At 72.7% G+C, this 57671-nt stretch carries 45 protein-coding genes and 1 pseudogene (2 of these 46 cut by a window edge); 26 read left to right on the top strand and 20 right to left on the bottom strand.

What is annotated here, in order from left to right; translation table 11 throughout:
• The 3 genes from OG928_RS37090 to pabB form a co-directional block, all read left to right on the top strand.
• Positions 1 to 730, top strand: the 3' portion of a protein-coding gene (locus OG928_RS37090) for an FAD-dependent monooxygenase (protein WP_331766391.1). It extends 485 nt beyond the left edge of the window; 730 of the gene's 1215 nt are visible here — the last part of the coding sequence; its start codon lies off the left edge, out of view; it ends in the stop codon at positions 728 to 730.
• A gap of 114 nt (positions 731 to 844) precedes the next feature.
• Positions 845 to 1897, top strand: coding sequence for a methyltransferase (locus OG928_RS37085; RefSeq protein WP_331766390.1), 1053 nt, complete (start codon positions 845 to 847; stop codon positions 1895 to 1897).
• Between the two features lie 164 nt (positions 1898 to 2061).
• A complete protein-coding gene (pabB, locus tag OG928_RS37080) occupies positions 2062 to 4236 on the top strand; it encodes an aminodeoxychorismate synthase component I (RefSeq protein WP_331768246.1) in 2175 nt (724 codons plus the stop codon).
• 40 nt (positions 4237 to 4276) lie between these two features.
• On the opposite strand, the gene OG928_RS37075 is transcribed toward pabB, so the two are convergent.
• Entirely contained in the window at positions 4277 to 5662 is a 1386-nt protein-coding gene (locus OG928_RS37075) for an amidase family protein (RefSeq protein WP_331766389.1), read from the bottom strand.
• A 451-nt stretch (positions 5663 to 6113) separates the two neighbouring features.
• Between OG928_RS37075 and OG928_RS37070 the strand changes: the two genes are divergently transcribed.
• The 4 genes from OG928_RS37070 (at position 6114) to OG928_RS37055 (ending at position 9843) form a co-directional block, all read left to right on the top strand.
• A complete protein-coding gene (locus OG928_RS37070; protein ID WP_331766388.1) occupies positions 6114 to 7406 on the top strand; it encodes a cytochrome P450 in 1293 nt (430 codons plus the stop codon).
• Positions 7407 to 7827: 421 nt separating this feature from the next.
• Positions 7828 to 8034: a hypothetical protein gene (locus tag OG928_RS37065; protein WP_331766387.1), complete on the top strand. Its 207-nt coding sequence runs from the start codon at positions 7828 to 7830 to the stop codon at positions 8032 to 8034.
• On the top strand, positions 8027 to 9007 hold the full coding sequence (locus tag OG928_RS37060) for a hypothetical protein (RefSeq protein ID WP_331766386.1): 981 nt from the start codon (positions 8027 to 8029) through the stop codon (positions 9005 to 9007). The genes OG928_RS37065 and OG928_RS37060 overlap by 8 nt, the downstream gene beginning before the upstream one ends.
• A 2-nt stretch (positions 9008 to 9009) precedes the next feature.
• Entirely contained in the window at positions 9010 to 9843 is an 834-nt protein-coding gene (locus OG928_RS37055) for a hypothetical protein (protein WP_331766385.1), read from the top strand.
• 85 nt (positions 9844 to 9928) lie between these two features.
• Here OG928_RS37055 and OG928_RS37050 read toward each other — a convergent pair whose 3' ends face one another.
• Positions 9929 to 11113, bottom strand: coding sequence for an ROK family transcriptional regulator (locus tag OG928_RS37050; RefSeq protein WP_331768245.1), 1185 nt, complete (start codon positions 11111 to 11113; stop codon positions 9929 to 9931).
• Between the two features lie 256 nt (positions 11114 to 11369).
• Between OG928_RS37050 and OG928_RS37045 the strand changes: the two genes are divergently transcribed.
• The 5 genes from OG928_RS37045 (at position 11370) to OG928_RS37025 (ending at position 17260) form a co-directional block, all read left to right on the top strand.
• The gene (locus OG928_RS37045) at positions 11370 to 12077 is read left to right on the top strand and encodes an NAD(P)-binding domain-containing protein (RefSeq protein ID WP_331766384.1); all 708 of its coding nucleotides are present in this window, start codon (positions 11370 to 11372) and stop codon (positions 12075 to 12077) included.
• 200 nt (positions 12078 to 12277) lie between these two features.
• The gene (locus OG928_RS37040; RefSeq protein WP_331766383.1) at positions 12278 to 12595 is read left to right on the top strand and encodes a peptidylprolyl isomerase; all 318 of its coding nucleotides are present in this window, start codon (positions 12278 to 12280) and stop codon (positions 12593 to 12595) included.
• A gap of 163 nt (positions 12596 to 12758) precedes the next feature.
• Entirely contained in the window at positions 12759 to 13214 is a 456-nt protein-coding gene (locus OG928_RS37035) for a DoxX family protein (RefSeq protein WP_331766382.1), read from the top strand.
• Positions 13215 to 13783: 569 nt separating this feature from the next.
• Positions 13784 to 15220, top strand: a complete 1437-nt coding sequence (locus OG928_RS37030) for a hypothetical protein (RefSeq protein ID WP_331766381.1) — start codon at positions 13784 to 13786, stop codon at positions 15218 to 15220.
• Between the two features lie 39 nt (positions 15221 to 15259).
• Positions 15260 to 17260: a phosphocholine-specific phospholipase C gene (locus tag OG928_RS37025; RefSeq protein ID WP_331766380.1), complete on the top strand. Its 2001-nt coding sequence runs from the start codon at positions 15260 to 15262 to the stop codon at positions 17258 to 17260.
• Positions 17261 to 17318: 58 nt separating this feature from the next.
• Here the strand turns inward: OG928_RS37025 and OG928_RS37020 are convergent, their stop codons facing one another.
• Both OG928_RS37020 and OG928_RS37015 read right to left on the bottom strand, forming a co-directional pair.
• The gene (locus tag OG928_RS37020; protein ID WP_331768244.1) at positions 17319 to 18578 is read right to left on the bottom strand and encodes an aminotransferase class I/II-fold pyridoxal phosphate-dependent enzyme; all 1260 of its coding nucleotides are present in this window, start codon (positions 18576 to 18578) and stop codon (positions 17319 to 17321) included.
• Between the two features lie 187 nt (positions 18579 to 18765).
• Positions 18766 to 20055, bottom strand: a complete 1290-nt coding sequence (locus OG928_RS37015; protein WP_331766379.1) for an aminotransferase class I/II-fold pyridoxal phosphate-dependent enzyme — start codon at positions 20053 to 20055, stop codon at positions 18766 to 18768.
• 65 nt (positions 20056 to 20120) lie between these two features.
• Here OG928_RS37015 and OG928_RS37010 point away from each other — a divergent pair, with 65 nt between their 5' ends.
• The gene (locus OG928_RS37010; RefSeq protein ID WP_331766378.1) at positions 20121 to 21581 is read left to right on the top strand and encodes a PLP-dependent aminotransferase family protein; all 1461 of its coding nucleotides are present in this window, start codon (positions 20121 to 20123) and stop codon (positions 21579 to 21581) included.
• 75 nt (positions 21582 to 21656) lie between these two features.
• Here OG928_RS37010 and OG928_RS37005 read toward each other — a convergent pair whose 3' ends face one another.
• The gene (locus OG928_RS37005) at positions 21657 to 22691 is read right to left on the bottom strand and encodes an MBL fold metallo-hydrolase (RefSeq protein ID WP_331766377.1); all 1035 of its coding nucleotides are present in this window, start codon (positions 22689 to 22691) and stop codon (positions 21657 to 21659) included.
• 179 nt (positions 22692 to 22870) lie between these two features.
• The gene (locus tag OG928_RS37000; RefSeq protein WP_331766376.1) at positions 22871 to 23935 is read right to left on the bottom strand and encodes an ATP-dependent DNA ligase; all 1065 of its coding nucleotides are present in this window, start codon (positions 23933 to 23935) and stop codon (positions 22871 to 22873) included.
• A gap of 110 nt (positions 23936 to 24045) precedes the next feature.
• On the opposite strand from OG928_RS37000, the gene ligD reads away from it, so the two are divergent.
• The 3 genes from ligD (at position 24046) to OG928_RS36985 (ending at position 26952) form a co-directional block, all read left to right on the top strand.
• Entirely contained in the window at positions 24046 to 25053 is a 1008-nt protein-coding gene (gene ligD / locus OG928_RS36995) for a non-homologous end-joining DNA ligase (protein ID WP_331766375.1), read from the top strand.
• Positions 25054 to 25245: 192 nt separating this feature from the next.
• Positions 25246 to 25785, top strand: coding sequence for a DoxX family membrane protein (locus OG928_RS36990; protein WP_331766374.1), 540 nt, complete (start codon positions 25246 to 25248; stop codon positions 25783 to 25785).
• Between the two features lie 189 nt (positions 25786 to 25974).
• A complete protein-coding gene (locus OG928_RS36985; RefSeq protein WP_331766373.1) occupies positions 25975 to 26952 on the top strand; it encodes a hypothetical protein in 978 nt (325 codons plus the stop codon).
• 57 nt (positions 26953 to 27009) lie between these two features.
• On the opposite strand, the gene OG928_RS36980 is transcribed toward OG928_RS36985, so the two are convergent.
• From OG928_RS36980 to OG928_RS36965, 4 genes are all read right to left on the bottom strand, one after another.
• Complete coding sequence (locus OG928_RS36980; RefSeq protein ID WP_331766372.1) at positions 27010 to 27915, bottom strand: CehA/McbA family metallohydrolase; 906 nt, start codon at positions 27913 to 27915, stop codon at positions 27010 to 27012.
• On the bottom strand, positions 27915 to 29732 hold the full coding sequence (locus tag OG928_RS36975) for a PQQ-binding-like beta-propeller repeat protein (protein WP_331766371.1): 1818 nt from the start codon (positions 29730 to 29732) through the stop codon (positions 27915 to 27917). The genes OG928_RS36980 and OG928_RS36975 overlap by 1 nt, the downstream gene beginning before the upstream one ends.
• Positions 29729 to 30049, bottom strand: a complete 321-nt coding sequence (locus OG928_RS36970) for a hypothetical protein (protein ID WP_331766370.1) — start codon at positions 30047 to 30049, stop codon at positions 29729 to 29731. Before OG928_RS36970 ends, OG928_RS36975 begins: the two co-directional genes overlap by 4 nt.
• A 303-nt stretch (positions 30050 to 30352) precedes the next feature.
• Entirely contained in the window at positions 30353 to 30970 is a 618-nt protein-coding gene (locus tag OG928_RS36965) for a zinc-ribbon domain-containing protein (protein WP_331766369.1), read from the bottom strand.
• A gap of 167 nt (positions 30971 to 31137) precedes the next feature.
• Here OG928_RS36965 and OG928_RS36960 point away from each other — a divergent pair, with 167 nt between their 5' ends.
• Both OG928_RS36960 and OG928_RS36955 read left to right on the top strand, forming a co-directional pair.
• A complete protein-coding gene (locus OG928_RS36960) occupies positions 31138 to 32247 on the top strand; it encodes an NAD-dependent epimerase/dehydratase family protein (protein ID WP_331766368.1) in 1110 nt (369 codons plus the stop codon).
• A 376-nt stretch (positions 32248 to 32623) separates the two neighbouring features.
• Positions 32624 to 33820 carry a hypothetical protein gene (locus OG928_RS36955; protein WP_406291556.1) on the top strand — a complete coding sequence of 399 codons (1197 nt, stop codon included), beginning with the start codon at positions 32624 to 32626 and terminating at the stop codon, positions 33818 to 33820.
• A gap of 71 nt (positions 33821 to 33891) precedes the next feature.
• Here OG928_RS36955 and OG928_RS36950 read toward each other — a convergent pair whose 3' ends face one another.
• From OG928_RS36950 to OG928_RS36940, 3 genes are all read right to left on the bottom strand, one after another.
• Positions 33892 to 35664, bottom strand: coding sequence for a histidinol-phosphatase (locus tag OG928_RS36950; protein WP_331766366.1), 1773 nt, complete (start codon positions 35662 to 35664; stop codon positions 33892 to 33894).
• A gap of 237 nt (positions 35665 to 35901) precedes the next feature.
• Positions 35902 to 38022, bottom strand: coding sequence for an elongation factor G (gene fusA / locus OG928_RS36945; RefSeq protein ID WP_331766365.1), 2121 nt, complete (start codon positions 38020 to 38022; stop codon positions 35902 to 35904).
• Positions 38023 to 38944: 922 nt separating this feature from the next.
• A complete protein-coding gene (locus OG928_RS36940; RefSeq protein ID WP_331766364.1) occupies positions 38945 to 39895 on the bottom strand; it encodes an NAD-dependent epimerase/dehydratase family protein in 951 nt (316 codons plus the stop codon).
• Between the two features lie 104 nt (positions 39896 to 39999).
• Between OG928_RS36940 and OG928_RS36935 the strand changes: the two genes are divergently transcribed.
• Positions 40000 to 40629, top strand: coding sequence for a TetR/AcrR family transcriptional regulator (locus OG928_RS36935; protein ID WP_331766363.1), 630 nt, complete (start codon positions 40000 to 40002; stop codon positions 40627 to 40629).
• 261 nt (positions 40630 to 40890) lie between these two features.
• Here the strand turns inward: OG928_RS36935 and OG928_RS36930 are convergent, their stop codons facing one another.
• Positions 40891 to 42678 (bottom strand): serine/threonine-protein kinase, encoded by a 1788-nt coding sequence (locus tag OG928_RS36930; protein ID WP_331766362.1) that lies wholly within the window; start codon positions 42676 to 42678, stop codon positions 40891 to 40893.
• Positions 42679 to 43011: 333 nt separating this feature from the next.
• Between OG928_RS36930 and OG928_RS36925 the strand changes: the two are divergent.
• From OG928_RS36925 to OG928_RS36900, 6 genes and pseudogenes are all read left to right on the top strand, one after another.
• A pseudogene (locus OG928_RS36925) lies at positions 43012 to 43245 on the top strand (aldo/keto reductase); the annotation flags it as partial.
• Positions 43246 to 43485: 240 nt separating this feature from the next.
• A complete protein-coding gene (locus tag OG928_RS36920) occupies positions 43486 to 43896 on the top strand; it encodes a hypothetical protein (protein ID WP_331766361.1) in 411 nt (136 codons plus the stop codon).
• A 278-nt stretch (positions 43897 to 44174) separates the two neighbouring features.
• Entirely contained in the window at positions 44175 to 45365 is a 1191-nt protein-coding gene (locus tag OG928_RS36915) for a hypothetical protein (protein ID WP_331766360.1), read from the top strand.
• Entirely contained in the window at positions 45362 to 47554 is a 2193-nt protein-coding gene (locus tag OG928_RS36910) for a caspase family protein (RefSeq protein WP_331766359.1), read from the top strand. The genes OG928_RS36915 and OG928_RS36910 overlap by 4 nt, the downstream gene beginning before the upstream one ends.
• Entirely contained in the window at positions 47551 to 48495 is a 945-nt protein-coding gene (locus tag OG928_RS36905; RefSeq protein ID WP_331766358.1) for an ATP-binding protein, read from the top strand. Before OG928_RS36910 ends, OG928_RS36905 begins: the two co-directional genes overlap by 4 nt.
• Positions 48496 to 48547: 52 nt before the next feature.
• Complete coding sequence (locus OG928_RS36900) at positions 48548 to 51004, top strand: Scr1 family TA system antitoxin-like transcriptional regulator (protein WP_331766357.1); 2457 nt, start codon at positions 48548 to 48550, stop codon at positions 51002 to 51004.
• A 561-nt stretch (positions 51005 to 51565) separates the two neighbouring features.
• On the opposite strand, the gene OG928_RS36895 is transcribed toward OG928_RS36900, so the two are convergent.
• Together OG928_RS36895 and OG928_RS36890 are read right to left on the bottom strand one after the other, a co-directional pair.
• Entirely contained in the window at positions 51566 to 52114 is a 549-nt protein-coding gene (locus OG928_RS36895) for a GNAT family N-acetyltransferase (RefSeq protein WP_331766356.1), read from the bottom strand.
• A gap of 255 nt (positions 52115 to 52369) precedes the next feature.
• A complete protein-coding gene (locus OG928_RS36890; protein WP_406291555.1) occupies positions 52370 to 53113 on the bottom strand; it encodes a hypothetical protein in 744 nt (247 codons plus the stop codon).
• A gap of 1009 nt (positions 53114 to 54122) precedes the next feature.
• On the opposite strand from OG928_RS36890, the gene OG928_RS36885 reads away from it, so the two are divergent.
• Positions 54123 to 54329 (top strand): DUF6229 family protein, encoded by a 207-nt coding sequence (locus OG928_RS36885; RefSeq protein ID WP_406291554.1) that lies wholly within the window; start codon positions 54123 to 54125, stop codon positions 54327 to 54329.
• Between the two features lie 174 nt (positions 54330 to 54503).
• Here OG928_RS36885 and OG928_RS36880 read toward each other — a convergent pair whose 3' ends face one another.
• The 4 genes in view from OG928_RS36880 to OG928_RS36865 are tightly spaced (at most 51 nt apart) and all read right to left on the bottom strand, a layout consistent with a single transcriptional unit that may run on beyond the window.
• Positions 54504 to 55157: a hypothetical protein gene (locus tag OG928_RS36880; RefSeq protein ID WP_331766353.1), complete on the bottom strand. Its 654-nt coding sequence runs from the start codon at positions 55155 to 55157 to the stop codon at positions 54504 to 54506.
• Positions 55158 to 55208: 51 nt separating this feature from the next.
• The gene (locus OG928_RS36875) at positions 55209 to 56042 is read right to left on the bottom strand and encodes an ABC transporter ATP-binding protein (RefSeq protein WP_331766352.1); all 834 of its coding nucleotides are present in this window, start codon (positions 56040 to 56042) and stop codon (positions 55209 to 55211) included.
• A gap of 1 nt (position 56043) precedes the next feature.
• On the bottom strand, positions 56044 to 57090 hold the full coding sequence (locus OG928_RS36870) for an iron chelate uptake ABC transporter family permease subunit (RefSeq protein WP_331766351.1): 1047 nt from the start codon (positions 57088 to 57090) through the stop codon (positions 56044 to 56046).
• Positions 57087 to 57671, bottom strand: partial view of a FecCD family ABC transporter permease gene (locus OG928_RS36865; protein ID WP_406291553.1) — the 3' portion only. 486 nt of this gene lie beyond the right edge of the window; 585 of the gene's 1071 nt are visible here — the last part of the coding sequence; its start codon lies off the right edge, out of view; the stop codon is at positions 57087 to 57089. The genes OG928_RS36870 and OG928_RS36865 overlap by 4 nt, the downstream gene beginning before the upstream one ends.

Here is a 57671-nt window from a genome sequence, read left to right as displayed (position 1 = left end):
CGTCGCCGACGTGCTGATCGGTGCGGACGGCGCGCACTCGTGCGTGCGCGCCCACACCCACCCGTACGAAGCGCCCGTGCATTCCGGGATGGACGCGTATCGGGCCGTGGTGCCCGTCGGCGCGACCGGCCTCGGGAGGGCGCCCGCCGTCCGCCTGTGGCTCGGCACCGACCGGCACTTCCTGTGCTATCCCGTCGCGGGCGGCCGACGGGTGAACCTCGTCCTGGTCGCCCCGGCGGAGTCCGACGAGTCGTGGGGCAAGCCGGTCGAGGCCGAGCGCGTGGCCCGCACCCTCGCGCACTGGGACCCGGCCGTCGCGGCACTGATCCGGACCTGTGCGGAGCTGCACCGCAGGCCGCTGTTCGACCGGGACCCCCTGCCGAGCTGGAGCACCCCGCGCACGACCCTGATCGGCGACGCCGCCCATCCGATGCTGCCGCATCAGGCGCAGGGCGCCTGCCAAGCGATCGAGGACGCCCTCGCGCTCGCGACGCTGCTCGCGCACGCGGGCCGGCCGGGCATCGCCGAGGCGCTGCGCCGCTACCACGCGCTGCGGGCGCCCCGGACCGCGCGCGTACAGGCGGACTCCCGGGAGTACGGCGCGCTGATGCACTCGCCCGCGGGGGCCGCGTTCCTGGCCGGAACGACCGCCGAGGAGCTGATCGACCTCATGGCGCCGACCTACGCGTACGACATCGAGGAACAGGCCCTGGCGACCGCGCCGACCTGACCCGCCCCGCCTCCACCCGACCCGACCCGCCGTGGTGCCGCACGCCGCACGCTCCCGACCACCCGATCCACATCCCACGACGCCCGACTCACGACGCCGCAAAGGATCCTCACCGTGACCGCCGAAGTCTCCGCGCCGCCCGTCGCCCCGCCGCTGCCCTCGCCCGACTACATCATGCAGTTGGCCTTCGGGTTCAGCGCCGCGAAGTGCCTGCTCAGCGCGGTCGAGACGGGCGTGTTCAGCGAACTCGCCGGCCGGCAGGGGCAGGACGCCGCCGAACTCGGCGCCCGGCTCGGTCTGCACCCCAGGGCGGCGCGCGACTTTCTCGACACCCTTGTCGCGCTCGGCCTCCTGGACCGGCACGACGGTCGCTACGCGAACACGGTGCAGGCGAGCGTCTTCCTGGACCGGGCCAAGCCCACGTACATCGGCGACGGGCTGGACATGGTCAACGCGCGCCTGTACGGATTCTGGGGCCACCTCACCGACGCCCTGCGCACTGGCGAGACCCAGAACGAGGCCAAGTCGGCCGGTACCGCGGCGAATCCCTTCGCGATCATCTACGCGGACCCGGCCCGGCGGCGGCTGTTCCTGCGGGCCATGTCCCAGCTTTCGCGGCCGACGATGCTCGCGCTCGCGGAGCGCTTCCCGTGGGCCCGGTACGAGAGCGTCGTCGACCTCGGCTGCGGGGACGGCGCGCTGCTGTGTCACATCGCCGCCCGCCACCCGCACCTGACCGGGGTGGGCTTCGACCTGCCCGAGAGCGCCGACGCCTTCGCGGAACACGTGGGCGAGGAAGGGCTCGCCGCCCGGATCGGTTTCCGGGCCGGCGACTTCTTCACCGACCCGCTGCCCACGGCGCACGTCCTGGTCCTGGGGCACGTGCTGCACGACTGGGACCCGGCCGCCAAGCGGCGCCTGCTGGCCGCGGCGCACGCCGCGCTGCCCGAGGACGGGGCCGTGGTCGTGTTCGAATCCTTCCTCGACGACGACCGGCGAACCAACCTGCCCGGCCTGCTGCTGGGCCTGAACACACTCATCGAGACGCCCGGCGGCTCCGCGTGTACCGTCGCGGAATGTCGTCGGCTGCTGGTCGAGGCGGGATTTCGGGACGTCCGGGCCGAGCCGCTGGCCGGTTCCGAGTCGATGGTGGTCGGCGTGAAGTGAACCGGCGCGTCGGCCCCGGGAGCGCCCGGCCGCCGTACGTCCGAAGGTCGAACATTCCCTTCCCACGACAGCCCGACGGAACGCGGAGACGCGGCACGCGGAGGGGGCGCCGGGGGAGCGGCACGGCATACTCGCCGGCGTCGGTACGGGCCACGGAGGGCACCATCAGAGTTCTACTCGTCGACAACCACGACTCCTACACGTACAACCTCTTCCAACAGCTCGCGGCGGCCTACGGACAGGAGCCGGACGTCGTCACGAACGACGACGCGCGCTGGGCCGATCTCGACCCGGCCGACTACGACGCGGCGGTGATCTCCCCGGGTCCCGGACGACCGGGCCGGGACGGGGACTTCGGGCACTCGGCGGCGGTGTTCCGGGATCGGCGGATCCCCGTACTCGGTGTGTGCCTGGGACATCAGGGGCTCGGCGAGGCGGCCGGCGCGCGGGTCGTCGCGGCGCCGCGACCTCGGCACGGACATCTGGAGACCATCACCCACACGGGCGACGACCTCTTCGCGGGGATCCCGGCCGGCTTCACGGCGGTGCGCTATCACTCGCTCTGCCTGGCCGAGCCGCTGCCCGCCGAGTTGCGCGTGCTCGCGCGCGCCGAGGACGGCGTGGTGATGGCCGTGCGTCATCGGGAACTGCCCTGGTGGGGAGTACAGTTCCACCCCGAGTCGGTGGCCTCGGAACACGGCGCGCGCCTCGTCGACAACTTCCGCGCGCTCGCGCTTGCCGCCCGCGCGCGCCCCCAATCCCCCGCGCTGCCGCACCGGCTGCGGGCGGCGGTGCCCGCCGGCCACCGACCGGCCGCCGCCCCGGTCCCACTGCGGATCAGGACGGCGGTGATCGACCGGGAGATCGATACCGAGGCGGCTTTCACCCACCTGTACCAGGGCCGCGACCCCGCGTTCTGGCTGGACAGCGCACGCGTGGAACCGGGCCTGTCGCGCTTCTCGTTCCTCGGCGACGCCTCCGGACCGCTCGGCGAGCTGCTGCGGTACGACGTGGGGGACGGGAAGGTGACGATCCGACGCGGGCGCTCCGCCGACGAGTTCCGGCCCGGCACGATCTTCGACGTGCTCACCGAGCGGCTGCGCGAGCGCGCCGTCGACGCCCCGGACACGCTGCCGTTCGACTTCCTGGGCGGCTACGTCGGATACCTCGGCTACGAGCTCAAGGGCGACTGCGGGGCCGGCAACCGCCATCACGCGCCCGAACCGGACGCGCAATGGTTGTTCTGCGACCGCTTCCTGGCCGTCGACCACCTCGAGGGCCGCACCTACGCGGTCGCCCTGTGCCATCCGCACGACGTGCACGAGACGGACGCTTGGCTGTCCGCGACCACGCGCGTGCTCGACACGCTGCCCTCCGCCGGCGACGCCGCCGGGGCCGCGGGCCCGGCCGCCCGTGCCGATCGTGGCACGCGCGTCGACACGCGCCGGGCGGCCGCCGCCGAGCGCAGCGGTGGCAAGCGGCGATACCTCGCGAACATCGCCGAGTGCCAACGCCTGCTGGCGGCGGGCGAAAGCTACGAGATCTGCCTGACGACCACCCTGTCCACCCCCGCGCCCGAGGACCCGTTCACCCACTACCGCCGACTGCGCGCGCTCAACCCCGCCCCGTACGGCGCCTTGCTGCGCTTGGGACCCATGTCGGTGCTCGGCGCCTCGCCGGAGCGCTTCCTGCGGGTGGACCGGCACCGCACCGCGGAGAGCAAGCCGATCAAGGGCACCACCCCGCGCAGCCCCGACCCGGTCGAGGACGAGGCGCTGCGCCGCGCACTGGTGACCGACCCCAAGACGCGCGCCGAGAACCTGATGATCGTCGACCTGCTCCGCAACGACCTCGGCCGGGTGTGCGACGTCGGCTCGGTCCGGGTGAGCGACTTCCTGGCCACCGAGAGCTATGCCACGGTGCACCAACTCGTCTCCACCATCCGGGGAACCCTGCGCCCGGAGATCGACGCGGTCGGGTGCGCACGCGCGTGCTTTCCCGGCGGCTCGATGACCGGGGCACCGAAGCTCCGGACGCTGGCCATCATCGACGCGCTCGAAGCGGGACCGCGCGGCGTGTACTCGGGCGCGCTGGGCTACTTCTCCGCCTCCGGCACGGCCGACCTGAGCATCGTGATCCGCACCGCGGTGCTTCGCGACGGCACGGCCACCACCGGCGCCGGCGGCGCGATCGTGCTCGACTCCGACCCCGACGCCGAACACGCCGAGATGCTCCTCAAGGCCGCCGCCACCCTCCAGGCTCTGGCCCCGACCCCAACCCCGAGCCCGGCCCCGGCCCCGGCCCCGGCCACACCCGACCGACCGGAGGACAGACCCTAGCCGCGGCCGGTCACGCGGTCACCGTGCTCGCGGTGCCGCGTCAGCGCACCGTGAACGCCGGGGCGTGCCGGGGCCAGGGACGGGCCTGTTCGATCCGGGCGGCCACCGCGAGCAGCAGCGACTCGGAGCCCGGCCGGCCGACGAGCTGGACCGCGGACGGCAGCCCGTTCGGGCCCTCGCCCATCGGGACCGTGGCCGCGGGGTAGCCGGCCAGGTTCCAGGCCACGGTCATCGGGGCGTACCGACCCGATGTCACGAAGCTGCTGGACCACGACCCCTGGCCCCACCGTCGCGCCGCCGGCGCGGGCTGGGCCAGCGTCGGCATCACCACGACGTCGAACCGGTCGAAGAAGGGCGCCATCGCGGCGCGGAACCGGGACCGGTCCGTGTCGCGCGGCGGACGCACCGCGGCGGCGATCCGCCCCGCCCGCGCGTGCCGTACGGTCCTGGTCTCCAACCGGCCCCGCAGCTTCGGATCGGCCAGGTACGGCGCGGCGTCGCGCGCGGGCAGTGCCAGCCAGCGCGAGTTGACCGCGAGCGCCGCCCACAGCGGATACTTCGGCTCGGCCGGCTCCACCGCGTACCCGAGCCCGCGCAGCAACCGCCCCGCCGCCCCGACCGACGCCTTGAACTCCCTGTGCACGACTATCCCCGCCACCGGCGGCTTGACCGACAGCGCGACCCGGATCCCCGCGGGCTCGGGGTCGGCCCCGGCCACGTCGGCGCCGGCCATGACCGCGAGCATCAACGCCGCGTCGGCGACCGTGGTGGTGAGCGGTCCGTTCTCGGACATGCCGTCCCAGCTGTCCGGGCCGATCTCGGCCGGGACCAGGCCCGTCCCCGGCTTGAACCCGAACAGCCCACAGTCGGCGGCCGGGATCCGGATCGAGCCGGCACCGTCGTTCCCGTGCGCGATCGGCACCATGCCGGCGGCCACCGCCGCGGCCGCGCCGCCCGAGGAACCCCCCGCGGTCACCTCGAGGTTCCACGGGTTGCGGCTGGTCCCGTACACGCTGTCGCTGAACGGATAGATGCCCAGCTCGGGCAGGTTGGTCTGGCCCACGACCACGGCGCCGGCCGCCCGCAGCCGCGCGACCACGGGATGGTCCACCGCCTGCGGGGTCGCCGGCGTGGCGGCCGAGCCGCTGCGCATCGGCTCGCCCGCGACGGCGATGTTGTCCTTGATCGCGATCGGTACGCCGGCCAGCGGCAGTTCGGACCGGTCGGGGCGGGCGTCGACGGAGTCCGCCTCCACGAGCGCGTCGTCGGCCCGCACTCGGACGAACGCCCCGACCCGTCCGTCGAGCGCGGCGATCCGATCGAGGTGCTGCCCCACCACCTCGCGGGCGCTCACCTCGCCCGCCCGCACGGCCGCGGCCATCTCGATGGCCGTCCGCCCGATCCACGCACCGCTGGTGTCGCTCATGATGTCCTCCGCCGAGAAGGTCCGTCGAGACGCCGGACGCGTTCCGCGCCGGCGCCTACGCTGCCAGCTCGCCCCGCCACCCGCCACCTGTCACGCCCGACACAGCCCCGCCCCGCGTCGTCCCGCCCCTCCCGCGTCGCGGATCCGATCCGGCCGGTCGTTCCGCGGCGTGAACCGAGGCCGGCGCTGCCCCGGGTCGGATTTATCCAATCCCGACCCCCGGGTGCGCCGGCACAGTGGCGCGCCACGGGCCCGGGTGGTCACGCGCGGGTGTCTGGGGCATCGGGGGTGCGCGTGGGTGCCCGGGTCCGGGGGTGGAGCCGGGGCGGACGGACGACCGTTGGGGGGCTCGGATGTGGGCAGGGGAGACGACGGCGGTTCGCGTGGCGGTCGGCGGCACCGCTCCGGCCGAGGGCGTGGAGGGTGTGCCGCAGGCCGCCGGGGCCCGGGGATGAGCACCTCCGTCGTCGTCCCCGACCTGACCGATCCCGACTTGTACGCGCACGGCGACCCGCACACCGTGTGGCGGACCCTGCGCGAACACGCCCCGGTGTACCGGCAGTCGGTCGGCGACGGGCTCGGCTTCCGGGCGGTGACCCGGTACGCCGACGTGGCCCGGGTGGCCCGCGACCACGACGTGTTCGGCCCCGAACAGGGCGCCGTGCCCGACCCGTTCGGCATCGGCGACCCGGCCGTCGGGCAGCGGCTCGCGGCGACCGATCCGCTCCGGCCCGACCGGATGCGCGTCCTGTTGGATCAGGCCCTGCGGGCCCGGCCGATCCGGGCGCGCGCCGACGACATCCGATCCGGGATCCGCGCCCTGCTGCCACCGGACGGCGATCCCTTCGACCTCGCCGAGGCGATGAAGGCGCTACCGCTGGTGGTGATCGGCGCGCTGCTCGGGTTGCCCGAGGACGACCGGCCGCGGCTCGCGCACCTGGCGCTGATGGCCTTCGCCGGGGACGATCCCGACTACCGGCTCCCGGAAGGCCCCGCGGCGACGGTGCGCCGAGCCCATCGCGAACTGTTCGCCTATTTCGGCGACTTGGTCCGCTACCGCGTCCGCCGCCCGCGCGACGACCTGATCGGCACTCTGCTGGGGCTGCGCCACGACGGCGAGCGGCTCTCGCCCGACGCGGTCGTCGTCGGCTGCCACGATCTGCTGCTGGGTGCCGGTGTCCCGCTTTCGCAGGTCCCCGGTGCGGCAGTCCTGGAACTGGCCCGGACGGGCGGCTACGCCGCCTGGGCGAACCGCCCCGACCTGCTCGACAGCGGCGTCGAGGAGGCGCTGCGCTGGTCGACGCCCGCGAACCACCTGGTCCGGATCACCCGCCGCCCCGTCGAGTTGTCGGGCGTGTGGCTGCCCGAGGGCGCGACGGTCGTGGCCTTCCTGGGCTCGGCCGACCGCGACGACCGCGTGTTCGCCGCGCCCGACATGTTCGACGTGGCCAGGCGGTCGAACCGGCACCTCGCCTTCGGCGCGGGGCGCCGCTCCTGCGTCGGATCGAGCACGGCCCGACCGGCGTTGCGGCTGCTGTTCGGCGAACTGTTCGCCACCTACGCGTCCTTGGAGGTCGTCGGCGAACCGGTCCGGCTGCGATCGACGTTCCTGGCCGGCCTCAAACGGCTGCCCGTGCGGGGCCGGCCCCGGCCGGGAACCCGACCGGTGACGTCTCCGTCCCCTCGGGGCGGTGCCGACCGTCGGAGCCAGTCGTCCGACATCGCGAAGTCCTTTCGGGCATAGGGGAGTTCGTCCCACAGGGTCCCGTGATCACCCGTCTTTGCGGGCATGCTCGCGAGGTTGCAGCCCAAAGGGGTCTTCTCGGAACGGTTACGAGATCGGCTCCGGCCGGGTGCCCGCTCGGATACCGGCTGTCGCGAGTCGTCGCGGCCCGCCACCGCATGAACCTCGTCATAGGGGTGATTCATATCGAAGCGGCCGACCCGATCGACCCGTCGATTTCCCTCGTGATCCCCCCGGAGTGCAACGCAACACCCCCACGCACGCGTTAGGTACACGATTGAAACGTTCGCCGCGACGGCCCCTTCCGCCGGGATGTAACGCTGTCACGGCGATCGAACCCCCCATGCGTCCGCCCCCACGGTTCGCATGTACCGAAAAAGCCCCCCAGCAAGCGGAACACAAGCACACCAGGAGCCGGATCATGATCATGACCCGACCGCTGATCCTCGGCCGCAGGAGCACTGCCCCCGTCCGCTCCCTGCCCCCTCTGCCCGACCACCATTACGACCCTGTCGTCGGAGCGAACGTCACCGCGGCCGGCACCTTGTTGATCCATGTTGCAGAGCCCGCGGCGATAGCCTCCTACACCGGCACCCAGGAACAGGGTGGCTGGAAGAAGGATGACTGAACCGCACGTCGTGGTCGTGGCCGCCGAGAACGACCTCACCGCCGATCTGGTGATGTCGCATCTCGACGGCCGCGCCGCCGTTGTACGCCTGGACCCCGGCCGGCTGCGCGCCGACATCGAGGTCACCGGCCATCACACCGCCGGACACTGGCACACCACCCTGCGCCACGGCGGCACCGGCGTGATTCTGGACGAGAACTGCGCCGTGTACTGGCGCAAGCCCACCCGGCCCGATGCGTTCGCCGCGGCCGAAGCCGACGAGCGGTGGCGGGCCGACGAGAACACCACGGCCCTCCTGGGACTCCTGAGGTCCCGCCCCCTGAAGGTCTGGTGCAACGACCCGACCACCGTCGCGGCCTCGCGGCTGAAGCCGACCCAGCTCGCGGCCGCCGCCGCGGTCGGCCTCGCCGTGCCCGACACGCTGCTCACCTGCGACCCGGCCGCGGCCCGGGCGTTCATCACCAACCACGACGACCGGGTCGTGGTCAAGGCACTGACCCAACGGCACACCACATTCATCCCCACCACGCACATTCGGCTCGACGACGACCTGTCGGGCATCGCCGGAACCGTCCACTACCTCCAGTCCCTGATCCCGGACCGGGCCTTCGACGCCCGCGTCACCGTCGTCGACGACCGCGTCCTGACGGCCGCGATCACCACGGACGGCGAACTGGACTGGCGCGTCGCGCCCGACGGCGCCTGCCACTACGAGCCGATCACCGCCCCGCCGCGGATCGAGCGGGCCTGCGTCGAGCACGTCCGGGCACTGGGCCTGACCTACGCCGCCCTCGACCTGATCGTCGACCACGACGGCCGGTGGACCTACCTCGAGACGAACTGCGCGGGCGAGTTCGGCTTCATCCAAACGCACACCGACCTGCCCATCGCCCAGGAGATCGCCGCCCTGTTGATCCACGGCCCCGCCCGCCGCGCCCCCGAGTCCGACCGCCCGGCCCAGGCGAGGATGTGAAGATGGACCCGCTCCTGGCCGCCGCGCTCGACACCCTGGGCATCGTGGGACCCGTACGACCGCTCACCCCTCACCACAGCAGGGCCTGGCGCGTGGGCGACTGGAAGGTCAAGGCCGCCACCACCGCGGCCGACATCGCGCCGCTGATCCACGACGCGCGTGCCGTCGCCCTCCTGCACGCCCGCGGCCTGTATCCGGGCGCCGGCGCCTACGGGCAGGTCGGCGACGGCGTGTGGACCGCGATCGAATGGCGCGCGGGCAGCACCCTGTGGGACTGGTGCCGCGTCGCCCGCGACCGGTACCCGGCCGACGACGTCGCCGCCCGGCTGCGGCACATCGGGCGGCAGGGGTTCGCCAGGCTCGCCGAACTGCACGCGGCCGGCTGGCACCACGGCGACATCCAACCGGCCAACATCCTGGTCACCCCCGGCGACGGCATCGAGTTCATCGACTACGACTTCGCCCAACACCCCGACCTGCCGCTGCCCTACCCCTACCGCGGCGGCATGGACCACGCCACCGCCCCCGAGATCGCCCAGCGACTCCTCGACACCAGGCCCGAGGTGCACATCCCGCTGACCGACGTCGCCGAGGTCTACAGCTTCGGCGCCTCGCTGCGCTGGTCCTGGACCGGTTGTACCCCCGCCACCACCCGCACGATCGGCCCGGCGGTGACGCCCACCGACATCCTCAAGGACATCACCACCGGCCACCACCGCGGCCCGCTCCCCATCGAACGCCCCTGGCCCGACCCGATTCTGGAAGCCCTGATCGCGAGCACGACCAGCCTCGACCCCGCCGACCGCACCGCGACCGCGGCCCTTGACGGGACGTGACGGAGCGACCGACGCGACCGACCCGGCCGGGTCGCCCCCGCGCGGGCGCACGCCAGTGGTGGCCCCGACGCGCGGGCGCCGCGGGTCAGGGCGCGGAGAAGACGTGGTCGCTGATGAAGCGGGTCGCGCCGATGATCCCCGCCGTGTCGTGCAGTTCGGACAAGACGATGGGCAGGTTGCCGGTCGCCAACGGCAGCGACTGGCGGTACACCACGCTGCGGATCTCGGCGAGCAGCGCGTGCCCGAGGAGCCCCGAGACGCTGCCGCCGAGCACGATCAGGCCCGGGTTGAAGAAGCTGACCAGCGTCGCGAGCACCTGGCCCACCCGCCGGCCGCCGGTACGCACCAGGCGGATCGCGGCCACGTCGCCGGCCGACGCCGCCGCGGCGATGTCGGCCACGCGCAGCTCGCCGGCCTCGACCAGCCGGGCCGCGAGCTGCGCGGAGGCGCCGGAGCGGGCCGCCGCCGTCGCGTCGCGGACGAGCGCGGTGCCGCCGAAGAACGCCTCCAGGCAGCCGACGTTGCCGCACGCGCAGGTCGGGCCGGACTCGGCGACCCGAATGTGCCCGATGTCGCCCGCGCTACCGGACGCGCCGCGGTACACCCCGCCGTCGACGACGATGCCGCAGCCGATGCCGGTACCGATCTTGACGAACAGGAAGTCGTCGACCGAGCGGGCCGAGCCCGCGTGCTGCTCGCCGACGGCCATGATGTTGACGTCGTTGTCGACCTGCACCGGGCAGCCCAGCTCCCGGCCCAGCACCTCGCGCACGGGGTAGCGGTCCCAGCCGGGCATGATCGGCGGGACCACCGGCACGCCCTCGCGAAAGCTCACCGGGCCGGGCATGCCGAGCCCCACGCCGTGCACTGCGGGCATCAGGCCCCGGTCGCGGAGTCCGTCGATCAGGGACAGGGCCAGGCCGAGCACGACCTCGGGCCCCTGGCGTACGTCGCACGGCTCCGACACGTGCCCGAGGACGCGCAGTTCGCCGTCGGTGACCGCGACGCCGAGCGAGGTGGCACCGATGTCGATGCCGACGAAGCGCAGCGACGTCGCCAGGCATACGATGCCCGAGCGGCGCCCGCCCCGGGACGCGGCGAGCCCCGCGTTCTCGATCAGGCCCAGCTCGGTGAGGCGATCCAGCTCGACGGCGACCTTCGATCGGGACATGTGGACCAAGTCGCCGAGTTCGGCTCGCGACCGGGGGCCGTCGTCGCGCAACAGCGCCAACAGGCGCGCTTGGTGCTCGTTCTCGGGCCGGACCGTCATCCCCATGGCGTTGCTTTCCGCAATCCCGGTTCCATCGAGCACCGTTCCCCCGTCGCTTGCCCATCGATGTCGGTCGTACGCCGTGGTGCCGCATAGTTTCGTGCGTGGTGATCGGGCCGAACCTAGTGACTTTCGCTCGGCAGGTGAAGAAGCCCGGCAAAAAATCTTGCCGTTTTCCACTCACCGAGGACAAAGTCTCGGAACACCCACGGGGTCGGCGGGAATAGCGCTCGCCGGCGCGGGGTTCGGCCTGCACATGACGACTCTGGGATTGATCGGCAGCGGCATGATCGGTGGCACCCTGGCGCGATTGGCGGTCGCGGCCGGGATCGACGTCGTGCTCAGCAATTCGCGCGGGCCGCAGACGTTGGCCCCGCTGGTGGCCGAGCTCGGCCCGCGCGCACGGGCCGCGACCCCCGCGGAGGCGGCCGCCGCCGGGGACTGGGTCGTGGTGAGCATTCCGCTGGGGCACCAGCGGGAGGTGCCGGCCGACGCGGTCGTGGGGAAGGTCGTGCTCGACACGACGAACTACTACCCCCAGCGGGACGGCCATGTGGCCGCGCTCGACACGGAGGAGACCACCACCAGCGAGCTCCTCCAGGCGCATCTCCCGGCGGCGGCGGTGGTCAAGGTCTTCAACAACATCTACTTCAAGCATCTGGCGGCGCTGGCCCGCCCGGCGGGCGCGCCGGATCGCACGGCGCTGCCGATCGCCGGCGACGACGCCGACGCGAAGGCGGCGACGACGAGGCTGCTCGACCTCCTTGGCTACGACGCCGTGGACGCCGGTGACCTGGCCGAGGGGTGGCGCTACCAGCGCGACACCGCCGCGTACGCGACCCTGTACACCGGCAACCCGCAGAGCCGCAGCCTCTCCGCGGACGACCCGGGCCGGAGCGTCGGCGCCGACGAGCTGCGCGCGGCCCTCGCGGCGGCCCGCCGCTACAAGGAGACCCCCGCCTGAGGTCCACCCGCCGACCGGGCCGGTGCCGCGGCCGTCCGGGGCCGGCCCCTCCGGTCCGGACGGCCCGGACGGCGATTGCGCCGTCCGGCGCCGTCCGGGTCACGAGTGGGCCGCGCCCGGCCCTATCATCCACATGATCGACAACTCGGTGACCGCGCTCGTCCCGAGTGCGCCGGGTGGCGACCACCCCGGGAGAGATCTTGTCCGACGAACTGGAATACCACGCTCTGCACATCGCCGTGGAAACCGAGGACGAGGCCCGCGCGATCCTCGCGGAGCTCGCGGCGGACCCGAGCCGATTCGGCGCGATCGCCAAGGCACGGTCCAAGGACCCTCGGTCGGCGGCGCTGGGCGGCGACCTCGGCTGGGGATACGAGGACGACTACGCGGAGGCGTTCGCCGAAGCGCTCGTCAAGCTTCGCCCCGGGCAGCTGAGCGACATCGTCGCGTCCCAGTACGGTTTCCACGTCATCAAGCTCGCGAACACCCGCCCCGCGCGGCCCCGCGACGAGGACTGAGCGAGCCGCACCGACCCCGCATCGGCCCCCGCGAACGCGCGGCCGGCACCGGGGCGAGTGTGCCAATTTTTGCGGGTTCGAGACAGCGGCATTGCCCATACCGCAAGCGTTGGCAAAAACTGGTCTGGACCAATCAGTCGCCCTCCCACCCAGGAGTCGTCCGATGCCGCCAGTCCCGCACGCCCTCATCGAATCCGCGAAGCCGCACGTGCTGGGCCTCTTCCGCATCGTCGTCGGGCTGCTGTTCGCCTGCCACGGCTGCGCCTCGCTCTTCGGTCACCCGAACACCGTCCGCGGCACCGTGTCCGTTGGTGAGTGGCCCGGCGGGTACGCGGCCGTCATTCAACTCGTGGGCGGCGCCCTGGTGCTGCTCGGGTTGGGCACCAGGGCCGCCGCGCTGATCTCGTCGGGGTCGATGGCCTACGCCTACTTCTCCGTCCACCAGGAAGAGGCTTTGTGGCCGCTCCAGAACGGCGGCGAATTGTCGGTGCTGTTCTGCTGGTCCCTGTTGCTGATCGCGGTGTTCGGACCGGGCACCCTCGCGCTCGAACGACTGCTGGTGCGCACCGCCCGCACCCCACCCGCGTCGACCGAGTCCGCCCCGGCCGGCGCGGTCTGATGGCCCGGTCCACGAGCGCGCGACGACTCACCCGAGCCTGCCGCGGCGGACGCGGTTCGCAGCCCACAGGCCGAACCGGTCGCCACCGCCCTCGAGGCGCCGGCCCGTGAGCCGCATGCGCCGGCTCTTCCCGTGAACCTCGCCCGCGCGTGTCGGCACGTTCACGCTCCGGCCATCGGCCGCCGGCCTACTGAACCGAGTCGTACAGCCAACCCGACGTCCGCACGGAACACTCCCGTGCGGACGTCGGTCCGCCCCGAGCATCGGCCGAGCCAACCCCAGCCCGGCGGCGCTTGAGGCCACTCGGCCGAAGTCCGGCTCACCCCAAGCACCGGCCGAGCGAAATCCAGCCCGGCCGGCGCTTGAGGCCGCCCGGCCGAAGACCGTCTCATCTCAAGCATCGGCCGAGCGAAATCCAGCCCGGCCGGCGTTGGAGGCCACTCGGCCGAAGGCCGGACCAATCCAAGCCCGGCCGGCGTTTGAGGCCAACCCAGCCCGGCCGGCGCTTGAGGCCAACCCGACCCGGCCACCCCCTTCCGCACCCTCGACCCCCGAAAAGGACCGACGACATGCCCGGAAGTTCCCTCACCCTCCTCCGCCCCACCGCACCACAGGAGGGTGACCGGCTGACCTTCCGCTTCGGCACCGACGCTCCGCACGCGAAGAACTGGGTGGGCGTGTACGACGGCGCCCGCAAGCCCGGCGACGGCAGTTCACTGGCCTGGAAGTACGTCACCACCGCCGACGGCGAGGTGGTCATCGATACGCAGGGGCTCACCGACGGCCCCTACACCGCCTACCTGCTCGCCAAGGACGGCTACGCGATCCTCGCGCAGACCGCGCCGTTCTCCTTCGCCGCCCGGCCCGTACCGCCGCGCCCGCGATTCGCCGTCGACACCGTCACCACCGCGGCCGTCGCCCCGGGAGACACCGCGACCGTGCGCCTCGCCGGCCTGTGGACCGCGGCCGGCGGAGCCCAGTCCGGCCAGGGCGTCACCTTCCGCACCCGCGGCGGGGACGGCTGGCTGACCGCCGGCGCCGACGGCACGGTCACCGCGAAGGCGCCACGCGGCGGCGCCCGCCACCCCGGCGTGCTCACCGTCGAGGGCCGCGACAACGCCACCGGCGTGACCTCGCGGCTCGATGTCCACGTACCGGTCCGCCGCAACGACCGCAGCGTCGCGCTCAAGGTCGCCGGCCTCGACACATGGGAGGCCGGCAAGCACGTCGACGGCGCGGTGACCAAGCTGGTGCGACTCGCGCTCACCCAGAACCTGGACCTGCTCGCGCTCCAGGACACCGGCGGCACCCTGGGCAAGTCCCTCGCCGACGCCCTCGGTTGGGCCGTGTACGAGGACCCGGCCGGGCTCGCGCTGGTCAGCCGGCACCCGCTCACCGACCCGCGCCCCGCGACCACCGACCTGCCCGCCGTCGCGGCGACGGTGCGCGCTCCCGGGGTGCGTCCCGTCCGGGTGTGGACCGCCCACCTGGACGAGGCCGACTACGGGCCGGACGCCATCCGCCAGGGCCGCACCGCCGCGCAGGCCGAGGCGGCCGAGCGGGCGAGCCTGCGGTACCGCCAGGCGCAGGCCCTCGTCGCGGCCCTGGAGCCCGACCTGCGCGCCGCCCGGGACACCCCGGTCCTGCTCGCCGCCGGCCTCGCCTCGCCCTCGCACCTGGACTGGACCGCGCGCGCCGCGGCCGGGCACGGGGGAGTGGGACCGGTCCGCTGGCCGGTCACCCTGCTGCTCGAACAGGCCCGGCTGACCGACGTGTTCCGGGCCGAACACCGCGACCCCGTCCGCGAGCCCGGCACCACCTGGTCGCCCGTCGACCCCACCCGGCCCCAGGACCGGATCGACGCCCTGCACACGGCCGGACCGCTCGACGCCACCGAGGCGCACACCCTGGTCACCGGCTGGCCCAAGCCGGTCCCGGGCACCGCCGCGAACGGCTGGCCCAGCGACCACGCCGCCGCGGTCGCCACGTTCACCCTGCGCGCCTGATCCGTCGTCATCTCCCGCCACCGAAAGGCCCGTTCCACCATGACCGAGTTCAGCCGCCGTTCCTTCGTGGGCGCCTCCGCAGCCGTCGGCGCGGCCGGCGCGGTGGGCCTCACCGCGACCCCCGCGCACGCGGAGCCCGACCCGGCCGCGGCTCGCCGGCCGAGCCCCGGCAGCATCAAGGACGTCCGCCACGTGGTGATCCTGATGCAGGAGAACCGCAGCTTCGACCACTACTTCGGCACCCTCGCGGGCGTGCGCGGCTTCGCCGACCGGCAGGGCCTGGTCCTGCCCGGCGGCGACGACGTCTTCCGCCAGCCCGCCGCCGGTCGCGCCGACGGCGGCTACCTGCTGCCGTACCGGATGGACTCCACCAAGTACAACGCGCAGAACGCGGGCGGCCTCCCGCACGACTGGAGCACCGGCCACACCGCGGTGAACAACGGCGCGCAGAACCGCTGGGTGGCCGCCAAGGGCGAGCGCTCGATGGGGTACTTCACCCGCGAGGACATCCCGTACCAGTACGCGCTCGCCGACGAATTCACGGTGTGCGACGCCTACTTCACCTCGCTCAACGGCCCGACCGACCCCAACCGGCTCTACCTGTGGTCGGGCACCGCCGGCCCCGGCCGCGACGGCACCACCGGCCCGTGGATCGACAACACCCCCGTCACCGACAACCCGGTCGCCGACTGGACCACCTACGCCGAACGCCTGTCCGCCGCCGGGGTGAGCTGGCGCGTCTACCACAACCCGAGCAAGGACGAGCGCTACGGCGACTACGACGACAACGGGCTCTCCTACTTCAAGCAGTTCCACGCCTTCGCCAAGGACGACCCCCGCTACATCAACGCGATGACCAAGTGGGACCAGGCCGCGTTCGACGCGCACTGCAAGGACGGCACGCTGCCGACGGTGTCCTGGCTCGTCGCGCCCTACCTGTTCAGCGAACACCCCGACGCCGGGCCCAACTACGGCGCGCACTGGGTGAACACCGCCCTCCAGTCGATGTTCGCCAACCCCGAGGTGTGGAAGCACACCGTGTTCCTGCTGATGTACGACGAGAACGACGGCTACTTCGACCATGTCGTGCCGCCGATGCCCGAGCCGGGCACCCCCGAGGAGTTCGTCGGCGGCCGGCCGATCGGCCTGGGCACCCGCGTCCCGCTGTGGATAGCCTCGCCCTGGTCACGCGGCGGACACGTCAACTCCCAGGTGGCGGACCATACTTCGGTACTGCGCTTCCTGGAGACCGTCACCGGCGTCCAGGAGCCGAACATCTCCGCGTGGCGACGCGCGGTGTGCGGCGACCTGACCTCGTGCTTCGACTTCACCAGGCCCGACTACACGATCCCGTCGCTGCCCGACACCAACCCGCTGATCGCCAAGGCGGACGCGGCCAAGGCGCTGCCCGGGGTCAGGCTGCCCGAGCTCGGCGCCCAGCAGGTCCCCACCCAGGAGCCGGGCCACCGCCCGCACCGCCCGCTCCCGTACCGCCCCTCGGCCGACGCGACCGTGGACCGCGGCACCGGCAAGGTGGTGTGCACCCTGGTCAACGACGGATCGGTGACCTTCCACTTCACCGTCTTCCCCAACATCGCGCTGCCGTTCGCCGGCACCCCCTTCACCGTCGCGCCCGGCGGCACCGCCGCGTACACGTGGGATGCCGCCGGAACGGACGGCGTCTACGACTTCAGCGTGCACGGCGCGGACGGATTCGTCCGGCGCTTCGCGGGCCGCGTGGTGCGCGACCCCCAACGCGACATCGCGGTTCCGTCGGTGCGGGCCGAGGTGCACGGCCGCAAGCCCGAGTCGGCCCGACTCGACCTGCGGCTGGCCAACGAGGGCGACGCCGAGGTCCGCTTCACCGTGACCCCCAACGACTTCGGCGGCAAGGCCCGCGAGCAATGGGTCGGCGCCCGCGACCACGCGACGATCGCGTGGCCGACGGACGCGTACGGCCGCTACGACGTCATCGTCGCCGCCCCCGACGGCTTCACCCGCCGCTACGCCGGCACCGTGCACCCCGCCGACCGCGACTGAACGCACAGGGCCCGCCCCCGAATCATCGTCGGAGGCGGGCCCGGGTGTCCGTGTTCGGTCAGCCCTTCTTCACGGCGGCCTCCATGGCGGCCAGCTTCACGCAGACGGCCACGGCGCGCATCGCCCCGCGCACCTCGTCGACCGTGGGGTAGCTGGGGGCCAGCCGGATGTGGTGGTCGCGCGGGTCGTTGCCGTTCGGGAAGGCCGCGCCCGCCGGGGTCAGCGCGACGCCGACCTCCTTGGCCAGCCGGACGACCTCGGCGGCGCAGCCGTCGGGGACCTCCAGGCTGACGAAGTAGCCGCCCTCGGGCCGGGTCCAACGGGCGATCCCGAGCGCGCCGAGCTCGCTCTCCAGCACCTCGTACACCGCCTCGAAGCGCGGCTCCAGGAGTGCACGGTGCAGCCGCATGTGCGCGGTGACGCCCTCGGTGTCGCCGAAGAAGCGCACGTGGCGCAGCTGGTTGACCTTGTCGGGGCCGATGGTCTGCTTGGCCAGCAGGCCGGTCAGCCAGGCGATGTTGGCGGGCGAGGAGCCGAAGAAGGCGACGCCGGAACCCGCGTACGTGATCTTCGAGGTGGAGCCGAAGACGAAGGCGCGGTCGGGGTTCCCGGCCTCGGCGCAGGCGTCCAGGATCGAGACGAGCTCGACGGGCTCGTCGGTGAGGTGGTGCACCGCGTAGGCGTTGTCCCAGAAGAGTCGGAAGTCGGGCGCGGCGGTCGGCATCGCGGCGAGCCTGCGGACGGTCTCGTCGCTGTAGGTCTCACCGGTGGGGTTGCTGTACTTGGGCACGCACCACATGCCCTTGATCCGCGGATCGGCGGCGACCAGCTCCTCCACCGCGTCCATGTCCGGGCCCTCGCCGGTCAGCGGCACCGGGACCATGCCGATCCCGAAGCGCTCGCACACCGAGAAGTGCCGGTCGTAGCCGGGCACCGGGCACAGGAAGAGCACCTCGGGCTCCTCCACCCAGCGGCGCTCGGCCCCGGGCACGGGCGAGAGCAGCGCGTTGGCGACCACGTCGTGCATCACCGTCAGGCTCGCGTTGCCCAGCGCCAGCAGCTGCGCGGCGGGGACCTGGAACAGGTCGGCGAAGATCGCGCGCAGCTCGGGCAGGCCGTTGAGGCCGCCGTAGTTGCGGCAGTCGGTACCGTCGGCGGCCTTGTAGTCGCCCACTTCGGGCAGTCCGGCCAGCCCGTCGGCGAGGTCCAGCTGCTCCGGCGAGGGCTTGCCGCGGGTGAGGTCGAGGCGAAGGCCCTCGGCCAGCAGGGCGGCGTAGGCCTCCCGGGCGACCGCGAGGTCGGTTTCCGACACGGACAGAGCGGGGCTGAGCGACACGAGAGTCCCCAAAAAATGAGCGGTGATCGTGGACCATACGGCGGATGCAATCTACCAACGCCACCCGGTGATCGAATCCGCCGCGGCCTTCCACCGCCGATCGTCGGTAACCCCCCGTCGCTCTCCGTGCGCGCGCGGCGGTCGCGGGTTCCGCCGAAAAGCCCGCGAATCAGGAGCCGGCGGGCAGGGCCTGGGCGAAGTCTGCCCAGATGTCCTCGGGATCCTCGATGCCCACGGAGACCCGGACGGTGCCCTCGCCGATGCCGACGGCGCGCAGTTGCTCGGCGTCGAGCTGCCGGTGGGAGGTGCCGGCCGGGTGCACTACGAGCGTCTCCAGACCGCCCAGCGAAGCGGCGAGGAGGGCCAGCCGCACCCCGTGGACGAATGCGTCGGCCGCGGCCCGGCCGCCGGCGAGGTCGAAGGCGAGCATCCCGCCCGGGCCGTCCAGGACCCGGTCGACGACGTCGCGCCGGGGGTGGTCGGGCAGGCCGGGCCAGTACACCGCCGACACGGCCGGGTGCTCGGCGAGCCGGCCGGCCACGACGGCGGCGACCTCGCAGTGCCGGCGCATCCGCAGCGGCAGCGTGCGCAGCCCGCGCAGGGTGAGCCAGGCCGCGAACGGGTCCGGGTTCACGCCGGACTCCACGATCCGGTCCCACACCGCGCGGTGCCCGGCCGGGTCCGCGAAGACCGCGATCCCGCCCACGACGTCGGAGTGGCCGCCGACGTACTTGGTGGTCGAGTGCACGACGATGTCCGCGCCGTGCGCCAGCGGCCGACACAGCACCGGCGTGGCGAACGTGTTGTCGACGACCGTCAGGATCCCGTGCGCGCGGGCGACCGCGGTCATCGCGGGGATGTCGCACACCTGCGTCATCGGGTTGGCGATCGTCTCCAGGTACAGCAGCCGGGTGTTCGGCCGGACCGCCGCCGCGACCTCGGCCGGGTCGTCGCCGGAGACGTACGTGACCTGCACGCCGTAGCGCTGCTCCAGGTCCCGCAGCATCGCGAACGTGCCGCCGTACAGCCGCCGCTGCGCGACGACGTGGTCCCCGGAGGCGAGGTGGGTGGTGAGTACGGCGGTGATCGCGCCCATGCCGGAGCTGGTGGCCAGCGCCGCGACGCCACCCTCCAGGGCGGCCATCGCGGTTTCCAGGGCATGCGTGGTCGGGTTGCCGTAGCGGCTGTAGACGAACGGGGCGTCCGGCTTGCCCATGGCGTCGGCGAACACGTCGGCGTCGTCGAAGGTGAAGGTCGAGGCCTGGTGGATCGGGACCGCGACCGGGCGGGAGACGCCGGTGAAGTCGTTGCTCTCGGCGGTGCCGCCGGCGTGGACGGCGATCGTGTCGACGGCCTGCGCACGCGGTTCGGCGGACCGGACGGCGGGCGCGTCGGCGGCCGGCGCGTCGGGGTCGGGGGCGGAAGCGGGGATCGGGGCGGAGACGGGGGTGGAGGTCATGGACACAGAGCCTGGCCGGGAGCGGGGCCGGCCGGCAGAGCCAATCCTTGTATATTGGCTTGGCAATGAAGCCAATCGACGCGGAACTCGTGGTGTCGCACCTCGGTCGCTGGTCGGCCGGGCGCGGCCCATTGCACCTGCTGCTCGCCCGTCGCCTGCGGGAACTGGTCGACACGGGCGCCCTTCCGGCCGGCACCCGACTGCCACCCGAGCGCGATCTGGCGCGCCGGCTCGCGGTCGGCCGCAGCACCCTGGTCGCCGCCTACGACCTGCTGCGCCAGGAGGGCTTCCTGACCCGCCGACAGGGCAGCGGGACCTGGGTGGCCGGGTCGAGCGACGAGGGACCGGCGCGCCGCGTCGACGGCCCCGCGCACCCGATGTTCCTCACCTTCCTGGAGCCGCCCGACGGCGTCATCCAGATGGCGTGCGCCGCGCCCGACGCCCCGCCGCCGGAACTGCTCGACGCGTACGCGGTGGCCCTCGAACGGATGGCGTCGATCACCGACGACCTCGGCCACTACCCGGCCGGGCACCCCGATCTGCGCGCCGCCGTGGCCCGTTCGTACACCGAGCGCGGGATCCCGACGGCACCGCACGAGATCCTGGTGACCACCGGCGCGCAGCAGGCGCTGGCCCTGCTCGTCCGGCAGTTGGCGTCCCCCGGAGACCCGGTCCTGGTGGAGGGGCCGACCTACCCCGGCATGCTCGAACCGCTGCGCGACGCCGCCGCGGATCTGGTGTGCGCGCCCAACGGCTGGGAGGGGCTCGACGTCGACGCGTGGTGTCGGGCGGTCGCCGAGCGCCGGCCCGCACTGGCCTACCTGGTGTCGACCTTCCACAACCCCACCGGGACGGTGATTCCCCCGCTGATCCGGCGCCGGTTGGTGGAGACCGCCGTCGCGCACGGCATGCCGATCGTCGACGACGAGGTGCTCTCGGGCCTGTCGTTCATCGGCGACCCGCCGCCGGCACTCGCCGCGTTCGGTCCGATCGAGCACGTGGTCACGGTGGGCTCGCTGAGCAAGATCGTGTGGGGCGGGCTGCGCGTCGGCTGGATCCGGGCCGACCGCGACCTGGTCACCCGCCTGGCCCGGCTCAAGGCGACCCAGGACTTCGGCAGCAACGTGCCGGCCCAACTCGCGGCGGCCGAACTCGTCCCCAGGATCCCCGAGCTCTCGCGCCGCCGCGCCGACCTGCTGCGCATCCGCCACGACCACCTGTGCGCGCGGCTCGCCCGGGACCTGCCCGAGTGGCGCTTTCGCCCCGCGGACGGCGGCCAGACCCTGTGGGTGCGGCTGCCCTCCGGGGACGGCTCGTCGTTCGCGCAGAGCGCCCTGCGGCACGGCGTGGCGTTGCTTCCGGGCCCGTCGCTGCACCCGACCGGCGGCGACGCCGACCACGTGCGGATCTCGTTCCTGGCCGACACGGCAGTCCTCGACGAGGCCATGGACCGCCTGTCGGCCGCCTGGCGCGCCTACCCGGGCGCGCACGACGGCCACGCGGTCCTCAAGGGCATCGCCATGTGATCGCCGTGTGATCGCCATGTAATCGCGGTGTGGGCGTCCCGGGCGGCGGACCGCGTGCGTCCCGGTCCGCCCTGCTCAGAAGTCGAGGCGTTGGAGATGGGCGACGGGCAGGACCCGGGAGGGCAGGCCCGCGCGGCGGATGGCGTCGCGCAGGTCGGTGACGGCCTGGGCCCGCACCGTCTTGGGCAGGTTGGGGTCGTCGTAGCCGGTGATCATGTCGTCGTGGTGGCTCGGGATCACATAGCGCGGGCCGCCGAGCGCGGTGAGCAGCCGCGGCAGGTATTCGTGCACGGTGCTGAAGTCGGTCATCGATACGACGACGACATCCGGCCGCAGGCCCGCGAGTTCGCGTTCGACGAAGTTGGTGCCGCCGAACATCAGCACCTTCAGCCGCCCCGGCACGGTGACCTGGTAGGCGAGCGTGCCGCCCTCGACCAGATCGTCGATCGTCGCGGGCGGCGGGGGCGGCGCCGTTCGGGTGCCGGGCGCGAAGAAGCCGTGCCCGCCGGATTGGCTGTGCAGACTGCGGATCACCTCGACGGTGTAGGCGCCGCCGGCGAAGGCGAGGTACTCCCCGCCCGAGGCGACGATCACCGACCGCTCGACGCCCATCGCCCGCAGGAGGTGCGCGTGGGTCTCGGTGCCGATCGTGTCGATGGTCCCCTGCTTCCACTCCTTGCGACCCAGCAGGTACGGGACGTCGGCCATGTGGTCCCAGTGGCCGTGGCTGACCATGATCAACTCCGGCGGGCCCGCCAGCCGCCCCGAGGCCAACAGCCCCTCGATCACCCGGGGATCGGTGCGCAACGCCCCGCCCTGGAGGCGGTAGTCGAAGCGGCTCAGGTAGGGATCGAAGTACAACACCCTGCCGTCGAAGGAGATCTCCCAGCCGGCGACCCCGAGCCAGCGCAGCCCCACCCCGACCGACTTGCGGGCCGGCTCGACGGTCTCGGCTTCGGGTATCGGCACGGCTTCCGCGGCTTGCGCGGGGCTCGCGGCGGTCAGCCCCGCGGCGACCCCGGCCCCGCCCAGCACCGCGCCGCGCAGGACCCCGCGACGACTGGCGCCGGCTTCCGATCCCCGCGTGGACGTCGTGCAGTTCTCACACATGTGCTTGCTCCTCGGTCGGCGTCCGTGTGGAAGCAGCAGATCAAGATCCCCCGGCCCGCGTCCAAGACCGGTAACGACTGGGAACGATAGGGAAGTTGCTATGAACCCTGGTCCGCGGCCGAACGCGGGCCGCCGGGGCGGGGCGGTGGACGTCCGGCGCCGAGCCGCGCGACGTCGCGTCAGCGCGCGTCGAGGACGTCGGTGAGGTCGTAGCTCGCCGGTTCGGCGAGTTGTTCGTACGTGCAGTCGCCGGGGTCCTTGTCGGGGCGCCAGCGGCGAAAGCGTGTGGTGTGGCGAAAGCGGTCGCCCTGGACGTGGTCGTAGGCCACCTCGCATACCAACTCCGGGCGCAGCGGCACCCATTCCGAGAGGCGGCCGCTCGACCAGCGGGTCACCGCGCCGGGCAGTCGGTCCGCCTCGTGCGCCTCGGCCTCGGCCCAGTGCGCCCACGGGTGTCCGGACACGTCCTCGAGACGGTAGGGCGCCAGCTCGTCCACGAGCTCGGCCCGGCGGACCGCGGTGAACGCGGCGCTCACGCCGACGTGTTGGAGCCGGCCGCGGTCGTCGTACAGGCCGAGCAGCAACGAGCCCACGATCGGGCCCGACTTGTGCTCGCGATACCCCGCGACGACGCAGTCGGCCGTGCGCTCGTGCTTGATCTTGACCATGGCGCGTTCGTCCGGCAGGTACGGCCCGGCGGGATCCTTGGCCACGATGCCGTCCAGGCCGGCGCCCTCGAACCGGTCGAACCAGGCGCGGGCCACCTCGAGGTCGGTGGTGGCCGGTGCGAGGTGGATGGGCGGGGGAGTGTCGGCGAGCGCCTCCGCGAGCGCGGCGCGGCGCTCGGTCAACGGGCGATCCAGGTACGACTCGTCGCCCAGCGCCAGCAGATCGAACGCCACGAACGAGGCCGGCGTGGTCTCGGCGAGGTGCCGTACCCGTGAGGCCGCCGGGTGGACGCGGTCCTGGAGCCGATCGAAGTCGAGGCGGTCCTCGACCGCGACCACGAGTTCCCCGTCCAGGACGCAGCGCGCAGGCAGCAGCCGCAGTGCCGCCTCGACCACGTCCGGGAAGTAGCGGTCGAGCGGCTTGGTGTTGCGGCTGCCGATGAGGACCTCGTCGCCGTCGCGGAACAGCACGGCCCGGAACCCGTCCCATTTGGCCTCGTAGTGCATGCCGGCGGGGATACGTGCGGCCGCCTTGGCGAGCATCGGCTTGACCGGGGGCATGACGGGAAGGCGCATGCGGCCAGTCTGGGCGCGGGCCCCGGACCCCGCCTCCGCAGCGGGTGCGGCCGCGGGCGACACAGATCGAATATAAGGATACAAGGGGGCAAGTCTGGCTACTCTGAGGCATGAGCGCTGCCGAGGAGTTCGAGATCGACGGCAGGTCCGTCCGGGTGAGCAATATCGACAAGGTCTACTTCCCCGAGCGCGGCTTCACCAAGGGGGACGTCGTCCGCTACCTGATCTCCGTCGGGAGCGGCCTGCTCCGGGGGCTGCGCGATCGACCCACCACACTGCAGCGCTATCCCGACGGCGTGGAGGGCGAATCGTTCTTCCAGAAGCGGGTGCCCAAGTACCTGCCCGACTGGATCCCCACCGCCCGGATCAGCTTCCCCAGCGGTCGGCACGCCGACGAGATGGCCCCCGACAACGTCGCCGCCCTGGTCTGGGCGGCCAATCTCGGCTGCCTGACCTTCCACCCCTGGCCGGTCCGCCGCAGCGACACCGAACACCCCGACGAGCTGCGCATCGACCTCGACCCGCAACCGGGCACCGACTTCGCCGACGCGGTACGGGCCGCGCACGAGATGCGCGAGGTCCTCGCCGCGCACGGACTCACCGCCTGGCCCAAGACCTCCGGCGGCCGCGGCCTGCACCTGTACGTACCCGTGCGCCCGGACCGGACGTTCACCGAGGTCCGGCGGGCCGTCATCGCCCTGGGGCGCGAACTGGAGGCCCGGATGCCCGATCGGGTGACCACGGCCTGGTGGAAGGAGGAGCGCGGCGAGCGCATCTTCGTCGACTACAACCAGATGGCCCGCGACCGCACGATCGCCGCGGCCTACTCCCCCCGCCCCACCGCGCGCGCCACCGTCTCGGCGCCGCTGACCTGGGACGAACTCGACGACGCGCACCCCGACGACTTCGACCTGGCCACCATGCCCGAGCGCTTCGCCCGACGCGGCGACGTGCACGCCGACATGGTCGAGCACGCCTTCGATCTGACCCCGGTCCTGGAACTGGCCGACCGGCACGCCCACGACCGGGACCTCGGCGACCTGCCCTACCCGCCGGACCACCCCAAGATGCCCGGCGAGCCGCCCAGGGTCCAACCCAGCCGAGCCCGCGAGAAATGACCCGCGTCGGGGGAACGGGCGGGGAACGGGCAGGAAACGAGCCCAGGCACTCGACACCTGATCGGACCGGTTCCGCGGGCGTCCCGCCGCGTCGGATCGCCCGCCGGGCCTCCTCCCGACGGCCTATCAGCGGGCGCGCGGTCGCCGTCGGCGAGCCGACACTGGGTGGACCGAACCCAGGAAGGGCTTCTCATGTTCCTGTCGATCCGCAAAGACGTAGGTCTGCTGGCGCTGCGCCTGGGCACCGGCGGTGTCCTGTTCGCCCATGGCGCGCAGAAGCTGTTCGGCGCCTTCGGCGGACACGGGCTGATGGCGACGGGCTCGGCGATGGAACAGATGGGTTTTCGGCCCGGTCGGCAGAGCGCCCTCGCGGCCGGGCTCGGTGAGGCGGGTGGCGGGGTGCTGCTCGCGTTGGGACTGGCCACCCCCGCGGCCGGTGCGGCGGCGGCCGGTGCGATGGCCGGCGCGGTCGCGGTGCACGCGCCCGCCGGCTTCTTCGCGATGTCGGGCGGCTACGAGTATCCGGCGTTCCTGGGATTCGTCGCCGCCGGCCTCGGCATCGCGGGCCCCGGCCGCTACTCGCTCGACCACGTGACCTGCCACGTCCTCGACCGCCCGTGGGTCGTGGGCCTCGCGTTCACCGGCAGCGCCGCGGCCGCGGCGGCCGTGATCGGCCGCCGGATGGCCGCGACCCGCGCCGAACCGGCCGCTCCCGACCCGGCGTCGGCGTAGCCCGCGGTCGCGGTGGCCCGGGTCGCGCCGGGACGCCTGTGGGGGCGACGCCGATCCGTCCACGCGCGTGGTGGGACCGATCGGTGGGGCGTGCCGGGCCGCATCGAGGGACGACCGTCGGCGGCGGCGGGCTCGCGTTGCTAACGTGGTCCGGTTCGAGCCGGTCGTTCTGCGGGGAGGTTCCGACCGATGGCCCATGCCGGCCACCAACTACACGCGCATCCACACCAGTACACCCATGCCCGGGCCCATGTCCCGCCGCACGCGCACGCGGCGACACCGACGCCTCGGCAGATCGAGCGCCGATGGCTCGCCAACGTGGCGACGGTTGTCGTACCCGGCGTGCTGGCGCACCGGTTGCTGCGCCCGTCGCACCGCATCGGGCGCCCGGACACGCTGATGGGCAACCTCAACCGGGTGCGCGCGTGGCTGGGCCTGGTGATCGTCCTGGCCGTGTTCCTGCGCGCCCTGTACAAGGAGAGCACCCACATCTCGGCCCAGCAGGCCGGCCCGGGGACCAAGCCGCGCGGCTCGCAGGTCGTCGCCGAACTGGTGTCCGCGCTGGTCCGGCGGATGGTCCTGCTGCCGATGTACGGCATCGTCGGCATCCTGTTGATCGGCTGCCTCCTGGTGATCTGCGCCCGCCCGCAGCTGCGCGCGCTGACCCTGCGTCAACTGATCTACCCCGTACGGGCGGTCGGCTTGTTCCTGGTGGTCCCGGTGCTCGGCATCGCGCTCGCGTGGGGGTGCCGCAAGGGCGCGGGCCTGGGGTCCAACACCAATACGCTGCGCACCGACGGGACCGCGGCCCAACTGGCGCTGTCGTGGGTGTCGATGGTGACGGCGCTGTGGGTCTTCGGGTTCGCGCTCGTGGCCATCTGGCAGGTGGCCCGGCACCTGTTCTCGGCGGCGGACGGTCATCCGATGCTGCCGGCTCTGATGGCGGTGTGGCTGGCGTGGACGTTCACGCTCACCGACCTGTTCGTCAAGACCGACAACCCGGTGTTCGCGGGCTCCGACATCGTGCCGGACACGGTGAAGGCCGCGGTCGGCGTCGGCGGCTCGGTGATCATCACCGCCCTGAGCATCTGGGAGATCCGCCGCCTGGGCCGCTGGAACGGCATCACCCTGCGCAGCGGCCCGTGGGGCTCGAGGACGCCCGCCTGAGCGCCGGGCGCCCACATGCCGGGCGCCCACATGCCGAAGACCGGGGAGCGATCTACCTCAGGACCGGGTGAGGTGGATCGGGTTGCTCCAGGCGCGTCGTCCGGTGGAGTCCTCGACGGTGACCCGGCAGTACCCGTGCCCGAACATGGCCAGGGGAAGGGAGCACTCCGTCAGCGCCTCGCCCTCGATCACCCGGGCGCCCGGGGCGCCGCCGGTCACCAGCACCTTGCGAACCGGCGAGCAGCGCACCGTGATCAGGCCGTCGTGGAGGCGGATGTCGTGCAGCTCGGGTCCGGTACTCGCGTAGTAGTGGCCCGCCTTGAGGGCGACGAGCAGCGCCTGCGGGTCGAGGGATTCGGCGCGCACCTGGACCCAGGCGGTGCAGCCAGGCGGGTCCTGGGGCTGGAAGTGGGCGTCGTCGGCGGCGTAGGCGCCGAGCCGGTGTCCGCGATTGAGCAGGATGTCGGTCAGGTGCCAACTGTCGCCGCGGTCCTCGCGCGCCGAGAGCGCGTTGTGCACCTCGACCGCGTGGGCCGCGTCCAGGCTTTCGGCGTCGGCGAGGGTGAGCAGGGACGCGGCCGGGTGGGCCATGCCGATGAAGGCGCCCGCGGCCCGGGCCCGGCGCGCCAATCGCGGTCCGCTCTCGTCGGGTTCGGGGGGTGGGAAGCCGAGTGGCAGTCCCACCGCGACGATGTGCCATTCCGAGGAGAACTCGGTGCGCGGGGCATGTAGTTCGGCGCCCAGCAGCGTGGTGAATCCCGGGGTGCGCATGGGCCGGGTGTCGGTCAGCGGGAACCCGTACTTCGCCCGGAAGTGGTCGGTGACGGCGAGAAAGTCGTAGCCGGCCTCCCGGTATCGGCGGCAGACCTCCTCGGGCGACAGCGCCCCGTCGGATTGGTCGGAGTGCGTGTGCAGGTTGCCTCGCCAGAAGCGGCCGGGCCGATCGAACGGCAGGTCGAGCATCAGGCGCTCACGATCAGGCGGTACGCGAGGTTCACAGCGCCCTCGTTGACGAGGAAGAGTCGGCCGTCGTGTTCGAAGGGCTTGGGTACGTCTGCCGTCAGGGCGACGCCCAGGCGCAGCGGATACTCCTTGAGCACGCGGATGCGGCCGTCGTCCGGGTCGAAGCGGACCAGGCGCGGGGGCTTGCCGGCGCCGGCGCTCACCCAGACCCGCAGGCTGCCGTCCGCGTCGTCGATCGCTATCGGCGCGGCCTTGCTGTCGACGCTCACGCCCAGTGCCTTGACGGCGGCCGGGAGCGCGGAGATCCAGCGGACCCTGCCGGTCGCGCGGTCGATCGCGATGATCTGGTTGGCCCAGAACTTGCCCGATGTGTGCAGCGCCTCGCCGTTGTTGCCCGGCACGTAGATCGTCCGCTCGTCCGCCAGGAGGCGCGGCGGGGCGCCGAGCGCGCTGCCGATCACGGGGTTGCCGGCTTCGATCGTGTAGGCGGGCTCGCCCCGTTCGGTCAACACCGTCAGGCGTGCCGGCGCGCCCGTCGCGGCCGGTTCGTTGACGATCACGGGGGACGTGGCCACCACCGGTGAGCCGAGTGTCGTACCGCCGCCCTTGGGCAGGTTGTGCGTCCACGAGGGCTTGCCGGTGGTCGGATCGATGCCCCAGACGGTTTCCGTGGCCCCGCACCGGCCGTTGGCGACCAGCGCGGCCCCGCCCCGGAAGCCGGACGCGCGGCAACCGGACGGGAGGTTCCGATCCGTGGTCCAGATCTGCGCGCCGTCCTTGATCCGGAACGCCGCGTTGCCGGTGACCGCGACACCGCGCGACACGGCCAGGCGTTCGCCCGACAGGTCGTCCTTGGCGGTGCGCGGCTTGGACCATACCTCCTTGCCCGAGGAGATGTCGATCCCCGCGATTCGGTCGCACGTCTCGCCGGCGCCGTAGACGACGACCGCGATCGTGCCGTCGGTCTCGGCGCCGGCGGCGCACATCGCGGCACCGGCCGGCAGGGGCGACTCCCAGGCGGTGGCGCCGGTGTCGATGCGATACGCGACCACGCGCGCGCGTTCCGAGCGCACCACGGTGTCGCCCTGGAACCAGGTGCCCTCCAGGTTGCGCGGGCTCGCGTTCGGCGCGCCGGCGCTCACGGGGCCGTCGCGGCCCTCCTTCAAGGACCAGGCGACCGCGGTGTGTTCGCCGGTGTTGTCGTAGTCCTTGACGTCCCGGCCGGCCTGCCGCACGGCGCCGACCGTGGCGAGGGCGAGCACCACCAGGGCCAGGATCGCGCTCCGGAGCAGGACGGGCCGATCGCGCACCGGCCGCATCCGCTCGGGGGCCAGGGGCGGCCCGAAGACGAAGTCGTGGCCGTGCAGGCCCGGTTGCTGCGGCGCGGGGGAGGGGGTGGGCAGTGGCGCCGGTCCGGTTCCGGCCGGTCCGCCGGGTCCGTACGGGGGGCCGCCCGATCCGTCGTACGGGGGCGCGTACGGGGCGTAGGGCGTGGCCTGGGACGGGGAGTCGTACAGCGGCAGGAGGGGGTTCGCGACGAAGCCGCCGCCCGTGGCGTTCGGGAAGGGCGCGGGCCGTGACGGGGACTGTGCCTGCGACTGCGGCGGTACGTGCGGCTGCGACTGCTGCGGGAGCGGTGGTTGGAACGGTATGTGCGGCTGGGGCGATACCGGGGTCCGGGGCTGGTCCTGGGCCTGCGGCCGGGTCCCGGACTGGGCTTGTGACGGCGACTGGGGTGGCATGAACGGCGGCGGCTCTTGCTGCGGCTGCGGCTGCGTCTGTCGCTGCTCGTCCCATGGGTTCTGTGGCGTGCTCACGAGCCGCCTCCCGCGGTCGGCGCGGCCGGTGCGCCGATGCCCACGTTGCTGCGGGGGCCCGGCAGGTCCTTGAGGTCACTTCGGTCCACGTGTCCCGCGGACTGGCTCACGTTGTGCACCCACAACACCACGAACACGATCACCGCGGCCGACGCGAGCGTGATGAGCAGGCCCACCAGGGCGACACGCACCTTGCGCGGCGCGGCCGGACCGACCGGCGTGGTCGGCGGTTGCAGCGACTGCGGCGATTGCGGCGAGCCCCAGGGTTGGGGGCCGGGCCCGAAGGCATGCGGCTGTGGTGGCGATGAGTGACTCATGACGATCCCGATTCCCCGTGTTCTCGTTGCGCTCCACCCGGTGCCGTGCCGGCGGCGCGGTGCCCCGACGCCGCGACGCGCCGCGTCGTCACCGTACCGAGCCCGGACGACTCCCGCCGACAATCGGGCCCACATCCACGGACTTCGCCCATCCGACCCGGCGATTCCCAGGGTGTGTCCCGGCGCGAACACGCCGACGGCCCGACTCGCGTCGATCCGCGAGTCGGGCCGTCGGGCGGACGGGGAGTCCCAGGCCGAGCCGCCGTGGCTCGCACCTCGGTCGGGCGGGCCGGCCGGTGCGCGTCAGCCGCGCGGCACGCTGCGCTGCGTGGTCTCGACCACGCCCGCCACGTGTGCGGGCGTCATCTGCAGCAGCCCGCCGACCTGGTCGAGCAGCGCGCGCTCGGCCGAGCCGATGCCGCCGTCGGCCGCGGCGATGAGCGTCGCCCGGGTGAGCAGCCATTCGCGTCCCTGCGCCTGGAGTTGGTCGCCGAGCGGCACCAGCACCGAGGCCAGGTCGTGGCCGGGGCCCGCGAGGTCCGCGTCGAGCCGCTCCACCGTGTAGGCGGGCACCCCCGACTCGACGACCGCGCCGACCGCGGCGGTACGGGCGGCCGTGGACGGCGCCGTCCCGGACACCCGCAGCACGGCGAGCGCGAGCGCGTGCATGCCCTGCGACAGGTGCGCCGAGATCTGGGCGCTGGTCGCCTGCTGAAGGACGGTGTCGTGGTAGGTCCCCTTGCAGGTGGTGCACTCGACGTGCGTGCCCTGCTGCTTGAACGGGAAGATCGGGATGAAGAAGAACGTGAACCAGCGTCGGGCCAGCTTCAGGTGGTACTGCCGGTCACCGCCGCAGCGCGGGCAGTGGAAGACGCCTTCGGAGAGCGTCTTGAAGAGGGTCTTGAATCCCCAGATGAGCATGACCGTATTCCCCCGTCGTGAAATGGAACGCGGACGATGCTCCCACACGGGGCTTCGGCGCCGAACGGCGGGCGGGGGGTGCGGTTGTCGGTCGTGTACGGTCGCCCCACAGGAGCATGACCGGATCAAGTATCGGCGTGCGGGCGACGGCTGCGAGGGATCTCGACATGGGTGAACGTGTCCTGGTGATCGGCGGTACCGGGCCCACCGGAGTCCCGCTGGTGCGCGGTCTGGTGGAACGCGGCCACGAGGTGACGATCCTGCACCGCGGCACGCACGAGTCGGAAGCGACGCCCGCCGAGGTCCGGCACATCCACCTCGACCCGTACGACGAGGGCGCGTTGCGCGAGGCGGCGGAAGGCGCGCGATACGACACGGTGATCGCGATGTACGGCCGGCTGCGCCGGATCGCCGAGGCGTGGGCGGGTCGTACCGGGCGGCTGATCTCGGTGGGCGGCGTCCCCGCCTACCGGGGCTGGATGAACCCGGTCCTGGCGGGCCCGGGCGGCCTGCCGATCCCGGTCCCGGAGGACGCGCCGCTGGTCGGCGACCCGGACGAGGACGCGAAGGGCTACCGCATCGTTCGTACCGAGCAGGCGGTCTTCGCCCACCACCCCACGGCCACGCACATCCGCTACCCCTATGTGTACGGCCCGCACCAACTCGCCCCGAGGGAATGGTGCGTGGTGCGCCGCGTGCTGGACGGCCGGCGCCGGATCGTGGTCGCCGACCAGGGACTGACCCTGCACCACCACGGCTACACCGAGAACCTGGCGCACGCCCTGCTGTTGGCCTTCGAGCAGCCCACGCGCTGCGTGGGCCGGATCTACAACGCGGCCGACGACCAGGTCTTGACGGTGCGTCAGGTGATCGACACGGTGGCGGCCGCCCTGGGCCACACCTTCGAGGTCGTGTCGCTCCCGTACGAACTGGCGGTTCCCGCCCGGCCCCTGCTCATGCAGCCCGCCCCCGAGCACCGCGTCCTGGACCTGAGCCGCCTGCGCGCGGACCTCGGCTACCGCGACCTGGTGCCGCCGCACGAGGCGCTGGCGCACACCGCCCGTTGGCTCGCCGAGCACCCGCCCGAGCCGGGCGGGCCCGAGGAGCGGATTCTCACCGATCCCTTCGACTACCCGGCCGAGGACGCCCTGATGGACGCGTGGACCACCCTCCGCGCCGGCTTCCCGGAGCCCGCGTTCGCGACCGCGCCGGCCTACGGTCTGGCCTACAGCGGCCCCGGCGGCCGCCCCCGCGCCAACCCCGACTTCACCGCCTGACGGAAGCCGAACTTCACGGTGCCCCGTCGGGGGCCGCCTGTTCGTCTCTCGGGTCCGCTTGCGGCGCGGTGACGGTGGGTTGTGGGACCGTCGAGCTGCCCGAATCCGTCGACCCGAGCCCTTCGGCTCGCCCTCGATCGCCGCTGTTCGGCAGGCGGTCGTCCCGTACTCTCACCCTCACGAGGCCACCATGCGACTTGTACGGTCCACCCGCATCCGTCCGAGATCCCCGCTCGCCGTCACCGATCGACCGACCTCGATCCCGACCCCGACCCCGAACCCGACGCCGCCCGCCGGCGAGGTGGGCGGCCCGAGGTCGATCCGGCCGCGACGAGGGTTACGGCGCGCCGCACTGACCGGGGCCACGCTCCTCACCGTGCTGTTCGCCTCGGCGCCCGCCGCGCCCGCCGCGCCCGCCGCGCGCGCCGACGTTCCGCCGCCGGCGAAGGTGGTCTCCAACTTCGAGAAGCACTGGGGCGCCAACCTGTCCCGGGACTGCGGCTTCAGCGAACGCCTGCCCGGCACGGGACGCAGTCTCTGGCTGTTCTGCGACACGGCGGTCTACGACTGGAGCGGCGCGCTCACCGGTTTCATCGACGGCACGACCGCGGCCACCGGCCCGTACACACCGGGTCGGGTCCCGCAGGACCTGAGCGAGGTGCCCACCCCGCCGAACCCCGACGACCCCGATCCCTCGATCCGCGGCCCCGAGCGCTTCCTCCCGGTCCCGACCGGCCTTCGCGTGCCCGGCAGCGGCGCCGAGTGCCACAACCCCGGCACCTCGTACGGGGCTTCCTGGGCGACCGGCATGACGCGCGGCCCGGCCGGGGCGATCACGCTGCGAACCCCCGCCGGCAACCGCACCTTCGCGGACGCCTCGCGGCTGATGTTCATCACCTACACCGACACCTGCGTCGTCGGGGCGACCGGCGGCATGACCGGCGAGGCCAACGGCATCGCCGTGTACGAGCCGGCGACCAATACCATCGTGGCGAACACGCGGGTGTTCGGCGGCGCGCAGCCGCCCGCCGCGCAACAGCCGTGGCAGCAGCAGCTCGGCTCGCCGCTGTTCGCCGGCGGCTACCTCTACCAATACGGCTTCATCTGCGACAACAGCGCCTTCGGGGCGTGCGGCGCCGGCCGCACCGTGGTGGCCCAGGTGCCCGTGGGCAGCCTCCAGGACCCGACCGCCTACCGCTGGCTCGCCGCAGGCGGCGACTGGTCGGCCAACCAGGCGAACGCGGTGTCCGTACGGCCGGGCGGGGTCGCGGACGGCCCGTTGTCGATCCAGGTCGACGACTACTCCGCGCTCGGCAAGGGCCTGGTCATGGTGGAGCAGACGTCCATCGCCGGCCACTACAAGATCTGGCGCGCCGGCTCACCGGCGGGCCCGTGGACGCTCTCGCGCAGCGGGCAGATCCAGGACTGCGACGGCGCGAACCAACACCAACCCAACCGCTTCTGCTACACCTTCGTCGGCCACCCGGAACTGAGCACCGCCGCCACCTTGATGCTCTCCTTCTTCGACCCGGAACACGGCGACAGCATCCGCGTCACGGGCACGGACTGGTAGCAGCCCTTCCACATCCCGCGTGGTCCCCGCCGAACCGCCGCCGAAACGCCGTGATCGGCGGGGACCGTCGGTCAGTCGTCCCGCTGGGAGCCCTTGACGTCCAAGAAGATCGGATTCGAGTAGAACCAGATGTCCCGCCACGGGTCGCCGTCGTTGTCCGGGTGGCGGACGGGGCCCGCGGGGTCGATCGCGGCGCCGAAGGGGCCGACGCCGTGGCGGTTGCCGTCGCTGCCGCGCAGGCGGATGTACGAGGACTGGTGCTGCCGCGGCAGCGGAACCCGCAGGGTGTAGGTGCCCGTTCGGCCGGCTACGTCGATCCGCTTGATGACGCGGGTGTCCGGTGCCCGCCACGCGTCGGCGTCCCGGGCCTTCCCGGTGACCGTGCCGGCGATGACGTCCACGTGGGCGAGCGCGGGGACGACGCCGTGGTAGTTCGGGCGACTCGCGGTGGTGACCCTGATGTACAGCGTGGCGCTCCGGCCCGCCGGCAGCTTCAGCCGGCCGCCGAGGGTGACCGGCTCGGTGTTGCCGTTGTCCGCGACGGCCCACACGTCCAGGCCGTCGAGCAGCTGCCCGTGGTCCACCCAGACCCGCCCCGCCCGCATCCCGGACATGACGTCGCGGTAGCCGAACCGCTCCACCCCGACGTGGGTCCGGCTGAACTGACCCGGCCAGAAGTCGCTGCCCGGCTGCGGGACGCCGGTGTCGACCGGCAGCGGCTTGGACCCGAGATCGTCGAAGCCCTTGCCCGCCGGGTACTGGCCGTCCGCGTGCGTGTCGAAGATCGTGCGGTGGTTGTCCGAGTTCGAGGTGACCGACCAGAGCCGGCCCTCGGCGAGCAGGGCGTCCCACATGCCGCCGACCGTCGCCGTCATCCAGTCGAAGCCGCCGTGGGTCCGGTAGCTCTCGATCGGGTAGTGCGGCCAACTCTGCGCCGACGGCGCGTTCTGGTACTCACCGCGCTGGAAGGTGCCCGGGCCCGACGTGCCCTCGCGGTAGGCGACCCACGCCGGATCGGCGTTGCCCTGCGAGCCGGGGGCGCCCTCGAAGCCCAGGAAGATCGAGGGATCCGCGTCGTGCCAGGCGCGCAACTCGTGCGGGGACACGATGCCCAGCCGGCTCGGGTGGTTCGCGAGCACCAGCACGTCGTCCACGAAGCCCTCGCGCTTGCGCTGACCGAGCCAGCGGATCGCCTCCACCGCCTTGGCCTCGTTGGCGGCGGTCGCGGGCGCGCCCACGGCGCCGACGTCGAAACGGTTGAGCTTCGCGTCGAAGGTCAGTTCGAACCGCCGGAGCAGCTCCACCTCGTTCGCACCCGGGGCCACCATCACGGTGGCGTGCTCGGCGGCCGGGACGTACCACTCCAGGCCCTGGAAGATCAGCACCCGGGGGTTCTCCTTCCGGGCCTTGACGATCTCCTCGTGCTCGCGCTGGGCCCCGCCGGCGTTGGCGTGGCCGAAGTTGGCGTGCTCGGTGAAGACGATCCAGTCCAGGCCGAACTGCCGTCCCTGCGCCGCCGATTGGGCGAATCCGTACTTCGCGTCGTGGCTGTAGACCGTGTGCACGTGGTGGTCGCCCACCAGGTAGACGTACTTCGACGCGGGCCCCTCGTCGCCGTGCCGCCCGGTCGACTCGGCCGCCGCGGCCGGCGTCGCGCCGGCGACCACCGAGCCGAGCGCCGACGCGCCCAGGAAGCCGGCGCCGAACAGCCCGGCCCGCCCAAGGAGCCCGCGTCGCGATACGCCCTGCGCGTCCAGTCGACCCTCCGGCACCGCCGGGTCCGCCCACTCCGGCAGGAGCGGGGCGGGGTGATCGGGCCGGTTCGAATGATCCTCGGTTGCCATGTGGGTTCCTCGCGGTCGGGGGCGTCGGGGGCTGCCGCCGCAGACGCTAGGAGCCCGAGATGGCGAACGGACGACAACCGTCCGGTGTTCACATGTCCACCGGAATGATCTTTCGTGTCGTCCCCGGCGGTGCGGATCCGAGGTCCGGTCGGGGTGGCGGATCCCGCCGCGTCCGTCGCGGCGGGATCCCGCCCGGGGCAGGGCGGCCGCCCTGCCCCGGGCTACGCGCCCATGCGTCTACTCCGCCCGGCCCTTCGCGATGATCTCGTCCGCGACGTGCCGCGGCACCCGCGCGTACGAGTCGAACTGCATCGCGTAGCCCGCCCGGCCCGAGGTCTTGCTCCGCAGGTCGCCGACGTAGCCGAACATCTCCGAGAGCGGCACCAGTGCGGTGATCACTCTGGCGCCCGAGCGCTCCGCCATCGCCCTGACCTGTCCGCGACGCGCGTTGAGGTCGCCGATGACATCGCCCATGTACTCCTCGGGTGTGGTCACCTCGACGGCCATCATCGGTTCGAGCAGGACCGGCGACGCCATCCGCGCGGCCTCCTTGAAGGCCAGCGAACCGGCGATCTTGAAGGCCATCTCGGACGAGTCGACGTCGTGGAAATCGCCGTCGAGCAGCGTCACCCGAACCCCGGTGAGCGGGTACCCGGCCAGCACCCCGAACTCCAGGGCGGCCTGGCAGCCCGCGTCCACGGACGGGATGTAGTCCTTCGGGACGCGCCCGCCCGTAACCCTGTTGACGAACTCGTAGGTCTCTCCTTCCAGCGGTTCGACCGCGATCTGCACCTTGGCGTACTGGCCCTTGCCTCCGGTCTGCTTCTTGTACGTGTAGTCCAGTCGTTCGACCCGCTCGCTCAGCGTCTCCCGGTAGGCCACCCGCGGCCTGCCGACATCGGCCACGACGTCGAACTCACGCCGCATCCGGTCGACCAGGACCTCCAGGTGCAACTCGCCCATGCCCGAGATGATGGTCTGGCCGGTGTCCTTGTCGGTCTTGACGCGAAACGACGGGTCCTCCTCGGCCAGGCGCTGGATGGCCACGCCGAGCCGTTCCTGGTCGACCCGCGACGCGGGTTCGATGGCCACCTCGATGACCGGGGCCGGGAAGTCCATCGACTCCAGGATCACCGGGTGCGCCGGGTCGCACAGCGTCTCGCCGGTGGTGGTCTGTCGCAGACCCATGACCGCGACGATGTCACCGGCGCCCACCGACGCGATCTCCTCTCGCTTGTTGGCGTGCATGCGGTAGATCTTGCCGACCCGCTCCTTCCGGCCCTGGACCGAGTTCTGCACCTGATTGCCGGCGTCGAGTCGGCCGGAGTACACCCGGACGAAGGTCAGCTTGCCCAGGTGCTGGTCACTCGCGATCTTGAACGCCAGCGCCGCGAACGGCTCGTCGTCCGCGGGCCTGCGCGTCACTCCCGTCTCCGGGTCGTCGACCGCGTGGCCCTCGATCGCCTCGACGTCCAGCGGCGAGGGCAGGTAACGCGCGATCGCGTCGAGCAGTGGCTGAACTCCCTTGTTCTTGAACGCGGTTCCGCAGAACACGGGCGTGACGGTGGGGCCGTCGCCGGTGCCCGAGGCGATGGTGATCCGGCGAATCGCGGCGTGCAGGAGTGCCTCGGTGGGCTCGACGCCCGCGAGGTACGCCTCCATCATCGCCTCGTCGTGTTCGGCCACGACCTCCAGCAGCCTGCCCCGCCATTCGGTGGCGGCCTCGACGTGCGTGGCCGGGATGTCGACGACGTCGTACGCCTCGCCGAGCCTGGCGTCGGCGGACCAGACCAGCGCGCACATGCGGACCAGGTCGACCACACCCGTGAACTCGGCCTCGGTTCCGATCGGCAACTGCATGACCACGGGCACCGCGCCCAGCCGCTCGCCGATCATGTCGACGCAGCGATGGAACTCGGCGCCGGTGCGGTCGAGTTTGTTGACGAAGCAGATTCGCGGCACGCGATAGCGGTCCGCCTGGCGCCAGACCGTCTCGGATTGCGGCTCGACCCCGGCGACGCCGTCGAACACCGTGACGGCGCCGTCGAGGACGCGCAGGCAGCGCTCGACCTCGATGGTGAAGTCGACGTGGCCGGGGGTGTCGATGATGTTGATCGGGTGATCGACGTCGTCGAGCCTCCAGTGGCAGGTCGTCGCGGCGGACGTGATGGTGATGCCGCGTTCGCGTTCCTGGTCCATCCAGTCCATGGTCGCGGCGCCGTCCTGGACTTCGCCGATCTTGTAGGAGACACCCGTGTAGAACAGGATCCGCTCGGTGGTGGTGGTCTTGCCCGCGTCGATGTGGGCCATGATCCCGATATTGCGGATGTTGGCGAGATTTCGGGTGACGGTGGTCATGACGCTTCGGCCTTCTCTCGGGTGTGGCTGGGCGTTCTCGATGGGATGGATGCCGACGCCGGGCAGGAGAGCGCACGCCGAGGACGGCACCGGCGGGTCCGGAGCCGTGGATCGGGCGCACGTCGTGGGCAGGCGAGGGCGAGGTCCGGCGCACGGCGATGCCGCAACGGCCGCCGGCGCGACCCGGAGAGCTTCCCTGGGACGACGAACTCACGTCCCTGGGAAGGCTTTTCGAGTGAGCGTGGGCAAGCCGCAGCGGGCATCGCGTACCGAGCGCGCCCGTGCCGGGACCGGCGCGGTGACCCGCGCGGGAACCCGTGAGCGCGCACGGCCGACCGACGTGCCGGGACGCGGCGCCCGGGACAGGTGTGTTCCGGGGCGAGCCGAGCATCGGCAGCGGTGATCTACATGCGCCGGCCGGAGCCGGGACAGGATGAGATTGGCCGGGCCCGGTTCATCCGGGCGGCCTTCGGGTCGGCTGGGCGACGGTTGCCCGTCGCGTGCCGGTGGGCGGGTCGACGATTGTCGACCGGCTCACCGGGAGCGGCTCAACCGCTGCGCGACCCGGACCGATCGGGCCAACGGCCCTTCCACGGCTCCCTGTTCGTCGTCGAATGAGCGCTCCGCGGGCGGCTGCCGAACGCGTAGCGCCGTTCACCGATCCGCTTGAACGTCACATCCATGCGCCCAACCTAGGTCCCAACCGGCCCCCGGTCACCCGATTTTCCGAGGGCACCGACCCGAGAGCACATCCTCGATCGGGTCATCGCTCCCCTGTACTTGCGGGCGGTCTTCTCCATCTCGGGCACGGACGCCGCCTTCCGCCCGTGCCCCGGCGCTCGAACTCCCCGACGGGTCGGCCCGAGGATCCCTTCGTTCGGCCGACCCGCGAGGCTCCGGTGACGGGTGCCTCCCTCGGCGGTCAGTCCTCCAGGGTGGTGCGGAACCAGGCGAGGGTGGCGGCGATGGCCTTCGCGTGGGGTGTGGCGGGGAGCGGGCCGAAGGTGTCGGTGAACGCGGTGGCGTCGCTGACGAAGGGGCGGTCGCGCTGGTACCAGGTCTCGCCGAGGGCCCGGACGATCGGGTTCACCAGGCCGAGAGCGCGCTGCATGGTGCGGCTGACGGAGGCCGACTTGTCGGGTCGACCCAGTTCCGCGAACACCAGGTGCAGGAACTCTCGCCCTGTCAGGGGTTCGGCCGCGGGGATGTGCCAGGCCCGGCCGTCCGCCCGCGCGTCCTCGCCCAGGATCACCAGACCCTTGGCGAAGTCGGGCAGGTAGTTGAGCGTGTGCGGCTGGTCGAGCGACCCCACCCAGCGTGCGACCTTGCCCTGGAGGGCCGCGGCGAACACGGTGGCGCCCACCGTGGTGTTCACGCCGCCGGGACCGTAGTAGTCGGACGCCCGGCCGAGCGCGACGCGCAGTTCGCCGGCCTCGTGGGCGGCCAGCAGCGACCGTGCCATCTCGGCGCGAACGCGGCTGTTCGGGTTGCGCGCGGCGTAGGGCATGTCCTCGGTCATGGGCGTGGTCACCGGGCCGTACATGTACAGGTTGTCCGCGAGCACCAGCTTGGCTCCCGCGGCCGCCGCGCCCTTGCGGATGGCCTCGGTCAGCGCGGGGAACTCGCTCACCCAGCGGTTGTACGCCGGCGCGGCGCAGTGGTACACGACGGCGGCGCCGGCGCAGGCCGCCGCGGCGCCGTCGGGCGCGGTGACGTCGCTCGACAGCACCTCCACGCCGTCGGGCACGCTGAGACCGCCGGTGCGGTTGACCGCCCGTACACGGTGCCCCCGTGCGGCGAGTTCCTTGACGACGGCGCTGCCGACGGCGCCACGGGCACCGAGGACGACGTGCAGATCGGATCCAGCGGACACGAGGACTCCCGAGGTGGTCCTCCCTGTGGCTCGCGGCCTGGTCCGGGGAGGAAGGCGTTTTTGATTACGCTGTTATGAAACAGCGTTGCGTTATGATTGTCAACATGGGACGACCACGTGTGCGCGATTACGACGAACTCCGCCGAGAACTGCTCGACGCGGCCGGGCGGCTGCTGGCGGAGGAGGGGCCGCAGGCCCTGAGTACCCGGCGCGTCGCGCAGGAGGTCGGCACGTCGACGACCGCCGTGTACAACCTCTTCGACGACAAGGCGGGTCTGGTCCGGGCGATGTTCCTGGAGGGGTTCGCCCGATTGGCCCAGGAGTTCGCCGGCGTGCCCACCGACGGCGACCCCGAAGCCGACCTGATGGCGCTCGGCTACGCCTACCGGGCCGCCGCACGCGCCAATCCGCACCTGTACGACCTGATGTTCGGCCGCCCACTGGCGGACTTCCGGCCCATCGAGGCGGACCTGGTCCTGATCCAGGGCACGTTCGAGACCCTGGTCCACGCCGTGGCCCGCTGCGTGGCGGCCGGCCGCTTCGGCCCGGCCGACCCGTACGACATCGCGGTCCACCTCAACGCCCTGGTGCACGGCCTGGCAAGCCTGGAACTACGAGGCGCCCTGGGCGACCCCGAGCAGGCCGACCGCCACTGGCACAACGGCCTGCACGCCACCTTCCGAGGCCACCACCCACCGGCCGCGGCCGCCGATCCGTCCGGCCCCATCTCCTGACACCGCCACACCGCCGTAACCCCGGCACCGGCGGACCTCTCGCCCGCCGCGGGATTGAAGACAGGCCCTACTGCCCGGGCACGGTGCCTTCGGGGATCTCGGCGTCCTTCGCCTTGTCGCCCGTGGTCAGCAGGTGATCGTAGCCGGCGCTGCTCCACACCAAGTGGCATCAGGCGCCGGCTCGGCGGGCGGCCTTCGGGGACGGGTTCCTGAGCCGGTTGGATGCCGGGGCGCATCCGGCCGTGTCGACCCGGCCTCGCGTCAAGACCCCTTGCCGGACTTGGGCTTCCACTGCGTGGCGACGGTGGTGAACGTCCGCAGCCCCTGGCCGCCCTTCGCCTCCTGGATGTCGGTCATCCACACCAGCACCACGGTCTTTTGGCTCGTCTCGACGCAGAACCCCATGCCGGGCGACACGATGCTCGAATTGAGCGCGGCGAGGGGCAGCGACTCGGGAAGGCTCGCGACGCGCGCGGCGGCGCGACACTCCTCGGCGGTCGCCTCGGGCTTGTCGACGAGGCCGGCGACGGCTTCTCTGTCCAGGAACCGCAACTCGGCCATGATGGGGCGATCCTCGTCGCTGCCCGCGTCCGTGTGGCACGCCATGTACTTGAGCGTGGCGGGCGGCCGCACCTCGGTGTTCGGGACGTCCGGCTGCGAGTTCGCGACGGACAGGTTCTCCAGGTCGATGCGGGTTGCCTTGCCTCCGTTGCAGATGTCCTGGTCGAGGAACGAGAGGGGAGGTACGGCAGGTGCGGTGATCACCAATCGGACTTTCGACTTCGTCAACTTCAGGCCGTCGCCGGCGCCGCCGCCATTCTCGGCTCCGGGGCTCCCGGCCCCGTCCTTGTCCCCGTCTTTGCCGACCAGCGGCGGGATGACCAGTACTCCCGCGACGGCCACCGCCACCACGGCGGCTGCGGCCACGGCGATGCGGGCCCACGGTCGGCGGCGGGTTCCACCGTCGGGGGCGGGGTGCGGCGGTGCGAGCGGCGGGCCGGGTGGGGCGGCCACCGGGGCCGGGGGTGCCATGACGGCGTCCAGGCCGACGGTCGGCGGTTGCGCCGGTCGCATCGGTGGCGGCGATGGCGACGGCATGGGTGGCGGTGGGATCGGCTGGCCGGCCGCGGCCCCGTACGCCTCCTGTTCGCCGCTTGCCGCCGGCGGGGCGACCTCGCGCTTCGCGATGTCCGCGGCAATGCCCGCCGGCAGCCAACCCGTTCCGCGCACGAGCGCGGTCACCCCGGCACCGCGCCTGCACCCTTCGATCACGTCCGCGAGCGAAGACCGGTCGGTGGGCTCCTTGGCCAGGCACGGTTCGAGGACGTTTCGCAGCGGCGCCGGGCACGTGCTCAGGTCCGGGGCCTCGCTGACGATCCGGAACATCAGGGCCTGCGCGTGGCCCTGCCCGAAGGGATGGTCGCCGGTCGCGGCGTAGTGGCCCACCAGCGCGAGCGAGAACACGTCGCTCGCGAAACCGACCGGCTTGCCCAGCACTTGCTCCGGCGACATGAACGCGGGCGTACCGATCACGACGTCGGAGCCGGTGAGCGCGGTGGTGTCCGCCGCGCGGGCGATGCCGAAGTCGATGACGCGCGGGCCGTCCGAGGCCAACAGCACATTGGACGGCTTGAGATCCCGGTGGATGACGCCCGCGGCGTGGACGGACTGAAGCGCCTCGGCGACACCGGCGATCAGCAGCAGCACCGACTCGACGGGCAGCGGTCCGTGCACGCGGACGGCTTCCGACAGCGGGGGCCCCGCGACGTACGCCCCCGCGAGCCACGGCAGCGGACCGTTGGTGTTGCTGTCGAGCACCGGCGCCGTGTACGGCCCGTGCACGCGCCGCGCGGCCTGGACCTCGCGCTCGAACCGCCTGCGGAACTCGGGGTCTTGCGCCAGGTCGGACCGTACGACCTTGAGGGCGACAGGCTGCCCGCCGCGCGTGTGGGACAGGTAGACGCTGCCCATTCCGCCCTGGCCGAGCCTGCCCCGTAGCCGGTACCCGGCGACCTCGCGAGGGTCGTCGGGACGCAACGGCTCGATCATGCGCAGTCCCCCGTTCAACCGAACTCGACTCCGGCCGGGTGGGATTGACGGCGGATCGAGGACGGACACCGATTGTGGACACCGGCACCCGACGGCCCACCGTTATCAGAAAGCGGCGGAGCGCGAGCGACCTCCAGAGGCCGGTGGCGGCCTCCACGGTAGCGCCGAGCGAGGCCGGGAATTCGAGCGCCCCGCCGGGACGGCCACACGGAGGACCCAATCCCGCCCCGGCTCTTCGAGCGAACGCGCGGACGGTGCCCGGCCGGTCAGGGGATCGTCCGGAGCGCGATCCGAACGACCGGGTGACGGACGGCGCGTCGCGGCGGCGGTCGGCCGGTCGACGTCGACCGGCGGGGAACCGGAAGAGCGTCTGTTTTATCGCTTTTTTGGGGCTCGGAGATCGGGGCGACGGTGAACCAGGTGGTGCCGGCCTGGCAGATCGGCGGCAGCCTGCCGATCCTCCCGCCGGCCGGCGCGTCCTCGGTGGCCCAACTGGAGGAGAACCTGGCCGCGGTGGACCTGGAACTGACGCAGGACCAGCGGGCCAGGGTGGACGCGGTGCGCTAGGTGTATTCACCCGCGTCGGGGGACGGGTCCCGGTACCCAGGACCCAGTGGCATCCGGGGCCTGCCCGGGCAGATTCGGGCCCGTCGGCCCGGGTGCCCGGGACGCCGGTGCCTCCAGAGTGATCACACGACGCCCCGCCGGCCGCGACCACGCTTCCCGGTCCGGGCCACCGACCGACGCGAGGACGCCCCGCATCGGTCGTACGGCGAGGCGGTGTTCGACCCACTGGAGGGGACCCCCATGACGCGTTTCACGTTCGCCACCCTCGCGGGCGTCATCTCGCCGCCGCTGCTGTTCGCGCTACCGCCCGGAGCACACCTGCCCGCCGACATCGTCCTGTCCCCGACCATCGCGGCCGTCGCCGAGGGCGAGACCCCGGGTTGCAACACGTTGAGCAACGGAAAGCTGTGCCTGGCCATCGACGGTGGTACCGCGACGGTGCGCTACACCAAGTCCCGCGGTGACCGCGTCCTGATCCGCCTGCGTCTCGACGGCGGCGGCACCCGCGACCCGGGCGCCCTCACGGTTGTCGACGCCGGCGTCTCGACCACCCATGTCGCCGCCTTCCCGTGCGGCACGTCCGTGGTCGGACGACTGGACATCGAAGGCGACCGGCACTTCCGGATCGGCCCACACAAGACCTGCACCTGACCGCCGTCCGCCGGCCGGTCGCCCGCTTCGTCTTCGCGGTTTCGCCCGCCGCGCCCGCCCCGCCCCGGACCCGGGTCCGGACCACCGGCACCGATCCAACGAGCCCTGCCCGCACACGAGTTCGGCGCCCGTGGGGTGTCGACGTCCGACCCCGCGCCCGCGCCCCACGCGCACGGGCACCGGCGGCGACGGTCCTTCGCCGAAGCGCCGAATCCCCGACCTGTTCGCGGTCCCGCCCCTACGATGGAACGGTTGGGCGGACAGCGGAGGGGGACCGCGTGGCGAGTGTCGTCTTCGTGCATGGCACCGGAGTTCGCAAGGAGGGATACGAGGCCCTGCTTCGCCTCGTGCGCGCGCGGCTCACGCGGCTGCGACCGGACCTCGACGTGCTGCCGTGCCTGTGGGGGGAGGAACACGGCGCGCGATTGCACCACGGTGGAGCCTCGGTGCCCGAGCGGGTGACACGAGCGGGTGAGCGGAGCCCGTCCGCCGAGGACGCGGACGCGATCTGGGCCCTCTTGGACGCGGATCCGCTGGCCGAGCTGAGCGCCCTGGCGCGGTTCGGGGCCAAACCCCGCGCCTACCGACCCGCACGCAGGCCACCGGGGGACCGGCTCGCCGACGAGGTGCGGGCACTCACCGACCGGCCCGACGTGCTCGCGGCCGCGGAAGACGCCGGGCTCGCCGCCGACCTGCTCGCCGGCGTGGAGACGGTCGCCGACGCGGTGCCCGCCCTCGCGATCGACAACGCCGACGCCGTCACCGGCCCCGCCGCGGTCGCCCGGGCCGTGGTCGCCGCCACCCTGCGGCACGCCGACGGCCGCGCCGGCGGCGCTCTTTCGGTGGACGGGGTCGAACGCGACGCGCTCACCCGCACGATCTCGGGCGCGCTGGGCGGTTCCGGCGATCCGCGCGGCGTCATCGCCCAGGCCGGCCGGCCCCTGGCGACCTCCGCGGTGTGGTTCGCGTCGTGGCGGGTGCGCCGTGATCGAGGTCGGCTCACGGACGGCGCGGTGCCGCCGCTGGGCGACATCCTGCGCTACCAGGTGGCCGGTGACGGCGTCCGCGCGTGCGTCGCGCGCGCCGTCGAGGCCGCCCGCGACCGCGGGCCCGTGACGCTGCTCGCGCACAGCCTCGGCGGCATCGCGTGCGTGGACTGGCTCGCCGCGGCCGGGAACGCGCGGCACGGCGTGGACCTGCTGGTGACGGCCGGCTCCCAGGGGCCGTTCCTGTACGAGCTCGACGCGCTGCGGGCGCTGCGCGTCCACGAGCCCCTGCCCCGACACTTCCCGCGCTGGCTCAACGCCTACGACGTGCGCGACCCGCTCGCCTACGTCGGCGGCGAGGTCTTCGGCGACCGGGTCCAGGATCGCGAATTCCGAACCGGACAACCGCTGTTGCGAGCACACAGCGCCTATTGGGCGCATGCGCCGTTCTACGACTGGCTGGCCGAGGAGATCCCCCGGTGAGAGCGGGGAAAGTGGACCCGACGCGCACGTACGCGATCGTCGTGGCCATCGAGCGCTATCGCCATCCGGACCTCGACCTGGTCGGCCCCTACGCCGACGGCTGCCGCTTCATCGAGTGGTTGCTCGCACGCGGGGTGCCGGCCGGGCACATCACGTTCGTGGCCTCACCCGCCGACCAGGACCGGCCCGACCCGCCCATCGCCCACCGCACCCACCGCGGCGAGGAACTGTCCGACCTGTTCCTGGACACCGTCGCCGACCGCGACGCCGATCTACTGTGGGTGTTCTGGGGCGGCCACGGCGTCACCGACACCCAGGGCGCCTCGCTGCTCCTGCTGGAGGGCTCCGATCCGCACCGCCTGCGCGCTTTGCCGGTGTCCAACCTCGTGCGCACACTCCTGGGAACCTCGGACCAGGGCACGCACATCGATCGGGTGGCCGTCGTGCTCGACGCGTGCCAGACCCAGTTACGGGCCGGAGAGGGCGACCCGGTGCCGCGCCCGATCACCGGCACGGTCGAACTGGACCCCGATCGCGGCCTGTTCCTGCTCCAGGCGTGTGCCCCCGGACAGGCCGCGCACAACCCGGAGCGCTCGGGACTGTTCTCGCGGCGATTCCTCGACGAACTCGAACAGGACCCGGACGGCGGGGTGTTGCCGGATCTGAACCGCGTGTACGAGGCCCTCACCCGGCTCTTCGTCGCCGACGAGCACACCCGGACCTTCCGCTACGGACAACGCCCCGGCCGCAGCGAGCACAACTGGGACGGGCGCACCAGCTGGGACGAACACCCCTTCCACATCCCCCACGGGCCGGAGGTTCGGCGCGCCCTGACCGCCCTCGGGCACCTGCTCGCGACCACCCTGCCCGACGAGAACCACCGCGTGGTCCTCGCCGCCGCCCTGGGACGCGCCCTCGACACCTACGTGCCCGACGCCGACCCGGACGCGATCGTCACCGCCGCCGTCCAGGCCCGGCACGGCGCGACCACGCTGGTGTCCATGCTGCCCCCGGACACACCCGCGGGGGTCGTGCGCTCCATGGAGTACCTGTGTCGAACGATCCGGCCCGGCGAATACCTCACGCGCGCCGAACACTCGACGCTGATCGCGCTGCTGGAATCGTGCGCGATCGCCGACCTGGAGGGCGTGTTGCGGCGGGACCCCGTGTGCGGCCCCGGCTTCCCACCGGGCGCCTTCGGCCCGGTCGACCTCGTCGCGATCCTCGAAGGGCGCACACCCCCGGAACACGATCGCCTGGCGCACCTGCCCGTCTTCGTGGAGGCGGTCGCCCACCACACGCCCGACGCCGAGGCCGGCGCCCGGCTGCGCGCCTGGAACGATGCCCTGGCCGCTCGCCAAGACACCCGGGCGGACCTGTTGACGGCCCGGCGCGCCGACCTGGACGCCATGCGGCGCTGGGCCCGGGACGAGCGGATCTGGATCCGCCTGGAGATCGCGGCACTGGACGCGAAGGCGACCCGACCCGCGGACACCCGGTACCGGTACTCGGCCCGCGTGCGCGAGGGGGGCGACGTCACCACGGTCTCCGTGGCCGACGACGTCTACCGCCCATGGACGGGCGTCCGCTCGCGCGTCGCCGAGTTCCTCCAGGCGGTGCTGGACCGGCCGGGCACACACGCGGCCGTCGAGTGCTTCCTCGAACCGGGCCAACTCGATCTCCAGATCGAGCGCATCGCGGTCGACCGCCGAGATCGCGAACAAGTCCCGATCGGCGCCGGAACCCCGGTCGTGGTGCGCTGCCGCGAACTGCGCCGGTACCCCATCGACGCGTGGCTCTCACGTTGGCGCGAGTGCGCCCGCGACGACGCCGGCGACCACCACTGGCTGCTGCACGAGGCACGCGCCGACACCGCGCCCGGACTGCGTTCGGCCCTCGCCCAGGCGCCGGACCTGGGGTGCGTACAACTGGCGGGCGACCCGGCGCAGGTGCGCAACCACATCGCACTGTGCCTGGTCGCGGGCGTGCCCGTGGCGCTGTGGCAGCGCCACGGCACCGATCGCGACCTCGCACACCTGCGGGCGCGGATCCGCCCGCGCGACCTGCCCGAGGCGATCCGGCGGTGGCGCGCACAGGAAGACGGGCAGTCGATCGTCCTGTTGTGGGACGACCCCACGAGCGCGGACCCCACCCGAATGCTGCGCGGTCCGTCCGAAGGAGGAGCATGAACAAGGCAGCGCACGGCGACTGGGCGATCTTCCGCGGCGACGGGAGCACGCATCGGGCCGTGCTGCCCGAGGGCCCGCCGTGGCGACGCTTCGACCCCGAACGCGCCGACCCACAGCGCTACGTGATCGGCGCCGACGAGGTCGACATCGTCAACACCGCCCTGCATCTGCGCCGCCCCCTGCTGGTGACCGGGCGACCGGGCAGCGGCAAGACCACACTGGCCCACGCCATCGCCGACGAACTGCAACTGGGCCCGGTCCTGCGCTGGCCGATCAACAGCCGCAGCACCCTGGAGAGCGCGCTGTACCGCTACGACGCCGTCGCCCGATTGCACGACAGCGCGATCGCCGACATCGCCGACAAGGAGCGTCGGAGCGCGCCCGACGTGGGGCGATACGTGCGCCTGGGCCCGTTGGGCACCGCGCTCGCGCCGTGCGCGCGGGCACGCGTGTTGCTGATCGACGAACTCGACAAGAGTGACCTGGATCTGCCCAACGACCTGCTGACGGTCTTCGAGGAGGGGACCTTCGAGATTCCCGAGCTGGCCCGATTGACCGACCGCGACACGGTCTCGGTCGGCGTCTCCGGTTCCGACGAGCGGGTGCCGGTGGTCGCCGGGCGGGTGCGCTGTACCCAGTTCCCGGTGATCGTGGTCACCAGCAACGGCGAGCGGGACTTCCCGCCCGCCTTCCTGCGCCGCTGCGTGCGGCTGGACCTGCCGGACCCCGGCCCCGATCGCCTGGCCGAGATCGTCGCGGCGCGACTGGGCCCGGACGCGGTGGCCGAAGACCTGATCGAACGCTTCGTCGCGCTGCGCCACGAGGGCGAACTCGCCACCGATCAGCTCCTCAACGCGGTCCATCTGCGGCTCGCCGGGGTCGTGCTCGACGAGGATCGCCTGGCCCTGCTGTTCCGGTCGTTGGATCCCACTCGACCATGACCGCCGACTCGCTCTGGGCGGTGCTGCGCGACGCCGGCGTCGACATCGACCAGTGCCTGGACGTGCTGTGGCTGGCGCGCGTCCTGCCGCCTCGGGAAACGGCACGCCCGCACGGCGCGGGCACGGGCACCCCCGACCCGGAGCCGACCCCGGCCGACCCCGAGCCGGCCGCGAAGACGCCGCTGGCGGGCGGAACCGCCACCGGGTCGGCAGGACGGGCGGCGCGGGTCCGGCGAGGCGGCGGCCGGCCGGGCTGTACGCCTCCGAGGGAGCCCAGGGCACCGAAGGCAGGCCGGCCGTGCCCGCCGACGTGCCCGCGCCGCGGGCGATCCCGAACGCCACCGAACTGGCCCGCGCGCTCAAGCCGCTGCGCCGCACCGTGCCCTCCGTGTACACGCGCCGGCTCGACGAGGCCGCGACCGTGCGGGCGGCCGCCGACACCGGCCTGATCACCGCGGTCCTTCGCCCGGAAGTGGAACCCTGGCTCGATCTGACCCTCGTGGTCGACACCGGTTCGTCGATGGTGATCTGGAACCGACTCACCGTCGAGTTGCGACAACTCCTGCACCGACTGGGCGCGTTCCGCCGGATCAAGGTGGTCGGCCTGGACAGCGACGAGACGAGGATGGCACTGCGCACGCGCCCGTTCGCCGCCGGGGCCAGGGTGGCGCCGGAGGTCGAGGGCAGGGGTCTGACCCTGGTGCTGACCGACGGGATCGGGCCGGCCTGGCACACGGGCGCGGCCCAGCGGCTGCTCGCCCGCCGCGCCCGGGCGGGGCCGCTGGCCCTCCTGCACACGTTGCCCGCGCGGCTGTGGGACGCCACCGGCATCCGCTGCACGCGGCTGGACGTGCGGGCGCCGGGACCGGCCGCGGCCAACCGCCTGCTGAGTGTTCGGCATCCGTTCCTGCCGCCGGGCCTGGACATCGGCGACCCGAAGGGCGATGTCCCGGTACCCGTGCTGGAGTTTCCCACCGTGTCGCCCCGTCCATGGGCGGATCTGGTCGCCTCCGCGACGGAGGCGGAATCCCTGGCGGTCACGATGCTCGGGGTCGACGCCCGCCCGGCGCGGTACCCCTCCCGGCAACCGGCCACGCCCCGGGAGCGCATCCGCGAGTTCCACGAGAACGCGTCCTACGAGGCATTCCGGCTCGCCGGTCACTTCGCCGCCGTGGCGCCCCTGACGCTGCCCGTCATGCGCCTGGTCCAGCACGCCACGGTCGTCGGCGCCACACCCGCGCACCTCGCCGAGGTCTTCGCGAGTGGTCTGTTGGTCGTGCACCGACTCGGCGAGCAGGGGCCCGAAGGCACCGAGTACGCCTTCGAGTCGCAGGTGGGGGAGTTGCTCCTGGACACCCTGTCGGTGGTCGACGGGCTGCGCACCGTCGAGGGGGTCACGCGCTACCTCGCACGTCATGTCGATGTCACGCCGAGCGTGTCCGTGCTCTTGGCGGAGGGCGGAACCACGCACGTGGTCGGGCCCGACGCGCGGCCGTTCGCGATGGCCGACGCGCCCCTGATGCGCCGGCTGCGGAGCGCTGCGGCGCCGCCCCCGGAGGTCGAGGCCCCCGAGGCCGGGGCCGCTTCGGAGGTCGACCCCGACGCGACCCTGCGGACCGATCCGACGATGATCGGGCGAGCCCTGGTCAAGGAACTACGGCGGCTGCGGGAGACCCGCGGCTTCACCCAGCGCGAAGTGAGCGTCGCGATGGACTGGTCGCTCTCGAAGCTGATCCGGATCGAGACCGGAATGGTGGTCGTGACGATCTCCGACCTACGGGCGCTGCTGCGGCAGTACGGCGTTCGGGACTCGGCCCGGGTCGACGAGTATGTCGCGATGGCACGGGCGGCCAAGCGTCGTGCGTGGTGGTACCCGTACCGCAACCTGATGACGGCCGAGCTGCGAGTGCTGCTCGCGTACGAATCCGTTGCGACGCTCGTTCGCTGTTTCGAACCGCACCTGGTGCCCGAGCCGTTGCAGACCGAGGAGTACGCGCACGCGGTCCTGAACACCACCCTGCGGACGCCCGGGGCCGCTCGCGTCCGCGAAGCGGTCGAGCTGCGGCTGGCGCGCCAGGCACGGATGCTGGGACCGGACGGGCCCACGATGCGCCTCATCGTCGACGAGAGCGTGCTGCGCAGGATGGTCGGCGGCCCGGCCGTGATGCGGCGACAGCTCCGGCGGATACACGAGTACGCCCAGCGCCCCGACATCGACGTGCGCGTCATCCCCTTCTCGGCCGGCCTGTACGAGCGGCCCCGACAGGCATACCGGCTCCTGAGCGTCCCAGGCGCGCGCGGTGGCATCGCCCTGGCCATCGAGGGTCATCCCGATCCCGACGGTCTGATCCTCCGCGAGGGGGCCGAGGAGCGTGCCGACGAGCCGCAATCCGTGACGCCCGAGTCCTACCTGGAGACGTTCCGGATGCTCGAAGGACTCGCGGAGAACTTGGAGCCGCACATCCGAGGTCACGGGCGACGGTGGGACGTGGCCGTGAGGACCGAGTGAAGCGTTGTCCGAGGTGGCCGGTGACATCCTCGCCGTGGGTTTTCCGGCGTGTGCACGGACGCCGGAGTCGCGGCGGTCGGTCGGCGGTCCGTCGGTCGCGGGAGGGGACACCGTCGGAGATCTCAGGGGCGGACCGGGTCACCGGCCGTTGCCGGGACTCCGACCGCGTTCCACGCGGCCTCGGTCTTGGTCAAGACGCCGCACGTCGGGTCGAGGGCCTTGGCCGCGACAGCGTCACGCGCCGTTCCCCGGGTAGTTCGACCCACTCGGCCTGCTCGGCAGGCCGCCGACTACCGGTTGCGGCGGTGGAGGCGGAGGGCTTTGGCCATGGCGAGGGTGGCGCCGGTGGTCAGGAGTGCGCGGTGTGCGAGCGCCGCGAACAACGGCCGATCCCGCAACCGCGGTTAACCCACGGGTTACCGATGCGACGCGCCTACGGCCTCGGGGGAAATCGAGCCTCGGGTGCCTCGCCGAGGACTGCCGCCGTGTCTCGCGCCAGGCGTGCTGGGGCCGCGCCTCGTCCTCGGCGATGCCCTCACCATGTCCGCCGAGGCCGTGGAGCTACTCGGCCTGAATCGCGTCTGCCGGGACCTCGAAGACGATCGCGAACCCGTCGCGCTCGTTCCCCTTCTCGCCGACGCGCGTGAAACCGAAGCCCGCGATGGTGGCCAGGGAGGCGTTGTTGTCGGATCCGATAGTGGCCCGCACCGTCCTGACACCGGGTTCGGCGGCGGCCCTGACGAGCAGCGCCGTCAGCATGGCGCGGGCATAGCCCTGGCGGCGGTACCCGGGCACGACGGTGTAGCCGACCTCGACCACGCCGGCCTCGTCCGGCGGGCCGTGGAACCCGGCGTCGCCGACGACGGCCCCGTCCGGCTCGGACACCGCGGCCCGTGTGATCCAGGGCGCGAGGGACGGGTCCTTGGCGAGCTGGTCAGCGCGATAGCCGAAGATCCAGCGGGCCCGGTCGCAGACGAAGTGTTCGTCCAGGGCGACCCCGGCCTCGGCGCTGCCGCCGGCGAGGTCACCGTCGGCAAGCGCCCGCAGCGCCTTTGCGCTGAGCTCGACGAAGCGGACACGTTTGGGGATGGAGAGAGGTTCGTTATGCATCGCGGAGATGTTCGCCCACCGCCGGAGGGCTGTCCACCCCTTTATGGGCTCGACGGACATGGTGATCGTCCCGGTCGGGCCGTGATATACGCAGGGCCGTACGGACGCCGCTCACCTCGTGCCCACCTTGCGCCCACCTCGCGCCCACGGTCGTCGCGGTGACGGACGCCGCCGACTGCGGCAAGGCCCGAACGGTCATCGGGCCTGATGTCGAGCCGGCGGTCGTCCGCGAAACCGGGTGCTCCCGGAGTCGGTTCAGGCGGTGGGGCCGGTGAAGAGGCCACGTCCCGTCTTGGTCGCGCGTCCGGCCTTGACCAGACCCTCGGTGGAGGTACGCACGCTTTCCATCCGGCTCTTCGTCGCGATCTCACCCAGGGCCTCGGTGAGTTGCCGGACGTTCATGGGCTCGCCGGTCGCCTCCAGGAGCGCGGCGATCTCGTCCCGCAGGTGGGTCCGGACCGGACGCTCGGGTGCCGATTCGGCAACCGGCTCGGGCGCCGGCATGGGTACCGGTTCGGCCGCCGCCTTGGCGACTCGGCTCGCCTTCGCGCGCGCGGTCTTCTTCGCGGGCTTCTTGGCCGCAGGGGTCTTACGGGCGGGGGTGGCTGCTATCCCCTCCTGTTCTCCGGACGCCGGCTTCGGCTGACGCTTCTTACGGGCGGGCCGGGTGGTGGCCGCAGTGGTCTCCACCGCCGGGGCGGGTTCGACCTCCGCGACCGGCTCGATCTCCGCGACGGTTTCGGTCTCCGCGACGGGTTCGGCCTCCGCTGCCGGTTCGACCGGCGCGACATCCTCGACCGGCGCGACGGGTTCCGCTTCCGGTCGAGGCAGCGGCACGAGCGGGCGGATCAGCGCGAGGTGTTCCACCGCATTGCGGCGGGCCTCCAATTGCCGCTCGACCTCGGCCAGTTCCTCCTGTAGCAGATCCCGCCGCTCGGCGAGTACTTGGGCCTCCTCTTCCAATGACAAACGTAGTTCCGTCATCGATGACGCAACCATTCGGCGACTCCTTCTCGTGGCCGGAGGGAACTGGAAGGGCGAGGCGATCCCGTCGACCGAGTACGCGTTGCCCTTCCGGCGGGCGAGGACGTCCCACACCCGCGATGCGCCCATGATCGCCCGTCCCGGCGCGTGGCACGCACCGAAACACACTTCCGCATCCAAGCGGTACCCAGTGTGACGATCGCAGGGGGGTGGCGTCGTCGGTGAAACGACCGGGTTCGCGGGGCAGTTCCCCCAACGACAACGTCGAGCGCGGCGAACGATCCGGGGCCGGACCGGGCGCTTCGGATCGTGGCCGGGTTGGTCATTACGGACTTCCTCGGTCGACCGCCGTGGGATTGTTCCCTTCTGGGCCATCGGACGCGGCAGAGAGGGCCGGCTGATGCGGGAGCAGACCGAGATGGCGGGGCGGTACAACCTGGAACAGTTGCTGGGCCGCGGCGGGATGGGCGAGGTGTGGCGAGCGCGGGACCTGCGCCTGGGCAGGACCGTGGCGGTGAAGGTGCTGCGGGTCGACGTACTGGAAGGCGGACCGGGGCACGCGCAGGCCCTGGCCCGGTTTCACCGCGAGGGCCGGGTCATGGCGAAGGTTGTCCACGACGGCATCGCCGCCGTCTACGACGTCGGGGAACTCCTGGGCCGGCCGTTCCTCGTGTTGGAACTTCCACCTCCTCACCGGCCGCGTGGTGTTCCCGGCCGAGGGACCCGCGCGCTCTTCGCCCTGCACCTGGCCAAGCCCCCGCCCCTGGCCAGTCACGATCGACAGCTCGTTTCACCGGGACCGGGCCCTGCAATCGATCGCCGAGATATTGGCCGGGGCGAGGTGGGCGTTGTGACGAACACTCACGCAACGCACGTTCTCCGGGGGTGTTTTCCGCTGTGCCGCGGCGATACGGTGTGGGTTCCGCACCTTTGCGCTCCGGACCGGAGCCCGAGCCCCGCCCATGCACGACCGGGTCCCCGCATCGAGGGATCCGAGCATTCAGGGAAGACGAGAGGTGTCGCCATGCGTACGACATCGAACAGCATCCCCGTCGACGAGATCGTCGACGCCTGGCGCGCGGGCGCCGCATCACCCCGGGGCATGGAAAACCCGGCCGGCTCCCTCTACATCGGCGGGTCGGCGACCGAGCGGGGACTGACCGAGATCGACGTCGCCGCCCAGACCTGCGGCACCGTGTGCTCGGTCTCCCGCACCCGCATGTGCTGCTGAGGAACCCGAAGGTTCCCCGCGGCCGCCGCCGGTGACGTCGACCGGCGGACGTCGCAAGGGCGATGCCCGGCGCGACGACCGGCGGAAGGCCCGGTGGGGAACGCGGCGCGCCGGGGCGGACCGGTCAGCCCTCGTAGTACTCGTTCCCTTCCCCCTCGCGCGTCGGCGGTCGGGTCAGGGGCAGCCGTTGGTCAGGAGCAGGTGGCACACGCGACCGCGGAGGAACGCCGTCGCGGTGTCGCCCGCGCCGCCGTCGAAGTAGTGGAGCGGCTCGGGATTCGTGTCGGTGAAGTACTCGGAGCTGTACAGGAAGTCCGGTCGGATCGTGACGAACGTCCATCCGGCGTGCTCGTCGGCGGGTTCCACGGCCGGTTCCACAATGGGTCCCGGAGTGTGTTCTCCGGCGTGTTCGCCAAGCAGCGCGCGCAGGAACGCGGCGACGAGTTCGTCGGCGTCGGCAGGATCCCGAAACCGGCCGTACGGGCTGTACGCCTCGGTCAGCATGCACCGCAACCGGGGGGCGAGCCCGGCCGCGTCGAGGGGCTCGACGGCGAGCCGGGCGCCCGCGCGCGCGACCGGGTCGAGCACGGGCTCGTCGCCGGGCCAATCGGACAGGTTCCACCAGTCGCGCCGCTGATCGGCGGTGACCAGCATGTCGCGGAACAGGTCGTCGTGGACGAAGGCGCTCAGGACCGCGCACGGATCGCCGACGGGTTCGTCGGTGCGCACCGTGAGCAGGAACGAGTTGCTGTTCATGACCTTGTCGAGTGCGTCGAGAAACGCGGACACGGCGGGGAGGTCGCCGTAGTCGTCGAGCAGTGAACGCATCCGTGCAGCCTAGTGAGTTGCCCCACGCGGCGCGCGCCGCCTCCCGCCGGGTCAGCGGTTCTGGGTGTTCGCCTCTCGGCGGCCGCCGAGCGGGACCACCAGCGGCCCGCCGCCGACCGGGCATTCGATCACCGCGGTTCGCAGTCCGAAGACGTCGTGCACGAGTTCGGGCGTGACGATGTCGGCCGGTGCTCCCTCTGCGACCACCCGGCCGTCGCGCATGGCCACGAGGTGGTCGGCGTAGCGGCAGGCGTGGTTGAGCTCGTGCAGCACCATCACGACGGTGCGGCCGTCGGTGCGATTGAGCTCGGCGACCAGTTCCAGGACGTCGACCTGGTAGGCGAGATCGAGGTAGGTGGTCGGCTCGTCGAGCAGCAGCACCGAGGTCTCCTGCGCGAGGGCCATCGCGATCCACACGCGTTGGCGCTGCCCACCGGAGAGTTCGTCGATGGAGCGCTCGGCGAGGGCGGCGACGCCGGTTGCCGAAAGCGCCGCGTCGACGATCGCGTCGTCCGCGCTCGACCATTGCCGCCACCAGCGTTGGTGCGGCGTGCGGCCGCGGGCGACCAGGTCTCGTACGGTGATGCCCTCGGGGGCGGTGGGGGTCTGCGGCAACAGGGCCAGGCGCAGCGCGAGTTCGCGGCCGGGCAGGGTGGCGATGTCCTCGCCGTCCAGGTGGACGGCGCCGGCCGTGGGCTTGAGCAGTCGGGCCAGGGCGCGCAACGCGGTCGATTTGCCGCACGCGTTGGGGCCCACCAGCGCGGTCACCTTGCCGGCGGGTATGTGCAGGTCCAGGCCGTCGGCGACGACGCGGTCGCGGTAGCCCAGGCGCAGGCCGCGGCCCTCCAGTGCCTGTGGCGCGCGTGCGTCGGACGTGGTGGTCACGTCAGCCTCCCTTTCCGGCCCGGTTCGACCGGGCGAGCAGCCACATCAGGTACGGGGCGCCGACCGCGCCGGTGACGACGCCTACGGGCAGTTCGGTCGGCGAGAAGGCGAGCCGGGCGGCGAGGTCGGCGGCGAGCAGCATGGCCGCGCCGACGAGGCCGCTGGTCACCAGGGGGATGCCGGCGGTGCCGGCGAGTCGGCGGGCGATCTGGGGGGCGCCGAGCGCGACGAACGCGACCGGCCCGGCGGCGGCGGTGGCCACCGCGGCCAGGCAGGTGGCCAGCACGAGCAGGGCGATGCGGGCCCGGCGCAGGGGCATGCCCAGGCTGAGCGCGGTGTCGTCGTCGAACTGCAGGAGTTGGTAGGAGCGGGCCATCGCCAGGGTGGGCGGGACGAGCAGCAGCAGCGCGAGGCCGACCCAGCGCACGTGCTCGTAGCCGCGTCCGTTGAGGCTGCCCGTGAGCCAGACCATCGCGCTCGCCGCCTGGTCGATGTCGGCGCGGGCGAGCATCCAGCGGGTGATCGCCATCAGGGCGCCGTGTGCGGCGAGGCCGACGAGGACGAAGCGGTAGCCGGTGATGGTGCCGCCGCGGAACGCCATCGTGTAGATGAGGATCGCGGTGAGCAGCGCGCCGGCGAGTGCCCCGAAGGGGACCGCGCCGAACGAGCCGGCGCCGGCCGCGGTGACGCCGCCGAGCAGGATGACGCCGACCGCGCCGGCACTGGCGCCGGCGGAGATGCCGATGAGGTCGGGGCCGGCGAGCGGGTTGCGGGTGACGGCTTGGAAGACGGCGCCGGACAGGCCGAACGCGAGGCCGACGAGCAGCGCGGTGAGCGCGCGCGGCAGCCGCAGTTCGCGCACGATGAGGTCGGCGTCGCCGGTGCCGACGCCGAACAGCGAGCCCAGGACGTCGCCGAGGGGGATGTGGAAGGTGCCGATGGACACCGAGGCGACGAGTCCGCAGAAGGCGAGGGCGCTCAGGGTCAGTACGGCGACGGCGACGCGGGGGCGGACGACGATGCCGACGGGTCCGAGCTCGGCTCTCATCGGGAGTGCTCCTTGAGCTTGCCGCGCTTGACGAGCGCGATGAGGAACGGCGCGCCGAGGACCGCGGTGACCACGCCGACCTCGAGTTCGCCGGGACGGGCGACCACGCGGCCGACGACGTCGGAGCCGAGGGTCAGCGTCGCGCCGGCGAGCCCGGAGCAGGGGATGAGCCAGCGCGCGTCGGGGCCGGTGAACGCGCGCACGATGTGCGGAACGACCAGGCCCACGAAGGTGATCGGTCCGGCGGCGGCGACGGCCGAGCCGGTGAGGAGGATGACCGCGACGGCGCCGAGGATCCGGGTGGTCTTGACCCGGGTGCCGAGCGTGCTCGCCAGGTCGTCGCCCAGCGCGAGGGCGTTGAGGCGTCCGCCGAGGGCGAGCGCGAGGACCAGGCCGACGGCCACGAACGGCAGCAGCCGCATGCCGAGGTCGGTGTCGCGTCCGGCGAGCGAGCCGACCGCCCAGAAGCGGTATTGGTCGAGCGTGCGCACGTCGAGCAGTACGAGCGCGCTGGTGAAGGCCTCGAGGAGGGCGGTGACCGCGGCGCCGGCGAGGGCGAGTTTGGCGGGTGTCGCCCCGCC

The organism is Embleya sp. NBC_00896 (assembly GCF_045207785.1).
GTDB lineage: Bacteria > Actinomycetota > Actinomycetes > Streptomycetales > Streptomycetaceae > Embleya.
This window is presented reverse-complemented; position numbering and strand designations above follow the sequence as displayed.

What these genes read in the sequence shown, in the direction of transcription:
- OG928_RS37075 (WP_331766389.1), bottom strand. Translation starts at nt 5,662, where the DNA reads ATGAGCGACACCAGCGGTGCGTGGATCGGGCGGACGGCCATCGAGATG.
- OG928_RS37070 (WP_331766388.1), top strand. Translation starts at nt 6,114, where the DNA reads ATGAGCACCTCCGTCGTCGTCCCCGACCTGACCGATCCCGACTTGTAC.
- OG928_RS37065 (WP_331766387.1), top strand. Translation starts at nt 7,828, where the DNA reads ATGATCATGACCCGACCGCTGATCCTCGGCCGCAGGAGCACTGCCCCC.
- OG928_RS37060 (WP_331766386.1), top strand. Translation starts at nt 8,027, where the DNA reads ATGACTGAACCGCACGTCGTGGTCGTGGCCGCCGAGAACGACCTCACC.
- OG928_RS37055 (WP_331766385.1), top strand. Translation starts at nt 9,010, where the DNA reads ATGGACCCGCTCCTGGCCGCCGCGCTCGACACCCTGGGCATCGTGGGA.
- OG928_RS37050 (WP_331768245.1), bottom strand. Translation starts at nt 11,113, where the DNA reads ATGACGGTCCGGCCCGAGAACGAGCACCAAGCGCGCCTGTTGGCGCTG.
- OG928_RS37045 (WP_331766384.1), top strand. Translation starts at nt 11,370, where the DNA reads ATGACGACTCTGGGATTGATCGGCAGCGGCATGATCGGTGGCACCCTG.
- OG928_RS37035 (WP_331766382.1), top strand. Translation starts at nt 12,759, where the DNA reads ATGCCGCCAGTCCCGCACGCCCTCATCGAATCCGCGAAGCCGCACGTG.
- OG928_RS37030 (WP_331766381.1), top strand. Translation starts at nt 13,784, where the DNA reads ATGCCCGGAAGTTCCCTCACCCTCCTCCGCCCCACCGCACCACAGGAG.
- OG928_RS37025 (WP_331766380.1), top strand. Translation starts at nt 15,260, where the DNA reads ATGACCGAGTTCAGCCGCCGTTCCTTCGTGGGCGCCTCCGCAGCCGTC.
- OG928_RS37015 (WP_331766379.1), bottom strand. Translation starts at nt 20,055, where the DNA reads ATGACCTCCACCCCCGTCTCCGCCCCGATCCCCGCTTCCGCCCCCGAC.
- OG928_RS37010 (WP_331766378.1), top strand. Translation starts at nt 20,121, where the DNA reads ATGAAGCCAATCGACGCGGAACTCGTGGTGTCGCACCTCGGTCGCTGG.
- OG928_RS37005 (WP_331766377.1), bottom strand. Translation starts at nt 22,691, where the DNA reads ATGTGTGAGAACTGCACGACGTCCACGCGGGGATCGGAAGCCGGCGCC.
- OG928_RS37000 (WP_331766376.1), bottom strand. Translation starts at nt 23,935, where the DNA reads ATGCGCCTTCCCGTCATGCCCCCGGTCAAGCCGATGCTCGCCAAGGCG.
- ligD (WP_331766375.1), top strand. Translation starts at nt 24,046, where the DNA reads ATGAGCGCTGCCGAGGAGTTCGAGATCGACGGCAGGTCCGTCCGGGTG.
- OG928_RS36990 (WP_331766374.1), top strand. Translation starts at nt 25,246, where the DNA reads ATGTTCCTGTCGATCCGCAAAGACGTAGGTCTGCTGGCGCTGCGCCTG.
- OG928_RS36985 (WP_331766373.1), top strand. Translation starts at nt 25,975, where the DNA reads ATGGCCCATGCCGGCCACCAACTACACGCGCATCCACACCAGTACACC.
- OG928_RS36980 (WP_331766372.1), bottom strand. Translation starts at nt 27,915, where the DNA reads ATGCTCGACCTGCCGTTCGATCGGCCCGGCCGCTTCTGGCGAGGCAAC.
- OG928_RS36970 (WP_331766370.1), bottom strand. Translation starts at nt 30,049, where the DNA reads ATGAGTCACTCATCGCCACCACAGCCGCATGCCTTCGGGCCCGGCCCC.
- OG928_RS36965 (WP_331766369.1), bottom strand. Translation starts at nt 30,970, where the DNA reads ATGCTCATCTGGGGATTCAAGACCCTCTTCAAGACGCTCTCCGAAGGC.
- OG928_RS36960 (WP_331766368.1), top strand. Translation starts at nt 31,138, where the DNA reads ATGGGTGAACGTGTCCTGGTGATCGGCGGTACCGGGCCCACCGGAGTC.
- OG928_RS36950 (WP_331766366.1), bottom strand. Translation starts at nt 35,664, where the DNA reads ATGGCAACCGAGGATCATTCGAACCGGCCCGATCACCCCGCCCCGCTC.
- fusA (WP_331766365.1), bottom strand. Translation starts at nt 38,022, where the DNA reads ATGACCACCGTCACCCGAAATCTCGCCAACATCCGCAATATCGGGATC.
- OG928_RS36935 (WP_331766363.1), top strand. Translation starts at nt 40,000, where the DNA reads ATGGGACGACCACGTGTGCGCGATTACGACGAACTCCGCCGAGAACTG.
- OG928_RS36930 (WP_331766362.1), bottom strand. Translation starts at nt 42,678, where the DNA reads ATGATCGAGCCGTTGCGTCCCGACGACCCTCGCGAGGTCGCCGGGTAC.
- OG928_RS36920 (WP_331766361.1), top strand. Translation starts at nt 43,486, where the DNA reads ATGACGCGTTTCACGTTCGCCACCCTCGCGGGCGTCATCTCGCCGCCG.
- OG928_RS36905 (WP_331766358.1), top strand. Translation starts at nt 47,551, where the DNA reads ATGAACAAGGCAGCGCACGGCGACTGGGCGATCTTCCGCGGCGACGGG.
- OG928_RS36895 (WP_331766356.1), bottom strand. Translation starts at nt 52,114, where the DNA reads ATGCATAACGAACCTCTCTCCATCCCCAAACGTGTCCGCTTCGTCGAG.
- OG928_RS36890 (WP_406291555.1), bottom strand. Translation starts at nt 53,113, where the DNA reads ATGGTTGCGTCATCGATGACGGAACTACGTTTGTCATTGGAAGAGGAG.
- OG928_RS36885 (WP_406291554.1), top strand. Translation starts at nt 54,123, where the DNA reads ATGCGTACGACATCGAACAGCATCCCCGTCGACGAGATCGTCGACGCC.
- OG928_RS36880 (WP_331766353.1), bottom strand. Translation starts at nt 55,157, where the DNA reads ATGCGTTCACTGCTCGACGACTACGGCGACCTCCCCGCCGTGTCCGCG.
- OG928_RS36870 (WP_331766351.1), bottom strand. Translation starts at nt 57,090, where the DNA reads ATGAGAGCCGAGCTCGGACCCGTCGGCATCGTCGTCCGCCCCCGCGTC.